Here is a 55,976-nt window from a genome sequence, read left to right on the forward strand (position 1 = left end):
CCGAAGCCTACCGCCTGCGGGCGCATGCCCGTGACGCTCTGGTCGGAGTGAAGAGGAGGTGCCGCTTCGACGCGGTCCGGGGCCGAACACGCCCTTTGGGCGCTCGCCGTCCCGCAGCGACTCGTTCGAGTGTAGGTAACAGCTGATGCGACGTCAAATCGCCTGGTCGGCGAGGCGGGAACCCCTGCCCTCAGGCGATCTCCGCGGGTTGTGGACCCCCCACACCGGGGATCGTGTGCGGCCGCGGCCGTTTCGTCGGACGAAGGTGGTCCTGCCCCTGCGGCCCCGGCCTCAAACCGGTCTCGGGGAACTTTTCCCGTCATCCCAGGTCGAAAGCTTGAGGGGCGGCCCGTCCGGGCCGCCCCTCAACGCGCGCGGGACCGCGTCAGACCATCGCCGCGATCTCCGCCGCCAGCTTGCGGAAGGCGATCCCCCGGTGGCTGATGGCGTTCTTCTCCTGGGGGGACAGCTCGGCCGTGGTGCGGCTCTCGCCCTCCGGGACGAAGACCGGGTCGTAGCCGAACCCGTTCTCCCCCCGGGGCTCGCGGATCACCCGGCCGCGCATCTCGCCCTCCGTCACGACCTCGGTGCCGTCGGGCAGGACCAGGGCCGCGGCGCACACGAACGCGCCGGCGCGGCGTTCCGGCGGGGTGTCCGCCAGCTGGTCCAGGACCAGCTCCAGGTTGGCCCGGTCCTGGTCGTCCGCGCCGAAGCGGCCGGCCCAGCGGGCCGACAGCACGCCCGGCATGCCCCGCAGCTCCTCGACGCTGAGCCCCGAGTCGTCGGCCACCGCGGGCAGCCCCGTGTGGGCGGCGATCGCGCGCGCCTTGAGCAGGGCGTTGCCGACGAACGACGGCTCGGTCTCGGGGACCTCCGGTGCGTCCGGGAACGCGTCGAGGGACAGCACCTCGGCGCTCACACCGGCGTCCGCGAGGATGGCGCGCAGCTCGGGCACCTTCTTGGCGTTGCGGGTGGCCAGCACGATCTTCACGATTCCCCCTTCTCCGGCGACGCCGCCGATCCGGGTGCCGTTGAGTACGGTCACTCCGCCAGGGCCTTCTTCTGGAGGCCGGTCAGTTCCTCGCAGCCGCCGACGGCCAGGTCGAGCAGCTTGTCGAGCAGTTCGCGGTCGAACGCCGCGCCCTCGGCGGTGCCCTGCACCTCGATGAACTTCCCGTCGCCGGTGAGGACGACGTTCATGTCGATGTCGGCGACGGAGTCCTCGAGGTAGTTGAGGTCCAGCCGGGGCTGGCCCTGGACGACGCCGACGCTGACCGCGGCCAGGGAGCCGGTGAGCGGGTTGTTCTTGAGGTTGCGGCGCTTGCGCAGCCACTTCACGGCGTCGGCGAGGGCCACGTACGCGCCGGTGATGGCGGCGGTGCGGGTGCCGCCGTCGGCCTGGAGGACGTCGCAGTCCAGGGTGATGGTGTGCTCCCCCATCGCCTTGAAGTCGACGACCGCGCGCAGGGAGCGGCCGATGAGGCGGGAGATCTCGTGGGTGCGGCCGCCGATCTTGCCGCGTACGGACTCGCGGGCGCCGCGGGTGTCGGTGGCGCGGGGCAGCATCGCGTACTCGGCGGTGACCCACCCCTCACCGGTGCCGCGGCGCCAGCGCGGGACACCGTCCTCGACGGTGGCGGCGCACAGCACTCGGGTGTCCCCGAACTCGATGAGCGCGGAGCCTTCCGCCTGGCGCAGCCAGTTGCGGGTGATCGTCACGGGGCGGAGTTGGGTCGGAACTCGTCCGTCAGGTCGGGCCATGGTCAAGAGCGTATACGTGCGCGCTCGCCCAGGGGGCGGGTGTCGCGAAGGCGTGCGCGGAGTGGGACCCACGCCACGCTCAGCCGCCGATGGTGTGCGTCCGTCCGCTGCGGGCCAGGTCGATGGGCCCGTCGTAGGTGGAGCGGGCCTCCGCCAGGGTGACGTCGTCGTCGTTCCACGGCACCAGGTGGGTGAGCAGCAGGCTGCGGGTCCGGGCGCGGCTGGCGTGCTCGCCGGCCTCGCTGCCGGTGAGGTGCATGTCCTTGGGGTGCTCGACGTGGTCCTGGAAGGCGGCCTCGCACAGGAACAGGTCCGTGTCGGAGGCCAGGTCGACGAGGGAGTCGCAGGCGCCGGTGTCCCCGGAGTAGGCCATGCTGGCGCCGTTGTGCTCCAGGCGGATGCCGAAGGCCTCCACCGGGTGGTTGACGCGGTCCACGCGGACGGTGAAGGGGCCGATGCCGAGGGTCCCGGGGGTGAGCTCGTGGAAGTCGAAGACCTCGGTCATGCCGGGGTCGGGGTCCAGGCCGTAGGCCTCGGCGACGCGCTCGGAGACCCCGCTGGGGCCGTAGACGGGGATCCGGGGTTTGGCGCCGTCGGGGTGGAACATCCGGGCGACCCAGTACGAGCACAGGTCGAAGCAGTGGTCGGCGTGCAGGTGGCTGAGGTAGACGGCGTCGACGGAGTAGATGTCGACGTGCCGCTGGAGCGCGCCGAGTGCGCCGTTGCCCATGTCGAGGAGCAGGCGGAAGCCGTCGGCCTCGACCAGGTAACAGGAGGCGGGGCTGTCCGGCCCCGGGAAGCTCCCGGAGGACCCGATAATCGTGAGTCGCACGTCGTCGTCGCCTTCTCGAAGGGCCGCGCGGCTCCGTGGCACCCCCGACCGTGTGCGCGGAGTACGGATGGCGGCTGGTTCAGCGGTTGTCCCGTTGTTACGGGTCTACCCCAATGGCCGCCCGGGTGGTACAAAATGTGTCCTGCATCTCACGCGACCTCGATCACGTGTGAATTTTTCACACCATATGACACGTTCCGGGTGATTCGTTCCCGCCGTATTACGGTCCGCTTCCGGCCCGCCGACGTGCGCGGGAGTGCCGCGTCCGCATCCGGACACCGGCCGTGGGAACACGGCGGGGGCGGCACCCCGGGTCCGGGATGCCGCCCCCTGGGGGTGCGTGCGGGTCAGGCCCAGAGCTGGCCGTCGAGGCGCTCCTCCGCCTCTTCCAGCGTCCCCTCGTAGGCCCCCGTCGACAGGTACTTCCACCCGGCGTCGGCGATGACGAACGCGATGTCGGCGCGCTCCCCCGCCCGCTCCGCCTTGCGGGCCATGCCCAGCGCGGCGTGCAGCGCCCCGCCGGTGGAGATCCCGGCGAAGATGCCCTCCTTGTCCAGGAGTTCCCGGGTCCGCCTGAGGGCGGCGTCGGCGGGCACGGAGAACCGCGTGGTGAGCACCGACTCGTCGTACAGCTCCGGGACGAACCCCTCGTCGAGGTTGCGCAGGCCGTACACGAGCTCGCCGTAGCGCGGCTCGGCGGCGACGATCCGCACGTCCGGCCGGTGCTCGCGCAGGTAGCGGCCCACGCCCATGAGCGTTCCGGTGGTGCCCAGGCCCGCCACGAAGTGGGTGATCTCCGGCAGGTCCGCGAGGAGCTCGGGGCCGGTCGTCTCGTAGTGGGCGCGGGCGTTGGCCGAGTTGCCGTACTGGTAGAGCATCACCCAGTCGGGGTGTGCGGCGGCCATCTCCTTGGCGACGCGGACCGCCTCGTTGGAACCGCCGGCCGCGTCGGAGAAGTGGACCTCGGCGCCCCACATGGCGAGGAGCTGCCTGCGCTCCTGGGAGGTGTTCTCCGGCATGACGCAGACCATGCGGTAGCCGCGGAGTTTGGCGACCATCGCCAGGGAGATGCCGGTGTTCCCCGACGTCGGCTCCAAGATGGTGCAGCCGGGGGAGAGCAGCCCGTCCTTCTCCGCCTGTTCGATCATGAAGAACGCGGCGCGGTCCTTGATGGACCCGGTCGGGTTGCGGTCCTCCAGTTTCGCCCACAGCCGGACGTCCGGGGAGGGCGAGAGCCGGGGCAGGCCGACGAGCGGCGTGCCGCCGAGGGAGTCGAGCAGGGATTCGTAGCGCATGGGCGCGCCTAGCGGCTTCCGCCGGCCACGGCGGGCAGGATCGTGACGTTGTCGCCGTCGGAGAGCTTCGCCTCCAGGCCGCCGACGAAGCGCACGTCCTCGTCGTTGAGGTACACGTTGATGAAGCGGCGCAGCTTGCCGTCGTCCACCAGGCGCGCGCCGATGCCCGGGTAGCGGCTGTCCAGGTCGTCGAACAGCTCGCCCAGGGTGTCGCCGCTGCCCTCGACGGCCTTGGCGTCGCCGGTCAGGTTGCGCAGGATGGTGGGGATGCGGACCTCGATGGCCATAGGTGTGTCTTCCCGTGAACGTGGTTGGTGTGCGTACAGTCCCAACGAGGCGCCTCCCGCGGCCATTCCGCGGGCCCCGTCGGGCGGGGCGGGGTGCTACCCGGTGATCTCCACCGGCTCCTCGGTGACCTCGCCGTCCAGGATCCGGTAGGAGCGCAGTTCCGCGGTCTCGGGGTCCCTGGTGGACACGAGCACGTAGTGCGCGTTGGGCTCGGACGCGTAGGAGATGTCGGTGCGCGAGGGGTAGGCCTCGGTGGCCGTGTGGGAGTGGTAGATCACGACGGGTTCCTCGTCGCGGTCGTCCATCTCCCGCCAGACCTTCAGCTGCTCGAGGGAGTCGAACCGGTAGAAGGTCGGGGACCGCTCGGCGTTGACCATCTCGATGAACCGTTCGGGACGGTCGGTCCCCGCGGGGCCGGCCACGATGCCGCAGGCCTCGTCCGGGTGGTCGCGACGGGCGTGGGCGACGATCTGGTCGTAGATCGAGCGATCAATCCTCAGCATGCCTCCCAGGGTATCGGAACAAATTTCCCTACCAACCGAATGGGTATTGTTAGCGTCGGCCGAGGTCACCCCGTGCGCGATCCGGGCGGATCAGGGCAGGTCGGCGTGAGGTCGCACAACTCCACGGATTAGGCTCATGCCCATGAACGACCATGGCAGCAGCGCGCTGCTGACCGACCACTACGAGCTGACGATGATCCAGGCGGCCCTGCACAGCGGGGCGGCGGCCCGGCCGTCGGTGTTCGAGATGTTCGCCCGGCGCCTGCCCGAGGGGCGCCGCTACGGCGTCGTGGCGGGGACCGGGCGGTTCCTGGAGCAGCTGGAGGGCTTCCGGTTCCGCACCGAGGAACTGGACTTCCTGTCCGACAACGGTGTGGTGGACGACACGACCCTGCGCTGGCTCTCGGAGTACCGGTTCTCCGGGAACGTGTGGGGCTACGGCGAGGGCGAGGCCTACTTCCCGGGGTCGCCGATCCTGGTCGTGGAGGGCACCTTCGCCGAGGGTGTGATCCTGGAGACCCTCGCCCTGTCGGTGTTCAACCACGACAGCGCCATCGCGTCGGCGGCCAGCCGGATGGTCGTGGCGGCCGGCGAACGGCCGCTGATCGAGATGGGGTCGCGCCGCACCCACGAGGCGGCGGCCGTCGCCTCCGCGCGCGCCGCGTACGTGGCCGGGTTCGCGACCTCCTCCAACCTGGAGGCGGGGCGCTCGTACGGGGTGCCCACCGGCGGCACCGCCGCGCACGCGTTCACGCTGCTGCACGACAGCGAGCGGCACGCCTTCTCCGCGCAGCTGGACTCCCTGGGTGCGCAGACGACCCTGCTGGTGGACACCTACGACGTGGAGCGGGCCGTGCGCACGGCCGTCGAGCTGGCCGGGCCGGAACTGGGCGCGGTGCGCATCGACTCCGGCGACCTCGGCAAGACCGCGGGGCGGGTGCGCGAGCAGCTGGACTCGCTCGGCGCCACCGGGACCCGGATCGTGGTGACCGGCGACCTGGACGAGCACTCCATCCAGGCGCTGGCCGTGGCGCCCGTGGACGGCTACGGGGTGGGTACCTCCCTGGTGACCGGATCGGGCGCGCCGACGGTGTCGCTGGTGTACAAGCTGGTGGCACGGGCGCACGGGACGTCCGCGGACCTGCCGCTGGAGCCGGTGGCCAAGCGCTCGGTGGGCAAGCCGAGCCGGGGCGGCCGCAAGTGGTCGGTGCGCCGGCTCGACGACACGGGCACCGCGATCGCCGAGGAGGTGTTCCCCTACGAGCCGCCGGAGGCGGTGGGGACCCGCCCGCTGCTGCGGCCGCTGGTGTCGGACGGCGAGGTGGTCGGCGGCGAGAGCGTGCACGACGCGCGCGAGCGCCACCGCGCCGCGGTGGCCGAGCTGCCCGAGCAGGCGCTGCGGATGTCGCGGGGCGAGGCCGCCCTGCCGACGGTGTTCCACTGACCGGCCGTGTTCCGGTGGACCGGGTTGCGAGAGGAAGGGGTGCCGGCATGACCAGAGCGCTCATTGTGGTGGACGTGCAGAACGACTTCTGCGAGGGCGGCAGTCTGGCGGTGGCCGGGGGCGCCGCCACCGCAGAGGCCGTGACCGGGCACGCGCGCTCGGGCGGGTACGACCACGTGGTCGCCACCCGCGACTACCACATCGATCCGGGGGCGCACTTCTCGGACGAGCCCGACTTCGTGGACAGCTGGCCGCGGCACTGCGAGGCGGGCACGCCGGGGGTGGAGTTCCACCCGGGCTTCGACGCCTCGCTGGCCGAGGAGGTCTTCAGCAAGGGCCGGTACACGGCGGCCTACAGCGGGTTCGAGGGGACCGCCGAGGACGGCTCGACGACGCTGGCGGAGTGGCTGCGCGAGCGCGGGGTGGACGAGGTGGACGTGGTGGGCATCGCCACCGACCACTGTGTCCGGGCCACCGCGCTGGACGCCGTGCGGGAGGGGCTGCGCACGCGGGTGCTGCTCGGCCTGACCGCGGGTGTGGCGCGGCCGACCGTGGACGCCGCGCTGGCGCAGCTGGACGAGGCGGGCGTGGCCCTGGAGGGCGAGCCGCGCGTCGGCTGACCCTGACGGGCGAGGGGGCGGGGCCGTGCGGTCCCGCCCTCCGCCGTGTCAGGGGTGGGAGAGCAGGGTGCGCAGGACGTCGCCCGCGCGCGTCCACAGCAGGGAGCCGCCCTCCCCCGGCAGCAGGTGGCGGCGGGCGCCGGGAATGCGGCGGGTGAGCAGCGCCGCCCGGTCCGGGGAGTGGAAGGCGTCCAGTTCGCCGTACCAGACGTCGGTGGGGACGGCGGCCTGCTCCGGCGCCGGGTCCCAGCGGCCGGAGGCCAGGACGGTGTCGCGGGCGTACCCGGCGCCGTCGCCGGCGAAGCCCTCGGCCAGGGCGCGGCGGTAGGCGGCCGCGAAGGCGGGGGCGCGGTACACGGCCGCGTCGCGTTCGGGGGCGTGGGCGGTGACCAGGTCCCACATGCCGTCGGGGCCCAGTTGCGCGAGGTCGCGCCCGGCGCGGTCCGGGTCGGCGGCCACCGCGTCGCGCAGGGACCGTGCGCCGGGGTCGAGGAGGTCGGCCAGGCCGGGGTGGGCGATCTCGTCGGCGGGCGAGACCAGGGCCAGGGCGCGCGCCGTGCCGGCCGCGGCGCAGGCGAGGGCGAAGGGAGCCCCCTGGGAGTTGCCCACGACGGCGGGGCGGCCCAGGCCCAGGTGGTCCGCGAGGGCGCGGGCGTCGGCGGCGAAGTCCGCGGCGGTGCGGCCCGGGGCCGGGTCCGAACCGCCCAGGCCGGGGCGGTCCGCCGAGACCAGGTGCACGCCGAGTCCGGCGAGCAGGTGGGTGCCGAAGCCCAGGGAGCGGCCGGTGGCGGCGCCGGGGCAGAGCAGGACGGGGGTGCCGCCGGGGTCGCCCCACGAGCTCCAGGCCAGGGCGCGGCCGTCGGGCAGGGTGAGCGCGCCGGTGCGCTCGGGGGCGTCGACTCCGAGTTCCATGCCGGGGAGCCTAGGGGGTGCCCGCGCGCTCCGACCAGTGGTTTTCCCGGACACGCGAGGGGGCGGCGGGAGGGTTCCCGCCGCCCCCTGCCGTGTCGCGGCTCAGGCGACGCCGATGGCGGCGCGGACGCGGTCCAGGACGTCGCGGGCGCGCTCGCGGGCGCGGGCCGACCCGGCTTCGAGGATGTCCTCGATCTCCTTCGGGTTCGCCATGAGCTCCTCGTAGCGCTCGCGCTTGGGGCCCAGCTCGGCGTTGACCGCCTCGAAGAGCTCGTTCTTGAGCTCGCCCCAGCCCATGCCGCCCTGCTCCAGGCGCTTGCGCACGTCGGCCGTCCTGTCGGCGTCGGCGAAGTGGGTGAGGAGCTGGAAGGGCACCGAGGTGTCGGGGTCCTTGGGGTCCTCGACGGGGGTGGAGTCGGTGGGGATGCGGCGGATCGCCTTCTTGAGCTTGTTCTCCGGCAGGAAGAGCGGGATGTGGTTGTCGTAGGACTTGCTCATCTTGCGGCCGTCGACGCCGGGGAGGATGCTCGCCTCGCTGTCGTCGATGACGCCCTTGGGCAGGGGGAAGGAGTACCCGTGCTCGCCCTCGCCGTAGCGGTTGTTGAAGTACCCGGCGATGTCGGCGGTGTACTCGATGTGCTGGGACTGGTCGCGGCCCACGGGGACGTGGGTGGCCTGCATGATGAGGATGTCCGCGGCCATGAGGATGGGGTAGTTGAACAGCCCCATGTTGACCCCGGCGTCCAGGTCGGTGATCCCGGCCTCGTTGTTGCGGTCGCGGGCGGCCTTGTAGGCGTGGGCGCGGTTCATCAGGCCCTTGGGGGTGAGGGCGCTGAGGATGGTGGTCAGCTCGAAGGTCTCGGGGACCTTGGACTGCTGGTAGATGACCGTCTTGGCCGGGTCCAGCCCGCACGCCAGCCAGGTGGCAGCCCCGGACCGGATGCTGTGGCGGAGCTCGTCCGCGTCCTTGACGGTGTTGAGCGCGTGGTAGTCCGCGACGAAGTAGTAGGTCTCGTAGACGTCCGCGGCCGCCAGGGCCGGCTGGATCGCGCCGACGTAGTTGCCCAGGTGGAAGTCACCGGTGGGCTTGATCCCGGTCAGGTAGGTGTTCGCTGCCATGCCCCAAGCCTATCGGCGCGCCCGCGCCCCCTACCCGCCCGGGCGCGCCGGAGGTCAGGGGCGGTGGGGGGAGCGGAAGGCGGCCCAGTGTTCGGCCATGCGGCGGGCCTGGCCCTCGGTGAAGTGGGTCATGCAGTCGTCGTCGCTGTAGTCCATGAAGTTGGTGACCGGGTCGCGGCCGCCGCGGTGCGGGCAGGAGTCGCGGCCCTGCGGGCAGCCGGCCGCGGCCTCGCGCTCGTAGGGGGTGTCGCCGACGTAGTCGCCCGGGGTGGTGCAGCCGTTCTGGAAGGTGTGGAACAGGCCCAGCCAGTGGCCGACCTCGTGGGTGCCGGTGTGGCCCAGGCCGAAGCGCTCGCGGCCGCCGCCGGGCAGGGTGTCGTGGGCCAGGACGACGCCGTCCTGGTCGGGCGCGGCGGCGTGGTCCTGCGGGAAGCTGGAGTAGCCGAGCAGCCCGGTGCCCAGGTCGGCGGTGTAGATGTTGAGCGTGTCGGCGCCGCCGCGGTGCAGCTCGGAGCGGATGCGGTCGCGGTGGCCGTTGAAGTCGGAGAACCAGGCGTCGTTCTCGCTGCGGGTGACCTCGGAGAGGGTGAACCGGAAGCCGGTGTCGGCCCCGGCGGCGTCGTAGCCGCCGGAGTAGGCGGTGTTGAGGACATCGATCTGGTCGCGGATGCGGGCGTCGCTCACGTGGCCCCTGCCGTCGGTGGCGGAGATGACGTGGACCACGACGGGGACGGTGCCCGGCGGGGCGATCTCGTGGGACCGCAGGGAGCGCAGCGCCTCGCGCAGCCGGTCGTTGTAGCGGGCGGCCTGCTCGGGGGTGAGCTCCCCGCTGTCGGTGACGGTGTCCGATCCGGGTTCGGCGAGGCGGGCGGTGGTGCCCGGCGGGCAGTCGGGCCCGCGGACCGCCGCCGCCCGTTCGGTTCCGGCCCCGGCGGGGTCGGGCAGCGCGGTGCCCGCGACCATTCCGCTCAGGGCGAGTCCGCACATCGCCAGTCCGGTCCAGAGTGCGGCGGTCGCGCCGCGTGCGTTTCGTCCAATCACTTCACGGACTGTAGTGAAATGAACACGTATAGCACGCGAGCCCGGGCGCGAGCTTGCGAAGTGTTTGCCCGGATGGCCCGGAATACCCCCTGTTACTTGCCGCCGACCGCCCAGACGCGGAGCTTCGCGATGCGCTCGCGGATCTGGTCCGGGGTGGCCTGGGCGACCGGCGGCCCGCCGCAGGCGCGGCGCAGCTCGTTGTGGATCACCCCGTGCGGCTTGCCGGTGCGGTGGTGCCAGGCGCCGACCAGCCCGCTCAGCTCGCGGCGCAGGTTCGCCAGGACCTCGTGGGTGGGGCCCTCGTCCCGGACCGGCTCGTCCTTCTTGCGGGCCTTGATCTCCCCGGCCTTGATGTCGTCCTTGCGCTTGCGCAGCAGCTGTGCCACCTGCTGGGGCTCCAGCAGGCCGGGCAGGCCCAGGAAGTCCTCCTCCTCGGTGGAGCCGGGCACGCCGCCGTACTCGTTGCCGTCGTAGAGGGCGCGGTCGAACTCGGCCGACGCCTCCATCGTCTCGAACGGCAGCTCCTCCCCCGCGTCGGGGGTGTCGCGCTTCCTGTTGGCCTCCTTGAGGAGGTCCTCCTCCGGGTACTCGTCGTCCTCGGCGGGGGTGCGGTCCAGGACGTGGTCGCGCTCGCGCTCCATGTCCCCGGCGAACTCCAGCAGGGTGGGCACCGAGGGCAGGAACACCGAGGCGACCTCGCCGCGCTTGCGCACGCGCACGAACCGGCCGATGGCCTGGGCGAAGAACAGGGCGGTGCTGGTGGAGGTGGCGTACACCCCGACCATCAGGCGGGGCACGTCCACGCCCTCGGACACCATGCGCACCGCGACCATCCACCGGTCGTCGCCCTTGGCGAACCGGGTGATCTTCTTGGAGGCGGTGGGGTCGTCGGAGAGCACCACGGTAGCGCTCTTGCCGGTGATCTGGCGGATGATGCGCGAGTAGGCGCGGGCGTTCTCGTGGTCGCTGGCGATGACCAGGCCGCCGGCGTCGGCGTGGGTCTTGCGGACCTCGGTGAGCCGCCGGTCCGCGGCCTGGAGCACGCGCTTGATCCAGTCGCCCTTGGGGTCCAGCGCGGCCCGCCACGCCTGGGAGAGCGCGTCCTGGGTGAGCGGCTCGCCCAGGCGGGCGGCCAGCTCGTCCCCGGCGCGGGTGCGCCAGCGCATCTCGCCGGAGTACGCCATGAAGATGACGGGGCGCACGACGCCGTCGGCCAGCGCCGGGCCGTACCCGTAGCTGTAGTCCCAGGAGCAGCGGCGCACCCCGGCGGAGTCCTGGACGTAGTCCACGAACGGGATGGGGTTGATGTCGGACCGGAAGGGCGTCCCGGTCAGGGAGAGCCGCCGGGCCGCCGGGTCGAACGCCTCGCGGGCGGCGTCGCCCCAGGACAGGGCGTCGCCCGCGTGGTGGACCTCGTCGAAGATCACCAGGGTCTTGCGGGCCTCGGTGCGGTTGCGGTGCAGCGCCGGGTGGGCGGCCACCTGGGCGTAGGTGACGGCGGCGCCGAGGTACTGCCGCCCCAGGGCCCCCTGTCCGTTGCGGAAGTCGGGGTCGATGGGGATGTTGAACCGCGCGGCGGCCTCGGCCCACTGCTTCTTGAGGTGCTCGGTGGGGCAGACGATGGTGATGGCGCGGACGATGTTCCGCTGGAGGAGCTCGCTCGCCAGGGTGAGGGCGAACGTGGTCTTGCCCGCGCCGGGCGTGGCGACCGCCAGGAAGTCCCGCGGCTGTCGGCGGAAGTACTCCTCGAACGCCTCCCGCTGCCAGGCCCGGAGCCCGCTGAGGCGGTCCTCGGTCGTGGTCTGCGTCACCGTCATGCGTTTCGTCCCCCGATACTCACCTGCTCGAGATTAGCGGCCCGGTCCGACCGCACAGGGTCGGCTTCCCGTGGTGCCGCGCACATCCGCGGGCCCGGATCGGCCGCCGCGAAGGCCCGCGAACGCCCGCGCACGGGCACATACGGACGCGAACACGCACGAGCCCCGCGGGTCCGGAGGTTCTCCGGACGGACCCGCGGGGCGCGCGTGTCGCGGCGGGGCGCGCCCGGGGCTCCGCACAGGAGCCGTCCGGGCCGCCCGGCACGGGCGCCGGGCCGGGCGGGGCGTCCGCCGGGCCCGGCCCCGTGTCACTCGGCGGGCGACTCCTCCGCGGGGGCGCCGGAGTCCGTCGGCACCACACCCGACTCGTCGGCCTCCTCGGCCCCCGCTCCCCCACCGGCCCCGCCCGCGCCCTCGATGTCGACGGCGCCGTCGTTGAACGGCATGTAGGGGGAGATCGCCGGGAACGCGAAGAACCACAGCAGGGCGGCGGCCCCGGCCAGCAGGCCGAGCGCCATGATGAACTTGGAGATCCAGGGTCCGGGCAGGATGCGCCAGATCAGGCCGTACATGCGGGTCTCCTCACTCGCTCTCGGCGGCGTCGGGGGCCATGTGCGCGATCGAGTCGGGCATGCCCTCCGACTTGGGCGTGGTCTCGACGAGTTCGCCCCACACGATGAGCCGGTGCGTGTTGTTCAGCTTGGGGGCGCAGGTGGTGAGCGTGATGATCGACCGCCCCGGCTCGGCCTCGCCCGCGCCCTCAACGTCGTCGAACGGGTCGGGTTCGATCACCCACACGTCGGTGGGCACGACCGTCTCCTCGCGGAACACCTCGTAGGTGTAGAAGTTCTCGCCGTCCTCCAGCACCAGGACGTCGCCGTTCTCCAGCAGGTCGATGTCCCAGAACAGGCCGGGGGTGCGGTGCGCGGCGATCGCGTAGTTGCCCGGCTGCCCGGGGCTGCTGGGGTACTCGGTGTAGTGCCCGGGGCTGTAGCGGATGTCGTCCTGCGTGGTGCCGTTGACGACGACCCAGTCCAGGTCCAGGGACGGGATGTACAGCCGGCTGTCGGCGCTGCCGGGCAGGGGCTCGGAGTCGGGACCGCGCTCCTCGGCCTCCGCCCACGCCTCCTCCAGCCCCTGGGCCAGCCCCTCCTGTTCGCGGTCGGTCTCCCACCGGGAGCCGTACACCTCGTACGCCGCGTAGAACAGCATGAGGAGGCCCGCGGTCAGCAGGATCTCGCCGACGAAGCGGACGATGCCGCGCACCACGTCACCGGGGGTGGCCCGGCGGCGGGGCGGGGGTTTGCGGCGGCGGCCGCCGGAGGAACGGCGTCGGCCCTCCCCGGATCCGGGGTCATCCTGTGGCTGTCGTTCCGTTGTGGACACCAATACGACCTACTCCTGTGGACGTCTCGCGTGTGCTCCGTGGACCTACCGGAGGGGCACGACCAGCGGGATCCCGGTCCTCGGGTGCGGCAGGACCTCGACCTCGTGCCGGTAGACGGTGCTGAGCAGGGACGCGGTGAACACCTCGGCGGGGGGACCCTGCGCGGCGATCCGTCCCTGGGAGAGTATCGCCACACGATGGGCGTAGGCCGCCGCAAGCCCCAAATCGTGCAGGACCACGATAACCGCACCGCCGCGTTCGGCGAGTGAACGCGCGATGCCCAGCACGAGTTCCTGGTGGTGGATGTCCAGGGCGGCGGTGGGCTCGTCGAGCATGAGCAGCGGGGTGTCCTGGGCCAGGACCCGAGCGAGCATCACGCGGGCCCGTTCGCCGCCGGACAGGGTCGGGAAGCCGCGGTCGGCCAGGTGGGAGACGCCGGTGCCCTCCATCGCGGCGGCGACGATCCCGTCGTCCTCGGCCGGGTCGGCCAGCCCCGCCCAGGGGGCGCGGCCCATGGCGACCAGTTCGGCGACGGAGAACGGGAAGCCGACCGAGGCCTCCTGGGGCAGGACGGCGCGGCGCAGGGCGAGCTCGGGCGGGGTCCAGGCGCCGAGCCCGCGGCCGAAGAGGTCGATGCGGCCGCCGTCGGCGCCGCCCCGCTCCGCGGCCGCGGCGAGGTCGCCGGACGCGGCGGCCAGCAGTGTGGACTTGCCCGCGCCGTTGGGCCCGACCAGTGCCACCAGCTCCCCGGCGCGGACGGTGAGGTCCACCCCGTCCAGGAGGGCGCGTCCGCCGCGGCGGACGGTGACGCCCTCGGCGCGCAGCACGGGGTCGCCGACGGCGACGGGGCCGGGGCGCGCGGGCGGGCGGGACAGGGGGGCGAGGGCGGCCCGGGTCCGCCGTCGGAGGGTGGGGATCACGACCAGCCTCCCTGCTTGGCGCGGGTGCGGTAGAGGAGGTAGAAGAAGAACGGTCCGCCGAGCGCCGAGGTGACCACGCCCAGGGGGATCTCGGCGGGGGCGGCGGCGGTGCGGGCCAGCAGGTCGGCGGCGAGCAGCAGCAGCCCGCCGCCCAGGGCGCTGGCCGGCAGCAGCACACGGTGCCCGGGCCCGGTGACCATCCGGACGATGTGCGGGACGACCAGGCCGATGAAGGCCACGATCCCGGCGAAGGCCACGGCGGCCGAGGTGAGCAGTGCCAGGGCGATGATGAGGACCAGGCGCATGCGCTCCACGTCCACGCCCAGGTGGCGGGCCGGCCCCTCGCCCAGGGAGAGCAGGTCCAGGCAGCGCGCGTAGAGCGGGATGACGACCATCCCGGCGACCAGGCAGGGCACGATCGCCGCGACCTTGGACCAGGTGGCGGTGGCCACGCTGCCCAGCTGCCAGAAGGTGATGGTCTGGATCTCGGCGTCCTGGGAGAAGTTGGTCATCAGGCCGATGGCGGCACCGGCGATGGCGTTGACGGCGATGCCGGTGAGCAGCAGGGTGACGACCTCGGTGCGCCCGCGCGAGCGCGCGAACACGTACACGAACAGGGTCGTGGCCAGGCCGAACACGAAGGACGACGCGATGATCGTCCAGTGGCCCAGGACGGTGATCCCGGTGAAGATGACGGCGATGGCGCCGACGGCGGCCCCCGAGGAGACTCCGATGACACCGGGTTCGGCCAGGGGGTTGCCGAAGATGCCCTGCATCATGGCCCCGGCCACGCCCAGGGCCGCGCCCACCGTGACGGCGAGCACCACGCGGGGGAACCGCACGTCCCACAGGACGGTGCGGGCGACCTGGTCGGGCAGGGGGCCCGCGACCGGGACGCCGAGGGCGTCCAGGACCGAGGCGGTGACCTGCCCGGCGGGGATCGGGTAGGCGCCGATCCCCGCCGCGACGACCGAGACGACGACCAGGCCGGCGGCCAGGCCGACGAGCAGCAGGCCGGCGCGCAGGCGGCGCCGGGCCCGGCCGGCCGCGACCGGGGCGGCCCGGCCCGTCCGCTCCGCGGACGGCGGGGTTCCGACGGCGGTCACGGGCCCTCCCCCGCCGCGACCGCGGTCAGCTCCTCGGCCAGGGCGGCGATGACCTGCGGGGTGCGGGGCCCGAAGTTGAGCAGCACCCCGTCCTCGAAGTCGATGACGGCACGGTCGCGTCCGGCGGGGGTCTGGGCGACGCCGGGGATCTCGACGAGGCCGTCGACGCCGCCGACCGATTCCAGCCCCTTGGTCATGACCAGGATCACCTCGGGCTGCGCGGCGATGAGCGCTTCGCCGGTGATGGGGGTGAAGGGGGCGGTCAGGCCCATCTCGACCCCGGCGTCGCGGGCCCCGACCTCGGCGAGCATGGCGTCGGCCCCGGAGCCGGGTCCGCCGATGAGGTAGACCCCTGCGGTGCCGCGCAGGTAGAGGAAGGCGACGAGGGGGGAGCCGACGGCCTCCGCGGAGCCCTCGCGGACCTCGGCCATCTGGGCCCGTGTGCGCTCGGCCAGGGCGGTGCCCGCGTCGGGGACGCCCAGGGCCCGGGCGACGCGTTCGAAGCGCGGGTACATCTCGTCGAAGGACCAGGCCTCCTCGATGATCACCACGGGGATGCCCGAGCGCTGGATCTGCTCGATGGCCTCGGGCGGCCCGGTCCGGGTGTCGGCGAGGATCACGGTGGGCTCCAGGGCCAGGACGCTCTCGGCCGAGACCTCGTGCCCGCTGGTGACGACGGGCAGGTCGGCGGCCTCGTCGAAGGTGGCGGCCACGTCGCGGCCCACGACCCGGTCGCCCAGGCCGAGGGTGAAGACGATCTCGGCCAGGCCGCCGGTGAGGGGCAGGATCCGCGAGGTGTCGGTGACCTCGACCTGCTCGTACTCCAGGGGGTCGTCGCTGCTCCGGTAGGGGTCGAGCACGACGGAGTCGACGGTCACCGGCAGCTGCTGGACGAAGTCCTCCTCCAGGGGCTGGAGGCGGTTCTCGGCCAGCTCGGGGATGTCCCCGGTGCCGCCGGAGGCGGTGTCGTCGGGGGCTCCGGCACCGCCCGAGCAGCCGGTGAGGGCGAGTGCGAGGGCGCAGGCGGCGGCGAGCGCCCGGGCCCCGCGTCCGGGGCGTGCGTGTGCGGAGGGCCGGAAGGCGGCTGGGGCCATTGGGGATCGCTTTCGGGTCGGACCGGGGGACGGGGTCGCCGGGGGGGGACGACGCCGACCTTTATATGACACCTTGTCACCATCTTGACAAGCCCGATGGTTCGATGTTCAACTGTTCCGGTCGCGAACTCCGGGTTAGGTAAGGCTCACTTGACCAAGGTAAGCATAACCTAAGCAAGTTCCGCACAGCACGCGGGTCACCCCTACACGAACCGGACCCGCACGAACCCCGAAGGCCCCTGATGCAAGCAGCGGTTTCCCCCCGCCCGGCCACCGGGCGGCGCCGGGGCGGGCCCCTCCCTCCCCTGGCCGCCGCCGCGGCCGCGGTGCTGATCTCCACCGCACTGCCCGCGGCGGCGTACGCAGAGCCGGCTCCCCAGCAGGAGGAGACCGGTCACCCCCGGATCACCACCGTCGACAGGACCGAGGGGCTGGACCCCGAGGGTGACACCGTCACCGTCTCCGGGCTCGGCCACACCCCCGGATCCGTCATCGAGATCGCGACCCTCGCCGTTCCGGCCGGACCCGACGGCGCGGCCGACACCGGAGAGGTCCGTGAGGAGGCCGTCACCGACACCGCGAACGCGGTGACGGTCGAGGTCGGCGGGCGCGGCGCGTTCAGCGCGACCCTCGTCACCGGAGCCGGGTTCGCCGCCGAGGCCGGACTCGACGCGGCCGCGGACGCCTTCGAGATCCGCCTGGTCGAGGTGGAGACCCCCGAGGACCCCGGGCCGGTCACCGGCACCTGGGGCGGCGACGCCCCGGCCGAGGGGGTCGTGGAGGCGCCCGGCCCCGGGATGAGCGCCCCCGTCGTGGCCCCGGCCGCCCCCGCCGCGGCCGTCGTGGGCCGCGTCCCGGTCACGTTCGCGGCGCCCGAGGCCGCCCCGGCCCCGGAGGCGCGCCCGCGGACCTCTCCGCAGACCCAGGCCGGCGCGCCGCAGGCGCCCCTGCCGCGGGAGCCGGGGAACCCGAGGATCTCGGTGTCCAAGACCGAGGGCCTGGACCCCGACGGGGAGACCGTCACGGTCACCGGCACCGGCTACGACACCTCCAAGGGCATCTACGTCGCGCTGTGCGACATCTCCGGCGCGAGCTCCACTCAGGCCCCGACGCCGTGCATCGGCGGTGTGGACATGGACGGCTCCGGCGGTGCCTCCGCCTGGGTCTCCAGCAACCCGCCGCCCTACGGCGAGGGCCTGGCGGTCCCCTACGACGGCTCGGGCACCGACGGCGGCTTCAGCGTGCAGATCACGGTGAAGGCGGACGACGGCACCACCGACTGCGACTCCGCGGCCGTGGAGTGCGCCGTGGTCACCCGCAACGACCACACCCGGTCCAGCGACCGCGGCCAGGACGTGTTCGTCCCGGTGGCGTTCGGATCGGGCGGATCGGGCGACGGCTCCGGGAACACCGGGGCCGGGTCCGGCGGCTCCGGCTCCGGCGACGGGGGTTCCGGCTCCGGGGGCTCCGGCGGCGGCAGCGGTCCGCGCCCGAGCGGCGACCTGCCGCGCACCGGCACCGACCTGACCGTCCTGCTCCTGGCCGCCGCCGTGGCGACCGCGACCGGTGCCGTCGCCCTCTTCGCGACCCGCCGGCGCCGCGGCGCCGGGGACGACGCCCCCGACGGGGCCGCGGCCTGACCGACCCCCGCTCTCCATGGCGGTCCCGTGCCCCGGCACGGGCCCGCGGGCACCACATCCGCCGCCCCGTCCCCGGACCCCCGGGACCGGTCACGTCTCCACTCGACGATGGGAATCGACGAACCATGGCCCTGACCACCACCCGCGGCACGACCACGGGCCGCCGCGCCCCCCGCACCCTCACCTCCGTCTCCGCCGCATCCGCCCTGGCGGCGGCCCTGATCGCGGTCGCGGCCCCCGCCGCCTCCGCGGCCCCCGTCTCCGGCGGCTCCGCCGTCTGGGGCGTCAAGGAGTCCTTCCGCGACTACGTCTCCGGCCCCATCGCCGGAGGCGGCTACACCGCCTCGGGCGGCGCCACCGAACCGGGCGACGGCCTGATCGACTTCCCCACCTCCGGCGGGGACGTCGACGACGCCTTCTTCATCTCCGGCGAGGTGTCGTTCACGGGCACCGTGGTCTTCACCGGCCACGACTACGGCCAGGGCCCCCTCCTGGAGGTCCGGCTCTCCGACCCGCGCGTGGAGTTCGACGGGAGCACCGGCACGGTGTACGCCGACGTCACCAGCCGCGAGTTCCACGGCGCGAACCCGGCCCTGCCCCCTGGCGCCCCGGTCTCGTACGGCGAGGTCCCCGTCACCGAGCTGACCGGGGTGAACGTCGACGTCACCGGGACCGCGATCGAGTTCACCTCCACCGGCGGCACCCTGCACGCCGGCGCCGTCGACGCGTTCGCGGGCTTCTACCCCGCGGGCGCCGCGATGGACCCGATCTCCTTCACCACCGATGTCTCCTAGGCGCCGCGACCGTGGGACGGGCGGTCCCGTGGCTCCCGCTCCGCGCGGGCCCGCCCGTCCCCTGCCCCCTGCCCCCCGCCCCACCGGCCCCGCCGTCACCGGGGCCCCTGCCATCCCCCTCACGATTGGAACCGAAGAACCCCATGACCAGTACGACCGGCAGCGGCACGAGCGGAAGGCTCCGCCGCGCCCTGCGCTCCCTCACCGCGTACGCGGGTGTGGCGGCGGTGGGCGGTGCGCTCGCGGTGGCGGGCGCCCCCGCCGCCACCGCCGACGAGGTGCTCCAGCTCTCCGGCGGCTCCGCCGCCTGGGGGGTCAAGGAGTCCTTCCGCAACTACGTCTCCGGCCCCATCGCCGGAGGCGGCTTCGAGGCCTCCGACGGCGCGACCGCCACGGGCGACGGCCTGATCGACTTCCCGACGGCGGGCGGCGCGGTCTCCAAGGAGGACGCCTCCGGCGATGTGAGCTTCTCCGGGACCGTGGTCTTCACCGGCCACGACTACGGCCGGGGCCCCGTCCTGGAGGTCCGGGTCTCCGACCCGCGCGTGGTGTTCGCGGACGGCACCGCCACGGTGTACGCCGACGTCACCAGCCGCGAGTTCCTGGGGGCGAACCCGAACAACCCGCCGGGCGACCTCACCGGGTACGGCGAGGTCCCCGTGGCCGACCTGACCGGCGTCGAGGTCGACGCCGAGGGCGAGGACCTGGTCTTCACCTCCGCCGCGGGCACCCTGCGCGAGGAGGCCGTCGAGGCGTTCGCGGGCTTCTACCCGGCGGGCACCCCGATGGACCCCCTGTCCTTCACGGCGGGCATCGACGACGCCGGGGGGAACCCCGGCCCGGTGCACGACCCCGCGGTCACCGTCACCCCGGCCTCCGGCCTGGACCCGGAGGGCGACGTCGTCACCGTCGCGGGCACCGGCTTCCGGCCGGGCGCGGGCGTCTACGTGGCGCTCACCGCGATCCCGCAGGCCGCGGACTCCTACCCGGCCCACTGGTACGGCTCGGGCGTGTGGCTGCGCGGCGACACCGCGCCGGACGCGCAGGGCTCCTTCAGCACCCCGCTCGACGTGGTGGGCGCCTTCAGCAAGGGCGGCGGCGAGTACGACTGCCTGGAGACGCAGTGCTACGTCGCCGTCTTCAACGACCGCAACGACCTGGCCAACCGCGACCAGGACGTGTGGACGCCGGTCTCCTTCGCCGGCGGCGGGGAGCCGACCGAGGAGCCGACGGAACCCACCGAGGAGCCGACCGAGGGGCCGACCGACCCCGAGGGCCCGCTGACCGTCCACAACGGCCGCGCCGACTGGGGCGTGCGGGAGTCGTTCCGCACCTACATCGTGGGCAACATCGCCAAGGGCACGATCGAGACCCGCGACGGCGCGAGCCGCAACGAGGACGGCACCTTCGCCTTCACCGACGGCTCGGGCGAGGTCGACCTGGAGGCGTCCACCGCCGAGATCGGGTTCGAGGGCACCGTCCTGTTCCAGGGCCACGTCTACGGCGACGACGACCCGCTGCTGCACATGACCGTCCGGGACCCGCGTGTGGTCATCGACGGCGGCGAGGGCACCCTGTACGCCGACATCGTCAGCAAGTCGCTGGACGACGCCGAGCTGGTCACCTACGACGACGTCGCGTTCGCCGACCTCGACCTGTCCGGTGTGCAGTACGACCTGACCGACGGCGTGCTCGCCTGGGAGCCGATCCCGGCGACCCTGACCGCCGAGGGCGTGCCCGCCTTCGCGGACTTCTACGGCGAGGGTGAGCGGCTCGACCCGATCACGCTGACCGTCAGCGTCGACGAGGACGTCGACGTCCCCGGCGGCGGCGACGGTGGCGGCGGCGGTGGCGGCGGGAACCCGGGCGGGGGTGACGGCGGCGGCAACGGCGGCCTGCCGAACACCGGTGTCGCCCTGGCCGGCCTGATCGCGGCCGCCGCGGTGGCCGTCGGCGCCGGCGGCGTGGCCGTGGCCGCGTCCCGCAGGCGCCCGGCCGGTGCCGACGGGGACGGCGCCGACGAGGACGGCGGCTCCGGGGCCTGACCCTCCCGGTGGCGCACGACGAGGGCCCCGGTGCACCGCACCGGGGCCCTTCGCGTCGCGGGGACGGGCCGGATCAGGCCATCATCTCCTCGTAGATCTTCTTGCACTCGGGGCAGACCGGGAACTTCTTCGGGTCCCGGTTGGGCACCCAGACCTTGCCGCACAGGGCGATCACGGGGTTGCCGGTGACGGCGCTCTCCGTGATCTTGTCCTTCTGGACGTAGTGGGAGAACCGCTCGCGGTCCCCGCCGTCGTGCGAGGTGTCCGGCCTGGTCTCACTGTCCGGCAGGACCTTGTTGAGGACGTCCATCGACATCGTTCTCACCTTTCGAAGTCTGCGTTCCACGGTATAGGGTGCCGCGTCCCGGGCCGCCCTCAGTTCAGGGTGGGATCGTCCGGGTAGGTCGACAGCAGCGCCAGGTCGCCGCCCTGGCGGCGCAGCACCCGCGACCACAACCCCTCCGGGTCGGTGGTGAACACGTCGGCCGCGACCGCGTCCAGGACGTACCACGCGCCCTCCTCGACCTCCCCGGCCAGCTGCCCGGCGCCCCACCCGGCGTACCCGGCGAAGACGCGGAAGCCGCCCAGGGCGGTGCCCGGCACCGGGGCGGGGTTGTCCAGGTCGACCACGCCGATACCCGTCAAACCCGAGGCGGGGTCCAATCCTTCCAGAGGGGACCAGCCGGGCGGCGGCCCGTCCGGCCCCCGGACGCCCAGGGCGATGCCCGAGCCGGTGCCGACGGGACCTCCGGAGAACATGACGGCGGGCTCGCTGGCCAGCTCGCCCCAGTCGACGACCACGTCGGCCACGGGCAGCCCGAGCGGCCGGTTGAGGATCACGCCGAGGGTGCCCTCGGGGGTGTCGTCCACGACGAACACCACCGAGCGGCGGAAGGAGTCCTCTTGGAGCACCGGGGCGGCCACCAGGAGCCGCCCGGTCATCGTCGGCTGGTCCATGCCACACCCCATACCCCGGAACGGGGCCGGAACCCGTGCCGGCACCCGTTCCGGAAGGGTACGTCAGGCCCGGTCGGCCTTGTGGCCGCGCTGGGCGACCTCGCGGACGGCCGTGGCCACGTGCGTCGACAGGTCCGAGTGGAACACGCTCGGGATGATGTAGTTGGGGCCGAGCTCGTCCTCGGTGACCACGTCGGCCAGGGCCTCGGCGGCGGCGACCATCATGTCGGAGGTGACGTGGTTGCTCTGGGCGTCGAGCAGGCCGCGGAAGAACCCGGGGAAGACCAGCACGTTGTTGATCTGGTTGGGGTGGTCGCTGCGGCCGGTGGCGACGACGGCGGCGTGCAGGCGGGCCACGTCCGGGTCGACCTCGGGGTCGGGGTTGGCCAGCGCGAAGATGATCGCGTCGTCGTTCATCTCGGCGATGTCGTCGCCGGTCAGCAGGTTGGGGGCGGAGACGCCGATGAACACGTCGGCCCCGGCCACGGCGCCCTTGAGGTCGCCGGAGTAGCCGGCCCGGTTGGTGTTCTCCGCGATCCAGCGCAGGTTGGAGTCCATGTCCTCGCCGCGCCCGGTGTGCACGGCGCCGTGGATGTCGCTGACGATCACGTCGCGGGCGCCGGCGTGCATGAGCAGCTTGAGGATGGCGGTCCCGGCCGCGCCCGCGCCGGACATGGCGATGCGGACCTCGTCGAGCTTCTTGCCGACGACGCGCAGGGCGTTGCGCAGGGCGGCGAGCACGACGATGGCGGTGCCGTGCTGGTCGTCGTGGAAGACGGGGATGTCCAGCAGCTCGCGCAGGCGGGCCTCGACCTCGAAGCAGCGGGGGGCGGAGATGTCCTCCAGGTTGATGCCGCCGAAGCCCGGGGCGATCAGCTGGACGGTGCGGACGATCTCGTCGACGTCCTGGGTGTCCAGCGCGATGGGCCAGGCGTCGATGTCGGCGAAGCGTTTGAAGAGGGCCGCCTTGCCCTCCATGACGGGCATGGCGGCCTCGGGGCCGATGTTGCCCAGCCCGAGGACGGCGGAGCCGTCGGTGACGACGGCGACGCTGTTGCGCTTGATGGTGAGGCGGCGGGCGTCGTCCTTGTTGGCGGCGATGGCCTGGGAGACGCGGGCGACACCGGGGGTGTAGGCCATCGAGAGCTCGTCGCGGTTGCGCAGCGGCACCTTGGACTTCATCTCGATCTTGCCGCCCAGGTGCATGAGGAAGGTCCGGTCGCTGACCTTGTGCACGGTGACGCCCTCGACGGCGCCCAGGGCGTCGACGATGGCCTGGGCGTGCTCGGTGTCGCGGGCGGCGCAGGTGACGTCGATGCGGATGCGCTCGTGCCCGGCGGCGGCCACGTCCAGCGCCGTGATCATGCCCCCCACGCGCTCGACCGCGTTGGTGAGCCCACCCACGGCCGTGCTCCCCGCGTCCAGTTCGAGGCGGACGGTGATGGAATACGAAACGCTGGGAAGGGTGGCCACGTAATGCTCCTCGGGTGGTGCCGGTGCTTCTGTGTCCGGACGTGCGGACGTCCCCTGGCGCGGCGGCGTTGATGCGCTGCGGGGCATCGGATGTGCGCGGTGCCCCCTGGGGCGGCATCGCGTCGGACCCCTGTTCGCGTTCGGGGGTCTCGCGACGGAGTCGCCTCACCCTACCCGAGTCAAGCGACCTGAGTCAGCACAAGCCGACAATTATCGCTTCCGTGAAAAACCGATGAATTTCGCACGAGCGCCGGGGTGCCGGCGCGGGGCCGCACCACCTCAACACCGCGGATTCAGGGGGTCTTCCCGGCCGCCCGGTCGCGGGCCGCGCGGACGATGACGTCGGTGCACGCCCGCGGGGAGAGGACGGCGCCGTCGAGCACCATGTGGTAGTGCCCGGGCCGGGCGGCGTCGGTCCGGTAGAAGCGGCGGACGTAGGCGGCCCGGGCGCGGTCGTTGTCGTCGCGGACCCGGGCGGTGGGCGGCCCCTCCGCGACCCCGCGCCCGTCGGTGACCCCGGACTCCCACAGCTCGCGCGCCCGGCGCAGCCGCGCCTCGGGGTCGCCGTCGAGCCGGACGTGCAGGGCGGTGGGGTGGTCGGCCAGGACGATGGCCCCGGCCCGGCCCAGGACGACCCCGCCCGTGTGCGCGACCCCGCCGATCACCTGCTCGGTGTGCTCGACGAACTCGTGGTCGTAGAGCAGCCGCCCCTCCTCGTTGACGGTGCCGATGAAGGCGGTGTCGACGCTGCCCAGGGTGACGGTGGGCAGCCGCGCGGCCCCGGCGAGGAGGCGTTCCAGGCCGCTCGGCGAGCGGTCGTCGTGCTGGAGGGCCTCGTCGAGGGAGCAGCCGATCCGCCCGGCGACGGCGCTGGGCACCGCCCGGTCCAGGAAGGCCACCTCCAGGGCGGCGGCGACCGCCGGGCCGACGACGGCGCCGCCCGCGCCGTAGGTCGCCGAGATGGTGACGACGGGACGGGGCGTGGACCGCGCCTCGGGCGTCCGTCGGGGACGGTCGGGGGTAGGCGGGCTCATGGGCACCTGCCGGTGAGAGGCGGACCTGGTGGCAGCGGTTGTACCCGCCGTCGGCGGCCCCTATCCCCGGGGACCGAAAACCGGGAAAGAAAGGATGGTTTTACCGCTTTGTCCGGCTACCAGTGAGTAATAATTCTGATTTCCGCACAGTGGTATCTCCACCACGGCCGATTCCGGTCCTGCGTCCCGCACCGCCGCCCCCTCGCGCGGCGGTGCGGGACGGGCCGGACACGCCCTAGAACAGGGCGGAGGTGAGCCGCCGCCGCGCGGAGGCCACCGCCTTGTCGCCCGGGGGCAGCAGGTCGAACAGCTCCAGCAGGCGGGCCCGGACGGCGTCGCGGTCCTCGTCCGAGGTCCGCTTGACCGTCGCGATGAGCCGGTCGAAGGCGTCCTCGAACTTGCCGCCGTACATGTCCAGGTCGGCGACGGCCAGCTGGGCCTGCACGTCCTGCGGGTCGTCGGCGGCGGCCTTGCGCACGGCGTTCATGTCCACCGCGCGCAGCCGCCGGACCAGCCGGACCTGGGCGAGCTTGCTCTTGGACTCGGTGTCCTTGGGGTCGGCCTCGACCGCCTTGACGTAGACCGCCTCGGCCGCCTCGAAGTCCTCCCGGTCCAGGGCCTGCTGCGCCTCGGCGTCGACGGGGCGCAGGTCCGCCTCCGGGACGCCGGCCTCGGCCTGCTCCGGGCCGCCCTCGCCGAACAGGGTGCCGGGGTGCCCGGGCGGCAATGCGCCCTGCTCCTTGAGCGCGGCGAAGGCCTCGGTCAGCCAGGCGGTGAGCTGGTCCTCGGGGACCGGGCCCGCCGGGCCGGGCAGGAGCTGGCCCTGCACGACGACGATGATCATCGGGGCGGTCGGCACCCGCAGCGCCTGCACGAGCTGAGGGCTGGCCTCGCCGTCGACCTTGGCGAGGAACCAGTTGCCGCCGGAGGCCGCGGAGAGCTTGTCCAGGGTGTCCTCGACCTGCTTGGACTGCTCGGACCAGCCGGCCAGGACCGCCAGGACCACCGGGGCGGCCATGGACCGCTCCAGGACCTGGGCCTGGAAGTTGGCCTCGTCCACGTTCACGGCATAGGGATTGGATCGACCCGCCGACTCCGCGGCGCGCTGCTTGGCCTCGCGTTCCATGGCCGCCTTGCGCGCACCGAGGTCGACGGCACTGTTCGGGGAAAAGTCCGAAGGCTGCATGTGTCCATCCTGCCGTATGCGCGGAAAGGACGCGGACCGAGAACCGGCCCGCGCCCCGTCCCGTGCCGCGTCAGAAGCGGGGGGCCTCGGTGTAGGTCCCGAACTCCTCGCCCATGGTCGCGCAGATCTCGCCGAGCGTGGCCTCGGCGCGGGCGGCGTCCATGATCAGCGGCACCACGTTGGCCTCCGACCTCACGCCCTCGAGCAGGGCGGCCAGCGCCCGGTCCACCGCGGCGCCGTCGCGGGCCGCGCGCCGCTCGGCGAGCACCCGGCGCTGCTCGTGCTCCACCTCGTGGCCGATGCGCAGGATGTCCAGCTCCCCGGAGACCGTGGGGGTGTGGGAGTTGACGCCGACGATGCGCTTCTCCCCCTTCTCCAGCGCCTGCTGGTACTGGAAGGCGGACTCGGCGATCTCGGAGGAGAAGTAGCCGTTCTCGATCCCGGCCAGGATGCCCGAGGTCATCGGGCCGATGGCGTGTTCGGCGCCCTCCCCGCCGCCCATCCGCCGGATGTGCGCGAAGATCTGCTCGGCCTCGGCCTCGATCTCGTCGGTGAGCGCCTCCAGGTACCAGGAGCCGCCCAGCGGGTCGGCGACGTTGACCACCCCGGTCTCCTCCATGAGCACCGCCTGCGTGCGCAGGGCGATCTCGGCGGCCTGCTCGGTGGGCAGGGCCAGGGTCTCGTCCAGGGCGTTGGTGTGCAGCGAGTTGGTGCCGCCCAGGACGGCGGCGAGCGCCTCGACCGCGGTGCGCACCACGTTGTTGTAGGGCTGCTGGGCGGTGAGGGAGACCCCGGCGGTCTGGGTGTGGAACCGCAGCCACTGGGACTTCTCGCTCTTGGCGCCGTACACGTCGCGCATCCAGCGGGCCCAGATCCGGCGGGCGGCGCGGAACTTGGCGATCTCCTCGAAGAAGTCGATGTGGGCGTCGAAGAAGAACGACAGGCCGGGCGCGAACGAGTCGATGTCCAGGCCCCGGGACAGCCCCAGCTCCACGTAGCCGAACCCGTCGGCGAGGGTGTAGGCCAGCTCCTGGGCGGCCGTGGCCCCGGCCTCGCGGATGTGGTAGCCCGACACCGACAGCGGCTTGTAGGCGGGGATGTTCTCGGCGCAGTACTCCATGAGGTCGCCGATCAGGCGCAGCTGCGGCTCGGGCGGGTACAGCCACTCCTTCTGGGCGATGTACTCCTTGAAGATGTCGGTCTGGAGCGTGCCGTTGAGGGTGCCGATGTCCACGCCCTGGCGCTCGGCGGCCACCAGGTACATGCAGAACGCGGGGACCGCCGGACCGCTGATGGTCATGGACGTGGTGGTCTCGCCCAGCGGGATGCCGTCGAAGAGCAGGTCCATGTCGGCCACCGAGTCGACGGCCACACCGCAGTGGCCGACCTCGCCCAGCGCGTGCGGGGAGTCGGAGTCGTGGCCCATGAGGGTGGGCATGTCGAAGGCGACCGAGAGGCCGCCGCCGCCGGAGGCGAGGATCATCTTGTAGCGCTCGTTGGTCTGGCGCGCGTTGCCGAACCCGGCGAACTGGCGGATGGTCCAGGCCCGGCCGCGGTAGCCGGTGGGGTACAGCCCGCGGGTGAAGGGGAACTCGCCGGGCCAGCCGATGCGCTCGAACCCGGGGACCTCCGCGCCGGGGGGCGGCCCGTACACGGGCTGCAGCGTGCGTCCGGACAGGGAGGTGAAGTCGGCGTCGCGCTTGCGCGCGGCGTCGTAGCGGCGCTGCCAGCGCTCGCGTCCGGCCTCGATGTCCGCGGCGCCGCCGCCGTCGGTGGTGCCGTTCGTGGTGTTCGCCATACCTGAATAGTAGGACGTCCAACTAAATATGTACAGGAGGGGGACCCGCGGCCCCGCGCGGATCCCGGCCCGTGCTCAGCGCCCGTCCGCGGCCCCGGCCACCGGCTCGGCGGCCGGCTCGGGGAAGTCCCCGAAGTCGACGCGCAGCCGGGTGAACATGCGGTGCATGTCCCACAGCTCCTCGTCGGAGTAGCAGCCCAGGCCGAAGTCCAGGTCGAGCAGGACCCGGGTGGCCCGCTCGGTGACCTCGCGTCCGGCGTCGGTGATCTCGGCCAGCACGCCGCGGCCGTCGCTGGGGTTGGGCCTGCGCAGCACGAAGCCCTGCCCCTCCAGCCGGTCGATGGTGTTGGTGACGCTGGTCGGGTGGACCATGAGGCGCTCGCCGATCTTGCCCAGCGGCAGCGAGCCGGAGGTGCTGAAGGTGAGCAGGACCAGCGCCTCGTAGCGGGCGAAGGTGAGGCCGAACGGCTTGAGGGCGCCGTCCAGCTCACCGATGAGGATCTGCTGCGCGCGCATGACCGAGGTGACGGCGGCCATGGCGGGCGAGGGCCCCCATCTCCGCGTCCAGTTGTCGTGCGCGCGTTCGATCGGGTCGAACGGAAGGTTCAAAGGGTTTCCCACGCCGCCACTCTATGGGCCCGGCCGGAGCCCCGCGCCCCACCGTTTGTGCGCCTAGCATCACAGCCCGTACGGGTCAATACCTCCGCGTGGCCACAAGGGGACAACCGGCCCCGGCCGCCACTGGTACGGCCCGCCATCTCGGAAAACCCGCACCGGATCGACCCCGGAGAGTCACCGGGCGCCGGAAACTTCCACGCGGACCGTTGACGGCCCCCGTAATTATTAGTTAAGTTTCCTAAAAATTTATCTTCCCTGGTCAGGCCCCCGGGCCCTGCAACCCCCCGACAGCAGGAGATCCACGACGTGAGAGCACGACCCTTCAGGAACCGGATCACGGCGGTCTGCGCCGCGACCGTGCTGGCGGCGCCGCTCATGGCCGCCGCGCTCCCGGCCGCCGCCGAGGAGGCGCCCGCCTCGGGCCTGACCGTCACCTACGTGGAGTCCGCCCGGTGGAACACCGGGTACACCGGCGAGATCGTCGTCCACAACGCCTCCGGAGCCCCGGTGAGCGACTGGGAGATCGAGTTCGCCCTGCCCGAGGGCAGCCGGATCCACGAGCTGTGGAACGCCACCCTGGCGGGCGACCCGTCCGGGTACACGATCACCCCGCCGCGCTGGGGCGCCACCGTCCCCGCCGGGGGCACCTACACCTTCGGGTTCAACGGCCTGCACCGGGACGGCGCCACCGACCCGCTCGCCTGCACCGTCAACGGGGCGCCCTGCGACGGCGGCGCCACCGGCCCCGGGCACGACTTCACCAGCGTCGCGTACTACACCCAGTGGAGCGCCGAGAAGCGCGACTACCACGTGGCCGACCTGGTCGAGACGGGCAGCGCCGACAAGCTCACGCACATCCAGTACGCGTTCGGCAACGTCAACGCCGACGGCGAGTGCTTCATGAGCGACGAGGAGGGCCAGGGCGACGCCCTGGCCGACTACGGGCGCACGGTCCCGGCCGACGAGAGCGTCGACGGCGTGGCCGACGACCCGGACCAGGCGCTGCGCGGCAACTTCAACCAGCTACGCGAGCTCAAGGAGCTCTACCCCGACCTCACCGTCAACATCTCGCTGGGCGGCTGGGAATGGTCCCGGTACTTCTCCGACGCGGCCCTGACCGAGGAGTCGCGCGAGCGCTTCGTCGAGTCCTGCATCGACCTGTACCTGCGCGGCGACCTGCCCGAGCTCAACGGCGCGGGCGGTGAGGGCGCCGCCTACGGCGTCTTCGACGGCATCGACCTCGACTGGGAGTGGCCGGGCACCGATGGCAACCCGCACAACGTGGTCCGCCCCGAGGACCGGGAGAACTTCACCGCCCTGGTCCAGGAGTTCCGCGACCAGCTGGACGAGTACGGCGCCGAGACCGACCGCCACTACGAGCTGACCGCCTTCATGCCCGCCGGGGGCTGGCGCCTGGACGCCGGCTACGAGCTGGACGAGGTCATGCCGAACTTCGACTTCATCACGGTGCAGGGCTACGACTACCACGGCACCTGGGAGACGGTCACCAACCACCAGTCGAACCTGGTGACCGACGCCCGCGACCCCGAGCCCGTCATCTCCGCCGAGCTCATCCGCGACGCCTACCTCTCCCGCGGCGTGGACCCGGCCAAGCTCGTCCTGGGCATCCCGTTCTACGGCCAGGGCTGGACCGGGGTCGAGCCCGGCCCCGAGGGCGACGGCCTCTTCCAGCCCGCCTCCGGCCCGGCCCAGGGCACCTACTCCACGGGCACCGAGGAGTGGCGCTTCCTCCGCGAGAAGGTCGACTCCGGCGAGTTCGAGCTCTTCCGCAACGACGAGGCGGGCACCGCCTGGATCTACGACGGCGAGACCTTCTGGACCTACGACGACGAGACCGCGGTCTCGCAGAAGACCGAATGGGCCCTGGGCAGCGGCTACTCCGGCGTCATGGTCTGGGCCATCGACGGCGACGACGCCGACGGCAGCCTCATGGCCTCCATCGACGCGGCCCTGCGGGCGGGCCGCCCCTAGAACCTCCCGGTCGGCGGAGCCCTCGGCCCCTCCCCCGCCGACCGGGAACCAGGCGGCGTCGGTGCTCTGATCCGGGGAGCACCGCCGCCACGGCCGGTGCGGACCGATGTGCGACGGTTCGCACCGGCCTCTCCACTTCTCGCACACCCCCACCCCCCATCTCCCCCGCCGGAGGCCCGCCATGCCCCGCGCTCCCCCTCCCCCTCACCGACTCCACGACACGCGACTCCTCGGGCGCACACCCGCCGTCGTCCCCCGGCCCGCCCCGCGACGGGGCCGCCGGACGGCGACCTCCCCCACCTCCCGCTCACGCACCAGGAGCACCGAAGTGAGAGCACGACGATCCCGGCTCGCGGCACTGGTCGCAGCCGTACTCCTCATCCCCCTGTCCCTCTCCCCCGCCCCGGCCGCGGCGGCCGCCTCCGACGTCACCGTCACCTACGTCGAGACCGGCAACTGGGGCACCGGCTACGGCGGCCAGATCACCGTCGCCAACGCCGGGAACACGGCGCTGAACGACTGGACGATCGAGTTCGACCTGCCCTCGGGCACGGCCGTCACCAGCCTGTGGAACGCCACCATGAGCCGGTCCGGGAACTCCTACACCCTGACCCCGCCCTCGTGGGGCGGCCCCGTCCCCGCGGGCGGCGCCTACTCGATCGGGTTCAACGGCACCAGCACCGCCGGAGCCGACACCACCCCCCTGAACTGCACCGTCAACGGCGCCCCCTGCTCCGGTGAGCCCGGCGAGCCCGACACCGAGGCCCCCACCGCCCCCACCGGGCTCACCGTCACCGGGACCGGCCCCAACACGGTGGACCTGAGCTGGACCGCCGCCACCGACAACGTGCAGGTCGCCGGCTACGAGGTGCTCTCCGGCGGAGCGGTCGTCCGCGCCGTCACCGGGACCAGCGCCACCGTGACCGGGCTGACGCCCCGGACCGCGTACGACTTCACCGTGCGGGCCTACGACACCTCCAACAACCGCGGCCCCGAGAGCGCCGCGGTGACGGCCACCACCGACGAGGAGGGCACCGTACCGGCCCCGCAGAACCGCCGGGTCGCCTACTTCACCCAGTGGGGCATCTACGACCGCGGCTACCTGGTGCGGAACCTGGACACCTCGGGCACCGCCGAGAAGCTGACGCACATCAACTACTCGTTCGGCAACATCAACGCCAACGGCGAGTGCTTCATGGCCAACCAGCTCGGCCAGGGCGACGCCTGGGCCGACTACGGCCGCTCCTTCACCGCCGACCAGAGCGTCGACGGCGTCGGCGACGTGTGGAGCCAGGACCTGCGCGGCAACTTCAACCAGCTGCTGGAGCTCAAGGCGAAGTACCCGCACCTGAAGGTCAACATCTCCCTCGGCGGCTGGACCTGGTCGGAGCACTTCTCCGACGCGGCCCTGACCCCCGAGTCGCGCGAGCGCATGGTGTCGTCCTGCATCGACCAGTACCTGCGGGGCAACCTGCCGCTCTTCGACGGCGCCGGCGGCGTCGGCTCCGCCTACGGCGTGTTCGACGGCATCGACCTCGACTGGGAGTGGCCCGCCTCCGAGGGCCACGAGCACAACACGATCCGGCCCGAGGACCGGGAGAACTTCACCGCCTTGGTCCAGGAGTTCCGCGACCAGCTCGACGCCCTGGAGACCGAGACCGGCCGGCAGTTCGAGCTGTCCGCGTTCCTGCCCGCCGACCCGGACAAGATCGACCTGGGCTTCGAGATGAACGCCCTCATGCCGAACTTCGACTACATCACGGTGCAGGGCTACGACTACCACGGCGCCTGGGAGAACAGCACCAACCACCAGTCCAACCTGCTGGTCACCCCCGGCGACCCCGGCCCGCGGATCTTCGCGGGCGAGGTGGCCATCGACCGCTACCTGGAGCTGGGCGTGGCCCCGGGCGACATGGTCCTGGGCGTGCCCTTCTACAGCCGCGGCTGGACCGGGGTCTCCCCCGGCCCGAACGGCGACGGCCTCTTCCAGGCGGCCACCGGGCCCGCCCCCGGCACCTACGAGCAGGGGATCGACGACTGGAAGGTCATCAAGAACCTGACCGGGTACGACCTCTACCGGGACGACGCCTCCGGGACCGCGTGGCTGTACAACGGGAGCACGTTCTGGACCTACGACGACGAGATCGCCATCGCCCAGAAGACGCAGTGGGCGGTGGACCGCGGCCTCGGCGGCGTGATGATCTGGTCCATCGACGGTGACGACGCCAACGCCGGCCTCATGAACGCGGTCGACGCGACGCTGGGCTGATCCGACGTCCCCTCCACCGGCCCCCGCGGGGGCCCGACGGCGGCGCCCCGTGCCGGGGGCGCCGCCGTTCCCGTCGTCCGGGCGCGGTGCCCCCGGGAACGTTCCGGCCCGGGCGATGATTTCCGCGGGGCCGCCGGGTCGGTACCGGTGAGACCCGAACGAGAGGAACCGCGATGCCCGAGCAGCACACCGTGAAGACCGCCGACGGCACCCTGTACTACGAGGTCCGCGGCAGCGGTCCCGTGCTCGTCCTGAGCGGGGCGCCCATGTCGGCGCGCGAGTTCGCCCCGGTCGCCGACCTCCTGGCCGCCGAGCGGACCGTGGTGACCCACGACCCGCGCGGCATCGGCCGCAGCCCCCTGGACGACCCCCGGCAGGACTCCACGCCCCGGCTGCGCGCCGACGACCTGGTGGCCCTGCTGGACGCGCTGGGCGCGGAGAAGGCCGACGCCCTGGGCTCCAGCGGCGGGGCGGTGACCGTGCTGGCCGCGGCCGAGCACCACCCGGGCCGGTTCGGCACCGTCGTGGCGCACGAGCCGCCGCTCCTGGAGCTGCTGCCCGACGCCGCCGCGCAGCGCGAGGCCACCGAGGCGATCATCGGGACCTACCACCGGGACGGGATGGGGGCCGCGTTCGCGGCGTTCATGGCCAACGCCGGGTTCCCGGTGCCCGAGGAGGACGGGGAGGGGCAGGGCGGCCCGGAGCGGGAGCCCGGCGAGCAGGACGTCGCGGACGCCCGCCGCTTCTTCGTCCACGAACTGCGGGGCACCACCCGCCACGTGCCCGACACCGACGCCCTGCGCACCGGCCCGGTGCGGGTCGTGGTCGGGCTCGGCGCCGAGTCCGGGACCCTGCTCACCGACCGGACCTCCCGGGAGCTGGCGAAGCGCCTGGGCGAGGACCCGGTCATGTTCCCCGGCGGCCACGGCGGGTTCGCCGACGACCCCGCGGGCTTCGCCGCCGTCCTGCTGCGGACACTCGCCTAGGCGTCCAGCTCCTTGAGGACCAGGTCGGCGGCGGCATAGGGGTCGCGGCGCCCCTCGGCGACGTCGCGGGCCGCGGACTCCAGGGCGCCGCCGTCGCCCACCCCGATCCGGGAGCGCAGCAGGTCCAGCACGATGGCCTGCACCTCCTCGCGGGCCCGGCGGCGGCGGCGCTCGGCGAGCCCCCCGCCGGACTCCAGGTGCGCGAAGTGCGCGTCCAGGCGCTCCCACAGCTCGTCCACGCCCTCGTCGTGCACGGCGACCATCATGACGATCGGCGGCTTCCACTCGTCGTCGGCGCGGTCCTTCATCGCGACCATCTGGCGCAGCTCGCGCAGGGTGGACTTGGCGCCCTCCCGGTCGGCCTTGTTGACCGCGAACACGTCGGCGACCTCCAGCACGCCCGCCTTGGCGGCCTGCACGGAGTCCCCCATGCCGGGGGCGCACAGCACCACGGTGGTGTCGGCCTGCCCGGCGATCTCCACCTCGGCCTGGCCGACGCCGACGGTCTCCACCAGCACCACGTCGAACCCGGCGGCGTCCAGCACCCGCAGGGCGTGCGGGGCGGCCCAGGACAGGCCGCCCAGGTGGCCCCGGTTGGCCATGGACCGGATGTACACGCCCGGGTCGGTGGCGTGCTCCTGCATGCGGACCCGGTCCCCCAGCAGGGCCCCGCCGGTGAACGGGGACGAGGGGTCCACCGCCAGCACGGCCACGCTCAGGCCGCGGGCGCGGGCGGCGCGCACCACCGCGTTGGTGGTCGTGGACTTGCCCACGCCGGGCGACCCGGTGAACCCGATGATCCGGGCGCGGCCGGTGTGCGGGGCCAGCCCCGCCATGATCTCGCGCAGCTCCGGGGAGCCGTTCTCCACCAGGGTGATCGCGCGGGCCAGGGCCCGGCGGTCGCCCCGCAGCAGCTTCTCGACCAGTCGGGGGGTGTCCATGCGGCTCCTTCCATACGCAGCCGTCCGCGCGGCGGCGGGGCGGCGGCTCGTGACCGCCGCCCCGCCGCTCCAGGTGCGTCGTGACTCCGTGCGGGGCCCGGTCGGCCCCGGGGACACGGTGGGGAATGACTAGTTTCTGCGAGGAACCCCCGCAGGCCGGGACCGACGCGCGCGCACGGCACGGGGTTCTCCCGGCGTGCGGCGCCGTCCCGGCGGCGGACCGCGTCCTACTCGGCGGGCACCGAGAACAGCAGCGCGTCGCCCTGGCCGCCGCCGCCGCACAGCGCGGCCGCGCCCAGCCCGCCGCCGCGGCGGCGCAGCTCGTGGACCAGGTGCAGGGCGATCCGGGCGCCGGAGGCGCCGATCGGGTGGCCCAGGGCGATGGCTCCGCCGTTGACGTTGACGATGTCGGCGGACACGCCCAGGTCCTTCATGGACTGGATGCCGACCGCGGCGAAGGCCTCGTTGATCTCGATGAGGTCGAGGTCGGCGACCTCCCGGCCCGCCTTGCGCAGCGCGTGCGCGATCGCGTTGGAGGGCTGGGAGTGCAGGGAGTTGTCGGGACCGGCGACGTTGCCGTGCGCGCCGATCTCAGCGAGGACCGTCAGGCCCAGCTCCTCGGCCTTGGCCCGGCTCATCACCACGACGGCGGCGGCGCCGTCGGAGATCTGCGAGGAGGACCCGGCGGTGATGGTGCCGTCGCGGTCGAAGGCCGGGCGCAGCCGGCCCAGGCTCTCGGCGGTGGTGTCGGGGCGGACGCCCTCGTCGTGGGAGAAGACGACCGGGTCGCCCTTGCGCTGCGGGATCTCCACCGGGACGATCTCCGCGTCGAAGAGGCCCTTCTCGGCGGCCGCGGCGGCGCGCTGGTGCGACCGGGCGGCGAACTCGTCCTGCTCCTCGCGGGTGATGCCGAGCTTGCCGTTGTGCCGCTCGGTGGAGGCGCCCATGGAGTCGCCCTCGAAGGCGTCGGTGAGGCCGTCGTGCGCGGTGGCGTCCAGGACCTCGATGGAGCCGTACTTGTACCCGTGGCGGGACTTGGGCAGCAGGTGCGGGGCGTTGGTCATGGACTCCATGCCGCCCGCGACCACGACGTCGAACTCGCCCGCGGCGATGAGCTGGTCGGCCAGGGCGATGGCGTCCAGGCCCGACAGGCACACCTTGTTGACGGTGAGCGAGGGGACGTTCATGGGGATGCCGGCCTTGACGGCCGCCTGGCGGGAGGGGATCTGGCCGGCGCCGGCCTGGAGCACCTGGCCCATGACCACGTACTCGACCTGGTCGCCGTTGATCCCGGCGCTGTCGAGCGCGCCCTTGATCGCGAAGCCGCCCAGGTCGACGGCGGAGAACCCGGCGAGGGAGCCGAGGAGTCGTCCGGTGGGGGTGCGAGCCCCACCGACGATGACGGAACCGGGCATGGTAACTGGCCTCCAAGTGATCGGTGACGCACCTGGTCTGCAACGATACCCACACAGCCGTTGGCCGCAGCCGAGAGGTTCACACGTTGGCTTCTTCCCGGTCGTGAACGGCCGGGATCACGGAACCACCTACCGGTGGTCCGGGGCGTTCGCCCCGTCGCGGGTCGCCCCGCGGCCTTCCTGCTTCGACGCCGACAGCCCCGTCCGGGAAGGCTCCCGCCGGGGTCTCACACCGGCTCCACAGGCGGATGCCGCCAGCCCGGCGGCCCTGAGGTTGTTCGCCGCGTTCACATCGCGGTCGTGCACCGCCCCGCACCGGGGACAGGTCCACACGCGTACGCCCAGCGGCAGCCGCTCGTGCACATGTCCGCACCCGGGGGCCGAGCACAGCCGGGTGGAGGGGAAGAACCGGTCCACTACGACCAGCTCCCGCCCGTACCAGGCGGCCTTGTACTCCAGCATCGCCCGCAGCTCCGACCACGCGGCATCGGAGATGGCGCGGGCCAGGGTGCGGTTCCTGACCATGGTGCGCACGGTCAGGTCCTCGATCACGACCACTTGGTTTTCGCGGACGAGACGAGTGGTGAGCTTGTGCAGGAAATCCTTCCGGCGGTCGGCGATCCGGGCGTGCACCCGCGCCACCCTGGCGCGGGCCCTGGCCCGGTTGACCGACCCCTTGGCCTTACGGGACAGTGCCCGCTGCGCCCTGGCCAGCCGGGTTCGGTCACGGCGTTCGTGCTTGGGGTTGGTGACCTTCTCACCCGTGGACAGGGTGACCAGCGACGTGATCCCCGCGTCGATACCCACGGCTTCGTTCGGCGCCGGGGAGGATTCAACGGTGTCCTCGCACAGCAGCGACACGAACCAGCGGCCCGCCGCATCACGCGACACCGTCACCGTGGACGGCACCGCGCCCGCCGGGAGCGGACGCGACCAGACGATGCCCAACGGCTCGGACATCTTCGCCAACGTGAGCCCGCCGTCGCGGTAGCGGAACGCGCTGGAGGTGTACTCCGCCGAGGCGCGGGACTTCTTGCGCGACTTGAAGCGCGGGTACTTCGCCCGTCCGGCGAAGAAGTTGGAGAACGCGCCCTGGAGGTGGCGCAGCGTCTGCTGGAGCGGAACGCTGGATACCTCGGACAGGAAGGCGAGTTCGTCGGTCTTCTTCCATCCGGTGAGCATCGCCGAGGTAGCGTTATAGCCGATCCGTTCCCGGTTCTGGTACCAGGCCCGGGTGCGGGCTGCGAGGGCCTTGTTGTAGACCAGGCGGACACACCCGAAGGTGCGCGACAGCTCCGCCGCCTGCGCACCGGTGGGGTAGAAGCGGTACTTGAACGCCCGCTTCACGGTCCTCCTCGCCATGCTTCACTTTTTAACAGCTTGTTCGTGGATACCCGACCGGAAGGAGAAGGGTGTTCCCACCCGGTCCTGGAGGACCGGGTCTCCGCACCCGACAACCTGATGAGCAACGCCCCTGATCGCGCCGTCCCCTTCTCCGGTCTCACCCGTCTGGACCACGTCGGCATCGCCTGCCGCGACCTGGACGCCGCGGTCGAGTTCTACCGGTCGACCTACGGTTTCGAGGTGGAGCACGAGGAGGTCAACGAGGAGCAGGGGGTGCGTGAGGCGATGCTCCGGATCAACGGCACGGACGACGGCGGCGCCACGTATCTGCAACTGCTGGAACCGACCCGTCCCGACTCCCCCGTGGGGAAGTTCCTCGAACGCAACGGGGAGGGCGTGCACCACATCGCGTTCGGGACCGGGGACGTGGCCGCCTCCGCGGCGGAGGCCGGCGGGAGGGGCGTGCGGGTCCTGGACGCCGCGCCCCGGCGGGGCACCGCCGGTTCGCAGATCGTGTTCCTGCACCCGAAGGACTGCGGGGGCGTGCTCACGGAACTGGTCCAGAGCACCCACTGACACGGCCGTTCCCGGGACCTCTCGGGCCTCTGACGTCACAGGGGCGTTCCGGACACATCACATCTTGTGCGTCGGTCGCGGAAGCCACCGCAAACCCCACCGGAAGTTACCCGAAACCCTCTTCCCAGGGGTTCCCCGCTTGATAAAGTCGGTTGGCCACCGGACGTGAATCTCCGGCTCGTCCGGTCCACGTCCTGCGTCCGGTGGACCGGGTCGGCCGCGCGCCACCGCAACCCTCGCGCCGCGGCGGGCCGGTACGCACGGAACGCACCGACGGCGTCGGCGATGGTCGAGAACCGGTCGCGACCCGCCGCGTCGGTCACACCCGCGTCCGCGGATCGGACCGGAGAGCACGCCCGTCCCCGGGGCCCCGACCACCGCCCGCCAACGCGGTCCCCGGCCGCTCACAAATAGCCGTCTCGCACCCGTTCAGGATTCCGCCACATGCCGTCAAACAACATCGACACCCAACTCAACAACATCTTCGACGAGGACAACACCCCGCCCGAGTTCGACGTGGTGTTGCGCGGCTACGACCGTACCCAGGTGACGGACTACCTGGACGGTCTGCGCAACGAGGTCAAGGCGGCCAACAAGCAGGTCGAGAAGTTCAAGGCCGAGCTCAACTCGAAGAACCGCCAGCTCCAGGAGCGCGAGCGCCCCACCTACGCCGGCCTGGGCTCGCGGATCGAGCAGCTGCTGCGCCTGGCCGAGGAGCAGGCCGGGGAGCTGGTCCAGAGCGCCCAGATCGACGCCAACGACATCCGCTCGGCCGCCAAGATCGAGGCCGCCGAGATGCGGGCCGCCGCCGAGTCCGAGGCCACCGAGGTGCGCACCCTCGCCCAGCGCGAGGCCGACGAGATGCGCCAGAGCGCCGAGGCCGAGGCCGAGGAGATCTCCACCAGCGCCCGCCGCCGGGCCGACGAGCTGTCCTCCACCACCGAGCGCGAGGTCCAGAAGAAGCGGGCCGCGGTCGACCACGAGATCGCCGAGAAGCGGGCGACCTTCGAGGGCGAGATCGCCAAGCTGCGCACCACCACCGAGCGCGAGTGCGCCCAGGCCCGCGCCGCCGCCAAGCGCGAGCGGGACGAGACGATCCAGGCCGCCAAGAGCCAGGCCGAGGAGCTGCGCAAGAACGCCGAGCGCGCCTACGCCGAGTCCGAGGCCCGCCGCACCGAGCTGGAGGACCAGTTCGAGCTGCAGCTGGCCGACCGGCGCGCCGAGGCCGAGCGCCAGGACGCCGAGCGCCTGGCCGCCGCGCAGGCCGCCACCCAGAAGATGGTCGCCGAGGCCGAGGAGCGCGCCGCCAGCGCCGACCACCACGCCAAGCAGGCCAGCCAGCAGGCCGAGCAGACCCGCCGCGACGCGGAGAACCACGCCAAGCAGCTGGTCGGCAACGCCAAGAAGAACGCCGCGCAGATCGAGGCGGAGGCCAAGTCCAAGGCCGAGCACATGGTCAGCGACGCCAAGGCCGAGGCCGACCGCGTCACGACGGCCGCCAAGAAGGAGGTCGACGAGCTCAACCGCCAGCGCGACAGCATCCAGTCGCACCTGCAGCAGCTGCGCCAGCTGCTCGGCGGCGGTGCCGCTCCGGTCGCCCCCGCGGCCCCGGCGCCCGCGCCCGTCGCGGCTCCGGCCCCCGCGCCCGCCATCGCCGAGGCCGCCCCGGCCGCGGAGGAGCCCAAGCAGCCGGCCCGTTCCGGCAAGGGCGCCGACGACGAGGACTGGTGGCAGGAGTAGTCGCCACGCGGTCCCGGGACCGCGGATGACAGGCCGAGGGCCCGCCTCCTTTCAGGAGGCGGGCCCTCGTTCGCGCGGGGCTCAGCGCGGTGTCTGGACGTCCTTCTCGTAGGGGCCGTCCCATTCGGTGGGCAGCGGGTACGCGGCGGGGTTGACCCGCAGGACGATCTCGTCCAGGACCCGGCGCACGTACGGTTCGCCCACCCACAGGTGCTTGGCTCCGTCGACGCCGATCACCTCGGCCTGGGTGAGCGGCCCGAACCGCTCCTGCGCCTGCTCCGGGCGCAGGTAGTCGTCGTGCTCGGGGACGAGGACGACCACGGGCTTGCCGGTGGCGGCCCAGTTCTCCAGGTCCGCCTCGGTGGCCCGGTGCAGCGGCGGGGAGAGCAGCAGCGCGCCCGCGACCTGCGGGTCGGCGCCCCACTTCAGGGCCAGCTCGGTGCCGAACGACCAGCCCAGCAGCCACGGGTTCGGCAGCCCCTCGAACTCGGTGAACTCGATGGCGGCCAGCACGTCGTGCCGCTCGGTCTCGCCCTCCCCGAACTCGCCCTGGCTGGTGCCGTGGCGGGAGGTGGTGCCGCGCGTGTTGAAGCGCAGCACCGCGACGTTCGCCAGCGCGGGCAGCCGGAACGACGCCTTGCGCAGGACGTGGCTGTCCATCATGCCCTCGGCGGTGGGCAGCGGGTGCAGGCACACCAGGGTCGCGACCGGGTCGCCGCCCTCGGGCAGGGCCAGCTCGCCGACCAGCTCCAGGCCGTCGGCGGTGTGCAGGGTGATGGGGCGGCGCACGGCGGGCAGCACCGTGGTGGCTCGGATCTCCATGGCTCCTCTGTCCGGGTTCTCGGCGGGGCGGGGCTCAGTAGCGGGGGGCGCGGGGAGCCCGCTGGGAGCGCCGCTCCCAGCAGGAGGAGTGCCAGTGCCGCCGGTCCTCGCCGTCGCCGTAGGGGCGCCAGGCGACGACGTGCGGCATGCCGGCGGGGATCTCCTGGGCGCAGCCGGGGCAGCGGTAGGCCTTCACCGCGGCGGACCCGGGGATGCGGCGCGTCACCCACTCGCCGTCGGGACCGGTCTCCCGGCGCTGGCCGCCGGTGATCCGCAGCATGAGGGCGTCCTCGTCCGGGGGGCCGCCGGGGGTGCGGCCGCCGCGCGAGGACTGACGGCGGGAGGAGTTGCGACGCGGGCTCACGCATCCAGGGTAGGAGAGGAAGGGCAGTGGCCGCCGCCACAGGGGTGCTGCGGCGACGGCCACCGGGGTCCTCGGGGGTGTCAGGCGTGGCAGGCGCAGCCGCCGTGGCCCTCCTCCTCCGGGGTGTCGGGCAGCTGGTCCATGAGCAGCGGCGCGGGCACGGCGATGGTGGTCAGCCCGTACTCGCCCATGGCGACCAGGGTGGTGACCACGGCCTCGGCGCCGCGCTCGGCGAGCAGCTCGGTCGGGCCCTTGGGGTAGCCGCAGCCGAAGCGCATCGCGGTGTCGACGTCCTCGGCGGTGGCGTAGCCGTCGCCGATCATCCGCAGGGCGTCGTCGATCTGCGGGGCGATGAGCAGCTCGCCCAGGTCGAGGGTCTCCTCCTCGCGGATCATCTCGGCGTAGCGGCCGGTGGGCAGCGGCTCGGGGGCCTCGTCGCGGCCCGCGTAGAAGCCCCGGCCGGCCTTGCGGCCGTAGTGGCCGGCGGCGACCATGCGGCGCAGCAGCGGGGCGGCGGCGTAGCGGGGGTCGCGGTACTCGTCCCACAGCACGTCCATGACGGCCAGGCAGACGTCGATGCCGACCAGGTCGGCCAGGGCCAGCGGGCCCATGGGCAGCCCGGCGGCCTTCTTGACCGACTCGTCGATCTCCTCGCGGGTGGCGACCTTGCGCTCGTAGAGGCGGACCGCGTCGTTGATGTAGGGCACCAGCAGCGCGTTGGCGACGAACCCGGCGCGGTCCCCGACCGTGATGGGGGTCTTGCCGATGCGCTTGGCGACCTCGGTGACGACGTCGACGGTCTCGGCGGAGGTGGCGACCGTGGTGATGACCTCGGCCAGCTTCATGACGGGGGCCGGGTTGAAGAAGTGCAGCCCGACGACCTTCTCCGGGCGCCCGGTCAGGGCCGCGATCTCCGTGACCGACAGCGAGGAGGTGTTGGTCGCCAGGATCGTCTCGCTCCTGCAGATCCGGTCCAGGTCGCCGAAGACGTCGCGCTTGAGGTCCATCCGCTCGGGGACGGCCTCCACGACCAGGTCCGCGTCCGCCAGGTCCTCGCGGGACGTGGTGAACGTCAGCCGCTGCTCGATCGCGGAGCGCTCCTCCTCGGTGAGCTTGCCCTTGGCGACGGCGCGCCCGAGGGACCTGTCCAGGTGGCCGCGGCCGCGGTCGAGGGCGGCCTGGTCGATCTCGACCCCGATGACGTTGAAACCGGCCCGGGCGAACACCTCGGCGATGCCCGCGCCCATCGTGCCGAGTCCGACGACACCGACCTTCTTGAATTCCTGCACCATGAGGCCAAGCCTAGACGGCTCGCGGACCCCGGCGGCCCCCGGGACCCCCCCGTCCGTACCCACGGGTAACACGAGTGGCGCGATGTCGGGAAATGCCCGGCGGGGCCGCCGCCCTCTCCTCGGCGGCGACCCTTCCCATCCCTCCCGGCCGGGCCGGGGCCCCGCGCGGTCCGTCCTGGCGGGCCGTCCCCCGGCCCGCACCGCGCGCTCTCTGGAGAGGTTAGGCTCCCGACCCCGCCGCGGTCACGGGGCGTGAGGGCCACAAAGTCCTTGCCCGGACGGTGCCCCCACCTGTCCCGGCGGGTCGTCCCCCGTTCCCGCGTTCGCGCACCGGGCACGCCGCAGAGGCGGTAACGTGACGTTTCGTGCGTCTCGTCATCGCCCGGTGCAGCGTCGACTACGTCGGCCGGCTCACCGCCCACCTGCCCATGGCCCCGCGGCTCGTCCTCATCAAGGCCGACGGGAGCGTGTCCATCCATGCCGACGACCGGGCCTTCAAGCCCCTCAACTGGATGAACCCCCCGTGCAAGCTGCGCGAGGAGACCGTCGAGGACGGCCCCGACGTCTGGACCGTCACCCACGGCAAGTCCGGGGAGAAGCTGGTCCTGACCGTGGAGGAGGTCCTGCACGACTCCTCCCACGAGCTCGGCAAGGACCCCGGCCTCCAGAAGGACGGTGTGGAGGCCCACCTCCAGGAGCTGCTGGCCGAGCACATCACCACCCTCGGCGAGGGCTACACCCTCATCCGCCGCGAGTACCCGACCGCGATCGGCCCGGTCGACATCCTGTGCCGGGACGGGGAGAACCACACGGTGGCCGTGGAGCTGAAGCGGCGCGGCGACATCGACGGCGTCGAGCAGCTCACCCGCTACCTGGAGCTGCTCAACCGCGACCCCGTGCTGGCCCCGGTGAAGGGCGTCTTCGCCGCCCAGGAGATCAAGCCGCAGGCGCGGGTGCTGGCCGAGGACCGCGGCATCGCCTGCGTGGTCCTGGACTACGACGAGCTGCGCGGCATCGAGCCGGACGTCCTGCGCCTGTTCTGACGGGTGTCCTCCGACCGGAGGACACCGGACCGCCCGGTCGCCCGATACCGCCGGGGCCCGCCGCGCGCGAGGCTCGGTGGTATGAGCGCAACGGTGATCGAGGCCTCGGGCCTCCTCAAGAAGTACGGCGACCACACCGCCGTCGCGGGGGTGGACCTGTCGGTCCCCCGCGGCGAGGTCTTCTCCGTCCTGGGCCCCAACGGCGCGGGCAAGTCCACCACCGTCGAGATCCTGGAGGGCTTCCGCCGCCGCGACGGCGGCACCGTCCGGGTGCTCGGCGCCGACCCCCAGAGCGCGGGCAGGGCCTGGCGGGCGCGGATCGGCATCGTGTGGCAGCAGGAGACCCTGCTGCCCAAGATCCCGGTGCGCGAGGTCCTGCGGCACTTCGCCGGCCACTACCCAGCCCCGCACGGCGTCGACGCGACCCTGGAGCTGGTCGGCCTGGCGGAGAAGGCCCGCGCGCTGCCCGAATCGCTGTCCGGCGGCCAGCGGCGCCGCCTGGACGTGGCCCTGGGCATCATCGGCGGGCCCGAGCTCCTCTTCCTCGACGAGCCCACCACCGGTTTCGACCCCCGGGCGCGACGCGACTTCTGGGCCCTGATCAGGAATCTGGCCGAGCAGGGCACCACCATCCTCCTCACCACGCACTACCTGGAGGAGGCCGAGGCCCTCGCCGACCGGGTCTGCGTCATGGCCCGGGGGCGGGTCCGCGCCCTGGGCTCCCCCGACACCCTGGGCGGGCGGGCCACCGCGCAGGCCACCGTGAGCTGGTCGCAGGACGGGGTGCGGCGCGAGGTCCTCACCGACGAGCCCACCCGTGTCGTCGCCGACCTGGCCGCGGGCTTCACCGGGGAGATCCCCGGGCTGCGCGTGCACCGCCCCACCCTGGAGGAGGTCTACCTGGGGCTGATCGAGGACACGGTGGAGACCGAGGACGCCGGCGACGGCGGCGAGCGGACGGAGGCCCTGGCATGAACGGCACCACCATGGACGACGTCCGGCTGCCCGGCACGCTCCGCGTGGGGGTGTCCCGGGGGTGGCTGGAGATCCGGTCCTTCAGCCGGGAGTGGGAGAGCGTGATCTTCACGTTCGCCCTGCCCGCGCTGATCCTGTCGATGTTCGCACTGATCTTCGACGGGCTGTTCGACCTCGGCATGCCCGCCGTCGACTACTACCTGCCCGGCCTGTTCGCCATGGGCCTGATGTCGGTCAGCTTCCAGACCCTGGGCGCGGGGATCGCCACCGAACGCGACCAGGGCGGGCTGCGGAGGCTGCGCGGCACCCCGATGCCGCCCGCCGCCTACTTCCTGGGCAAGACCCTGCTGGTGTTCTTCCTCGCCCTGGGCCAGGCCGTCCTGCTGCTCGGAGTGGCCGCGCTGGTCTTCGGCGCCTCCCTGCCCGACAACGCCTCCGACTGGTTCACCGTGGCCTGGGTGCTCGTCCTGGGCACGGTCGCCTGCTCCCTGCTGGGCATCGCGGTCAGCTCGCTGGCCCGCACCGCCCAGGCGGCGTCCACCATCGTGGTGGTGCCGTTCCTGGCCCTGCAGTTCACCTCGGGGGTGTTCGTGCCGGTGACGGTGCTGCCCGACGGCGTGCTGGCGGTCGCCTCGCTGTTCCCGCTGCTGTGGATGGCGCAGGGCATGCGGGCCGCCCTGTACCCGGACGCGATGGCCGTGTTCGAACCCTCCGGGGCGTGGGACCTGCACCTGGTGGCGCTGGCCCTGGGCGCCTGGTGTGTGGTGGGCTTGGTGCTGGTACTGCTGACGTTCCGGTGGAAGACGCGGAAGGACGGGTGAGCGCCGTGGCGGCTCGTGCTCCGGAGCAGGACGCGGCGGCGGAGCCCGTGGTCGCCGAGCGCCATGCCTGGGAGCTCAGCGGCGCCTGGTACGCGTACGTGACGGTGGCGCTCGCGATCTCCGCGGCGACGGCGGTGGTCTCCGAACCCGGGCCGCCCACCTGGACCGCCGCCGCGCTGCTGGCGGCCACCGCCGTGCTGTACCTGGCCGTGGGCCGGCGCCTGTACGACGCCGACCAGCACGCCACCGCCCCGGCCCTCGCCTTCACGGCGGCGGTGGCGGCCATGGTGACCGTCGCGGTGACCCTGGCCCCGGCGGCGACCTTCTGCCTGTTCGCCGTGGCCCCCGTGTGCTTCATGTCGGGCGGATCGGTGTTCGGGACGGCGGCGGTCGGGGCCATCATGTTCGTCCCCACCGGCGTCCGCCTCCACCTGGACGGGACGGAGCCGGTCCCGGCCCTGGTGGGCGTCGGTGTCAACCTGGTCATCCTGGGCTTCGCCCTGTGGTTCGGCCGCTGGTTCGAGAGGGTGATCGAGGAGAGCTACGAGCGCTCCCTGCTCATCCGCCAGCTGCGGGAGAGCAGGGCCGAGGCCGCCCGGCTGTCGGAGGAGACCGGGGCCCTGGCCGAGCGCGAGCGCCTGGCACGGGAGGTGCACGACACCCTCGCCCAGGGGTTCACCAGCATCGTCACCCTCGCCCAGGCCGTGGAGTCGGAACTGGACACCGACCCCGCCCTGGCCCGCCGCCACCTGGCGCTGATGCGGGAGACCGCGGCGGAGAACCTCGCCGAGGCGCGCGCCATGGTCTCCGCCCGCCGCCCCGTCCCCCTGGGCGAGGACACCCTGGAGGCGGCGCTGGAGCGCATCGGGGCGCGGCTGGGCACCGAGCTGGGCGTACCCGTCTCCGTGGTGGTCGAGGGCACCCGGCGGGAGCTGCCCGGCGACCTCCAGGTGTGCCTGCTGCGCACCGCCCAGGAGGCGCTGGCCAACGTCCGCAAGCACGCGGCGGCCGACCGGGTGACGCTCACCCTGGCCCACACCGACGTGGGCACCCGGCTCACCGTCACCGACGACGGGCGCGGCTTCGACCCCGCCTCCCCGTCCGCTGGCAACGGCCTGCCGGGCATGCTCCACCGGGCGCGCGCGGTCGGCGGCACACTGGACGTCGACAGCGCGCCCGGCCGGGGCACCACCGTCCGCCTGACCCTGCCCGAACCGGAGGAGGAGACCCCGTGATCCGCGTCCTGCTGGTCGACGACCACCCGGTGGTCCGCGAGGGCATCCGGGGCATGCTCTCCGCCGAGGCCGACCTCGACATCGTCGGCGACGCCGCCTCCGGCCCGGAGGCCCTGGCCCGGGTCGCCGAGCTGTCCCCCGACGTGGTCCTGATGGACCTGCGCATGCCGGGCGGGGACGGGGTCGCGGCCACGGAGCGCATCACCGCGGACCACCCCGGGACGCACGTCCTGGTCCTGACCACCTACGACACCGACACCGACATCCTGCGCGCGGTGGAGGCCGGGGCCACCGGCTACCTGCTCAAGGACACCCCGCGCGCGGAGCTGGCGGAGGCGGTGCGCGCGGCCGCGCGCGGCGAGACGGTGCTGACCGGGCGGCTGGCGGGCAAACTCGTCACCGGGATGCGCAACCGCTCCGCCCCCGCCGGCCCGGCGCTGTCCCCGCGCGAGGTCGAGGTGCTGCGCCTGGCCGCCGAGGGCGCGACCAACGCGGCGATCGGCCGCGCCCTGCACATCAGCCCGACCACGGTCAAGACGCACCTGATGCGCGTGTACGAGAAACTGGGAGTAGGGGACCGTACGGCGGCCGTCAGCCGGGCGATCCGCCAGGGGCTGCTGCCCGGGTCCTGAGGCCCCGGGAACCGGGGTCGGCTCGGGGTTCCTCCCTGATGTGCGGGAGGGTGTCGCGCCGGAAGAATCGGAATATGGTGGAGACGATGAGCGAGATCACACCCCCCGACCCAGGTCGGATGCGCGCCTCCGACGCCGACCGCGACGCGGTGGCGCACCGACTCCAGGAGGCCTTCGCCGAGGGCCGCCTGGACCCCGACGAGCACAGCGAGCGCCTGGACGCGGTGTACCGCGCCAAGACCCTCGGCGAGCTCGTCCCCCTCACCGAGGACCTGCCCGCCGTCCCCGGGCCGGCGGCCGCCCCCGCCGCTCCCGGCGGCTTCCGCTCCCCGCGGCCGGTCTACGGCGCGGACCGGATCGTCGACCAGGCGCCGACCAGCCACAGCGCGATCGCCGTCATGGGCGGCGCCGACCGCTCCGGCAACTGGGTCCTCCCGGAGAACTTCTTCTCCTTCGCGCTGATGGGCGGCATCGAGCTGGACCTGCGCGAGGCCCGGTTCACGGCACGGGAGACCACCATCTGGACCACCGCGGTCATGGGCGGGATCGGCATCATCGTGCCCGACGACATCCAGGTCCGCGTGCACGGCCTGCCCATCATGGGCGGTTTCGGCGTGGAGGAGGGGACCCCGAGCGTGCTGGACCCCGGAACGCCGGTCGTGCACATCCGCGGCCTGGCCGTCATGGGCGGGGTGGGCATCGAGTACCGCAAGCGCAAGCACCAGAAGAGGCAGGACGAGATCGAGGAGTGAGGCCGGGCGCGGGGACCGCGCCCGGTTGGACGTTCGAGCCTCACAAAGCAGACAATCCAACCACAGTGATCACGGAAACGTAAGTCCTGTGGCTGATTGTGGCAACCTCCCGGGGGACGCTTGCCCTGGGCGGGCGAACAGTGACAGTGTGCAGCGACGACTCGCCCACCCCGGGTGTCCATCCCCCGACACGGCGGTGGACTCCCCCGTACACCGGAGGAACATCGTTGAGCACACCCCACAGACGACGGGCCGCGGTCGCCGGTTTCACCGCCCTCGTCATGGCCGCGGGCGTCGTCGCGGCCTCCCCCGCGCACGCGGAGCCCGAGTCGCAGGCGCGCGGCGGTGAGGAGGCCGAGCCGCCGGAGTGGCTGCGCCGCCCGGTCCGCCCCGAGAAGCCGTCCCGCCCCAACATGCCGCAGGAGCCCGCGGCGCCGCCCCTGTCGGAGCTGGTGACCGCCGACGCCATCAGGGCGCACATGGAGAACCTGGACACGATCGCCGAGTACAACGGCGGCCACCGGGCCACGAACTCCCCCGGCTACGACGTCTCCGCCCTCTACGTCGAGGACCAGCTCGAGAGGGCGGGCTACGAGACCTACCGCCACGAGTACGACTACGAGCTGTGGCGCGAGCAGTCCGACCCGGTGCTGGCGCAGACCGCCCCGCAGGAGGTCGTCTACGAGGGCGGCACCGACTTCCTGACCATGTCGTACTCGGTCTCCGGTGACGTGACCGCCCCCGCGGTCGCCGTCGACGCGGGCGGCGCGGACAGCGGCTGCACCGCGGACGACTTCGCCGGCTTCCCGGAGGGCGCGATCGCGGTGACGGTGCGCGGATCCTGCCCGTTCTCGGACAAGGTCGCCAACGCCGCCGCGGCGGGCGCGGCGGCCGCGCTGGTGGTCAACAACGCCGACGAGGTCTTCTCCGGGACCGTCGGCGAGACGTCCGCGATCCCGGCCGTGGGCGTCTCCGGCGCCGCGGGCGCCGCGCTGCTGGAGGCCGAGGGCCTGGAGCTGCGGGTCAAGGTCGACTCGACCGTGGTGCAGGAGTCCTCCTTCAGCGTGCTGGCGGAGACCCCGGGCGGACGCGAGGACAACGTCGTGGTCGTCGGCGCGCACCTGGACGGCGTCGAGGACGGGCCGGCCATCAACGACAACGCCTCGGGAACGGCGTTCGTGCTGGAGACGGCGATCCGGCTGGCCTCCCAGGAAGCGCCGAAGAACAAGGTCCGGTTCGCCTTCTGGGGCACCGAGGAGGAGGGCCTGGTCGGTTCCACGGAGTACGTGGGGAGCCTGACCGACGGCGAGGTCGACGACATCGCCCTGTACCTGAACTTCGACATGATCGGCTCGCACAACTACGCCCGGTTCGTCCTGGACGGCCGGATGGAGCTGCCGGACTCGACGGGCGCGCCCTCGGGCTCGGGTGCGATCGCGAAGGTGTTCGAGGACTACTTCGCCTCCCAGGGCCAGGTCAGCGAGCCCGGCGTGCTGAGCGGCCGCAGCGACTACGCCCCGTTCATGGCGGCGGGCATCCCCTCGGGCGGCCTGTTCAGCGGCGCGGACGGGGTCAAGACCGAGGAGCAGGTGGAGTGGTACGGCGGTACCGCGGGCGAGCAGTTCGACCCGTACTACCACACGGCCGACGACACCCTGGAGAACGTCAACTGGGACTCGGTGGCCGACCTGGCCGCGGCGGGCGCGCACGGCGTGGAGTTCCTCGCCGAGAGCACGCTGCCGGTCAACGGCGTGCTGAGCACCCGTGCGGCCGCGCAGTTCCCGCGCCTGGGCCACGACTGGGTCCTGTGAGCCGGGCGGGCTCCCCGCGGGAGCGCCCGTGACCGCGGGACGCCCCTGGAACAGGGAGGGGGCGGTGGGCGTGAACCCCCCGGTTTCACGCCCACCGCCCCCTCGCGGTGTCTCCCCCTCCGTGCCCGCCCGAGCGGCCCCCCTCATGACTCCGTTCGGGTCGGCGCGGTGAACACCGCCACGGGACTACGATGAGTAGCGCCCTCACTCCATAAGGTATCAGTGAGCCAGATCACTTCTCACCCCCTGATGCCGAACAGTTATCCTCCGTCACTCCTGTTTGCGGAACAACAGTTGGGCCTGGGGGAATCCGCGGCGCTCGTCCTCACTCCCGGCGATGACGAGGCGGGCCACCTCCGCGAGCCCGGCCTCCCCCGCCAGCACCGAGACGCCCTCCGGCGAGTAGCGGTGGGCGGGCGCCACCCGGTGGTCGAAGGGCTCGCAGAGCACCCCGGGACCGTCGAGTGCCTGGAAGGCCAGCAGCAGGTACCCGCCCTCCCGGAGCATCCGGTGGAACCCGGCCAGCGTCACGGGCAGCCGCCCGGGCGGGTCGTGGATCACCGAGTAGTGGGCCAGGACCCCGGCCAGGGAGCCGGCCTCCGCCACCGGGTCGGCCAGGTCCCCCACCTCGAACCGCAGCCCCGGGTACGTCTCGCGGGCCAGGTCGACCATCCCCCGCGACAGGTCCACCCCGAACGCCTCCACCCCCAGCTCCCGCAGCCGCGCCGTCAGGCGCCCGGGCCCGCACCCGGCGTCGAGCACCGGGCCCCGGCCGCGGACCAGCTCCGCGAAGACCGGGAACAGCGCCCGGTCCAGCGGCCGGCCCTCCTCCCACCGGTCCGCGAGGACCGCGTACTCCCGGGCGACCGCCCCGTAGGCGTCCCCGACCGTCTTCTCCATCTCGCTCATGTCGCCCGACACTAGCCCCCTCCGCCCCGCGGCGGCGGGCGGTCCCCCCTCTAGGGTGGGGGCATGACTCAACGGGACACGGACAAGCCGGTCGTGCTGTCCAAGATCTACACGCGGACCGGGGACACCGGCACCACCGCGCTCGGCGACATGAGCCGGACCCGCAAGAACGACACCCGGATCGTCGGCTACGCGGACACCGAGGAGGCCAACGCCGCCATCGGGACCCTGCTCGCCCTGGGCGAGGTCCCCGACGACGTGCGGGCGCTGCTCTCCCGGGTCCAGAACGAACTGTTCGACCTGGGGGCCGACCTGTCGACCCCGATCGTCCCGGACCCCGAGTACCCGCCGCTGCGCGTCCTGCCGGAGTACGTCACCCGGCTGGAGGAGGCCTGCGACGCCTACAACGCCGACCTGCCGACCCTGCGCAGCTTCATCCTCCCCGGCGGCTCCCCCACGGTCGCGCTGACGCACACCGCCCGGGTGGTGACCCGGCGGGCCGAGCGCAGCGTGTGGGCGGCGGTCGAGGAGCACGGCGACTCCGTCAACCCGCTCACCGCGCAGTACCTCAACCGCCTCTCGGACCTGCTGTTCATCCTGGGCCGGTACATGGCGCGGGAGGGCGACGAGGTCCTGTGGAAGCCCGGCGGCGAGCGCTGACCCCCGGGTCCCGGCGCCGGAGGGCCCCGGCGGCGGGGGCGCCGCGGACCCGCCGCACACCGCGGGCCGTGCGGACCCTCGGAGGCGGCGGCCGGGGTGTGTTCGGCGGATGCCTTCGAGCGTTCCGGCGCTCGCGCCGAAGGCCGGGAGCGGCCGCACGGCGATCTCTCGCAGGACGGCCGGCGCAGGCCGGCCCGGGGCCGGCCGTCCGAGCGCGGGCAGCACGGCGAGAGGCGGCCCCGCGGCCGCGACCCGGAACGATCCGCCGAACACGCCCTAGCAGGCGGGCGGGAACTCCTCGGGGTCGGCGTACTCCGCCTCCCCCTCGCCGGACACGCTCGCGTACAGGCCCTGCTCGGAGGCCAGGGCCCCGGTGGTGAAGCGCAGCACCGCGATGTCGTGCTCGGTCGCCTCGCCGGGCTCGGCCTCCGCGGTGCCCACCCCCAGCACGTACTCCTCCTCCGGGGAGTCCGGCCCCATCCGGTAGACGGGGCGGCCGTCGCCGCCGATGATGCTCCAGTCCTCACCGGGGGCGGACAGGTCCACCTCCAGGGACCGGCCCTCGAACTCGCGGGTGGCCACCAGGTGTCTTCGCTGGGTCTCGCCGAGCAGGTCGATCTGCCGGGGCGGCTCCTCGCCGCACCAGGTGACCATGACGACGGGGAACTTGTGCCCGGCCGTGAAGTGGCCGGTGGCGACCGCGGCGACGTGGCCGCCGGTCGGCTGGCAGGAGACGAGGAACGGGCTGAGAAGGGCGAGGGCGGTCAGGCCCCGCAACCGCGATACCACCATGGCAACGCATCCTGCCATCCCGGGCGGCGCACCGGGCGGCGGCGCACCGGGCGGCGGGCGCCCGGCGGGGTCACGTGTCCCATTCGGTCCCCGGGGGCAGCGACTCCACCCAGGACAGGAACCCGGTGAGGGTGGCGTCGTTCATGGCGATCTCCACCGCGGGCCGGTCCCCGCCGCCGGGCCAGGTCAGGCGCACGACGGTGGTGTCGGCGGGCAGCTGCTCGCCGGGCTCGGGGGGACGGCGCCCGGATACGACGAGACCGCGGCGCGACAGCTCTGCCGTCGGCCGCGGTCTGATCGAGAACGCGGGGAACCAGCCCAGGTCCAGCGAACCGTACCTGCACAGTCCGATCCGCCAGGAGCCCCGGCGTCCGCCCGCGCCCGGGAAGCGCAGGTGGCACTCCACCGCTCCGCCGTGCCGCAGCAGGACCCGGCGGCGCAGGACGGCGGCGGCCACGAGGGCCGCCGCGCACAGGAGGAGGGCGGGGAACACCCACCGAAGCAGGTCCAGCGGCTGTTCCATGGGCCCCGTTCCGAAGGCTAGGAGGCGTCCTCGCCGGCGGCCCGCAGGCGGCTGCGGGCGCGTCCCAGGGCGGCGGTGTCGTCACCCTCGGTCGCGTTCTTCAGCGCCGTGCGGGCGCGTTCCACATCGATGTCCTCGGCGAGCTCGGCGGTCTCGGCGAGGATCGAGACCCGGCCCTCGCCCGACACCGAGATGAACCCGCCGTGGGCGGCGGCGCGGACCTCTCCGTTCTCCCGCGCGCCCAGCACGCGGACGACCGCGTCCTCGGCGAGCAGCGAGAGGACGGGGATGTGGTTCGGCTGGATACCGATCTCACCCTCGACGGTCTTCGCGATGACCATGTCGCCCTCGCCCGCCCACACCTCGTGCTCGGGCGAGACGATCTCGACGAAAAGCTTCTTCGACACTGCCTGAACTCCTCGGCCAGGGTTGGATTGGGCGGGGGCCGCCCGCCGTGGCGGGCGGCCCCAGCGGCTACAGGGTCTAGCCCTGGAGCTTCTTGGCCTTCTCGACGACCATGTCGATGTTGCCCACGTCGAGGAACGCCTGCTCGGGCAGGTGGTCGTACTCGCCGTCGCACAGGCCCTTGAAGGAGGCGATGGTCTCCTCCAGGGGCACGAACACGCCCGGCGTACCGGTGAACTTCTCCGCCACGAACATGTTCTGCGACAGGAAGCGCTCGATGCGGCGCGCGCGGTTGACGATGATCTTGTCCTCTTCGGACAGCTCGTCCATACCGAGGATGGCGATCTGGTCCTGGAGGTCCTTGTTGCGCTGCAGGATCTCCTTGACGCGCTGGGCGACCTGGTAGTGCTCCTGGCCCACGTACTGCGGGTCGAGGATGCGGGAGGTCGACGCCAGCGGGTCCACCGCCGGGTAGATGCCCTTCTGCGAGATCGGGCGGGAGAGCTCGGTCGTCGCGTCCAGGTGGGCGAACGTGGTCGCCGGGGCCGGGTCGGTGTAGTCGTCCGCGGGGACGTAGATCGCCTGCATGGAGGTGATCGAGTGGCCCCGGGTCGAGGTGATCCGCTCCTGGAGCTGACCCATCTCGTCGGCCAGGTTGGGCTGGTAGCCCACGGCGGAGGGCATGCGGCCCAGCAGCGTGGAGACCTCCGAACCCGCCTGGGTGAAACGGAAGATGTTGTCGATGAACAGGAGCACGTCCTGGTTCTGGACGTCGCGGAAGTACTCCGCCATCGTCAGAGCCGACAGCGCCACGCGCAGACGGGTGCCCGGGGGCTCGTCCATCTGGCCGAAGACGAGGGCGGTGTCCTGGAGGACCTCCATCTCGTCCATCTCCAGGAAGAGGTCCGTACCCTCACGGGTGCGCTCGCCGACACCGGCGAACACGGACACACCGCCGAAGTTGCGGGCGATACGGGTGATCATCTCCTGGATCAGCACGGTCTTGCCGACACCGGCGCCACCGAACAGGCCGATCTTGCCACCGCGCACGTACGGGGTGAGGAGGTCGATGACCTTGATGCCCGTGACCATCATCTCGGTCTTGGACTCGAGCTGGTCGAACGACGGCGGCTTGCGGTGGATCGGCCAGCGCTCGGTGACCTTCAGCTCCGAGGTCGGCACGTCCAGGGACTCGCCCAGGGTGTTGAACACGTGGCCCTTGACGATGTCGCCGACCGGCACGCTGATGGGCTCGCCGGTGTCGCGCACCTCGGCGCCGCGGACGAGGCCGTCCTGCGGGGCCAGCGAGATGGCCCGCACCAGGTTGTCACCCAGGTGCTGGGCGACCTCCAGGGTGATGGTCTTGGTCTCGCCGCCGACGGTCACGTCGGTGTGCAGGGCGTTGTAGATGGCAGGGATCGAGCCGACGGGGAACTCCACGTCGACGACCGGGCCGGTGACCCGGGCGATCCGACCGGTGGCGGTGCCAGCCCCGGTCGTCTCTTCAACAGTCGCAGTCACTTTTCTTACTCACTTCCCGCGCTTGCAGCAGAGAGCGCGTCGGCACCGCCGACAATCTCACTGATCTCGTTGGTGATCTCGGCCTGACGCGCCTGGTTGGCCAGTCGGGTCAGGGTCTTGGCGAGTTCCTCGGCGTTGTCCGTGGCGGCCTTCATGGCGGCACGGCGCGACGCCTGCTGGGAGGCGGCGGATTCGAGGAGGGCGAAGTAGATGCGGTTGGTCACGTACTGCGGGAGCAGCCGGTCCAGCGCTTCCTCGGCGGAGGGCTCGAACTCGTACAGCGGCAGGGCCTGCCCGCCGTGCGAGGCCTCGAGCTCCGCCTCGTCGACCTCTTCCACCTCCAGCGGCAGCGCCCGCGTGGCGGACGCGCGCTGGGTCAGCATCGACACGAACTCGGTCGAGACCACGTGGATCTCGTCGACGCCGCCCTCGGAGGTGTCCTTGGCGAACCTCTCCATGAGCGCGGTGCCGATCTCCTGGGCGTGCGCGTAGGTCGGACGCTCGGTGATGCCCTCCCACTGGTCCTCGACCTTGCGGCCGCGGAACTTGTAGAAGCCCGTCCCCTTGCGTCCCACCATGTAGGTGACGACCTCCTTGCCCTGCTCCTGGAGGAGCCTGGCGAGGGAGTCCGCCTCCTTGAGGACGTTGGACGAGAAGGCGCCGGCCAGACCCTTGTCGCTGGTGATGACCAGGACGGCGGCCCGGGTGGGGTTCTCGGCCTCGGTCAGCAGCGGGTGGTCGGACACCCGGCTCGCCAGGGCCGAGACCGCCCTGGTGATCTCCCGCGCGTAGGGTCCGGCAGCCTCAGCCGCACGCTGCGCCTTGGTGATGCGCGTCGTGGCGATGAGCTCCATCGCACGGGTGATCTTCGCCATCGACTTCGTCGAGCGGATCCTCCGGCGATAGACGCGAAGCTGTGCACCCATGGGTTACTTCCCGCCCTTGGCGACCTTGATGGTCTCCTGGCCGACGTTCTCCTCTTCGAGCGCCTCGGCCTCGGCCTCGGTGCCCAGGAGGGTGCCCGCGGAGGTCTGGAAGCCCTGCTTGAACTTGTCGAGCGCGCCCTCCAGGGCCTGCTCGGTCTCCTCGCCGAACTTCCCGCTCTCGCGGATGCCGTCCAGGATCGCGGTGTGCTCGCGGTCGAGGAAGTCCAGGAAGTCGTCCTCGAAGCGGCGCACGTCCTCGACCGGGACGTCGTCGATGCGGCCGGTGGTGCCCATCCAGATGGAGACGACCTGCTTCTCCATCGCGAACGGGGAGTACTGGCCCTGCTTGAGCAGCTCCATCAGGCGGGCGCCGCGCGCCAGCTGCTGCTTGGAGACCGCGTCCAGGTCGGAGCTGAAGGCCGAGAAGGCCTCGAGCTCGCGGTACTGGGCCAGGCCCAGCCGGAGGGTACCGGAGACGTTCTTCATCGCCTTGGTCTGGGCCGCGCCACCGACACGGGAGACCGAGATACCGACGTCGATGGCCGGACGCTGACCCTGGTTGAACAGGTCGGAGTCCAGGAAGACCTGGCCGTCGGTGATGGAGATGACGTTGGTCGGGATGTAGGCCGAGACGTCGCCCGCCTTGGTCTCGATGATCGGCAGCGCCGTCAGCGAGCCCTTGCCCAGCTCGTCGGAGAGCTTGGCGCAGCGCTCCAGGAGCCGGGAGTGCAGGTAGAAGACGTCACCCGGGTAGGCCTCGCGGCCCGGCGGGCGGCGCAGCAGCAGGGAGACGGCGCGGTAGGCCTCGGCCTGCTTGGTCAGGTCGTCGAAGACGATGAGGACGTGCTTGCCCTGGTACATCCAGTGCTGGCCCAGGGCCGAACCGGTGTAGGGGGCGAGGTACTTGAAGCCCGCGGCGTCGGAGGCGGGGGCGGCGACGATGGTGGTGTACTCCATCGCGCCGGCCTCCTCCAGGGCACCGCGCACGCCGGCGATGGTCGAGCCCTTCTGGCCGACCGCGACGTAGATGCAGCGCACCTGCTTGTCGGGGTCGCCGGACTCCCAGTTCGCCTTCTGGTTGATGATCGCGTCGATGCAGACCGCGGTCTTGCCGGTCTGCCGGTCGCCGATGACCAGCTGGCGCTGGCCGCGGCCGATCGGGGTCATCGAGTCGATGGCCTTGATACCGGTCTGGAGCGGCTCGTGGACGGGCTTGCGCTCCATCACGGTCGCGGCCTGGAGCTCCAGCTCGCGGGTCTCGGTGGACTCGATCTCGCCCTTGCCGTCGATGGGGTTGCCCAGGGGGTCCACCACGCGGCCGAGGAAGTCGTCACCCACCGGCACGGAGAGGAGGCGTCCGGTGCGGCGCACCTTCTGGCCCTCCTCGATGCCGGTGAAGTCGCCCAGCACAACGGCACCGATCTCGCCGATCTCGAGGTTCTGGGCCAGGCCCAGGGTTCCGTCCTCGAATTCCAGCAGCTCGTTCGCCATCGCCGAGGGGAGGCCACTGACGCGGGCGATGCCGTCACCGGAGTAGGTGACGGTA

The 55,976-nt window shown here is 72.7% G+C and carries 53 protein-coding genes (1 of these 53 running past the window's edge); 18 read left to right on the top strand and 35 right to left on the bottom strand.

Translation table 11 applies throughout. The features are described from left to right. Positions 1–385: 385 nt before the first annotated feature. From rdgB to ACFVNO_RS08720, 6 genes are all read right to left on the bottom strand, one after another. The gene (gene rdgB / locus ACFVNO_RS08695; RefSeq protein WP_220565317.1) at positions 386–991 is read right to left on the bottom strand and encodes an RdgB/HAM1 family non-canonical purine NTP pyrophosphatase; all 606 of its coding nucleotides are present in this window, start codon (positions 989–991) and stop codon (positions 386–388) included. Positions 992–1,041: 50 nt separating this feature from the next. Next, on the bottom strand, positions 1,042–1,761 hold the full coding sequence (rph, locus tag ACFVNO_RS08700) for a ribonuclease PH (RefSeq protein WP_220562937.1): 720 nt from the start codon (positions 1,759–1,761) through the stop codon (positions 1,042–1,044). Between the two features lie 79 nt (positions 1,762–1,840). Then, positions 1,841–2,593 (bottom strand): MBL fold metallo-hydrolase, encoded by a 753-nt coding sequence (locus ACFVNO_RS08705; RefSeq protein WP_220562938.1) that lies wholly within the window; start codon positions 2,591–2,593, stop codon positions 1,841–1,843. Between the two features lie 347 nt (positions 2,594–2,940). Beyond that, positions 2,941–3,888: a cysteine synthase gene (locus ACFVNO_RS08710; protein WP_355266634.1), complete on the bottom strand. Its 948-nt coding sequence runs from the start codon at positions 3,886–3,888 to the stop codon at positions 2,941–2,943. Between the two features lie 8 nt (positions 3,889–3,896). Beyond that, entirely contained in the window at positions 3,897–4,175 is a 279-nt protein-coding gene (locus tag ACFVNO_RS08715) for a MoaD/ThiS family protein (protein ID WP_355266631.1), read from the bottom strand. 96 nt (positions 4,176–4,271) lie between these two features. After that, a complete protein-coding gene (locus tag ACFVNO_RS08720) occupies positions 4,272–4,679 on the bottom strand; it encodes a Mov34/MPN/PAD-1 family protein (protein ID WP_220562941.1) in 408 nt (135 codons plus the stop codon). Between the two features lie 142 nt (positions 4,680–4,821). Here ACFVNO_RS08720 and ACFVNO_RS08725 point away from each other — a divergent pair, with 142 nt between their 5' ends. Together ACFVNO_RS08725 and ACFVNO_RS08730 are read left to right on the top strand one after the other, a co-directional pair. Continuing rightward, positions 4,822–6,123, top strand: coding sequence for a nicotinate phosphoribosyltransferase (locus ACFVNO_RS08725; RefSeq protein ID WP_355266628.1), 1,302 nt, complete (start codon positions 4,822–4,824; stop codon positions 6,121–6,123). A 47-nt stretch (positions 6,124–6,170) separates the two neighbouring features. Then, positions 6,171–6,743, top strand: a complete 573-nt coding sequence (locus ACFVNO_RS08730) for a nicotinamidase (RefSeq protein ID WP_378890792.1) — start codon at positions 6,171–6,173, stop codon at positions 6,741–6,743. Positions 6,744–6,791: 48 nt separating this feature from the next. On the opposite strand, the gene ACFVNO_RS08735 is transcribed toward ACFVNO_RS08730, so the two are convergent. The 9 genes from ACFVNO_RS08735 to ACFVNO_RS08775 form a co-directional block, all read right to left on the bottom strand. After that, positions 6,792–7,655 (bottom strand): alpha/beta hydrolase, encoded by an 864-nt coding sequence (locus ACFVNO_RS08735; RefSeq protein WP_355266622.1) that lies wholly within the window; start codon positions 7,653–7,655, stop codon positions 6,792–6,794. A 102-nt stretch (positions 7,656–7,757) separates the two neighbouring features. Continuing rightward, positions 7,758–8,774, bottom strand: coding sequence for a tryptophan--tRNA ligase (locus ACFVNO_RS08740; protein ID WP_355266619.1), 1,017 nt, complete (start codon positions 8,772–8,774; stop codon positions 7,758–7,760). 54 nt (positions 8,775–8,828) lie between these two features. Beyond that, the gene (locus tag ACFVNO_RS08745; RefSeq protein WP_220565318.1) at positions 8,829–9,761 is read right to left on the bottom strand and encodes a zinc metalloprotease; all 933 of its coding nucleotides are present in this window, start codon (positions 9,759–9,761) and stop codon (positions 8,829–8,831) included. A 146-nt stretch (positions 9,762–9,907) separates the two neighbouring features. Beyond that, a complete protein-coding gene (locus ACFVNO_RS08750) occupies positions 9,908–11,632 on the bottom strand; it encodes a DEAD/DEAH box helicase (RefSeq protein ID WP_355266616.1) in 1,725 nt (574 codons plus the stop codon). Positions 11,633–11,940: 308 nt separating this feature from the next. Further along, on the bottom strand, positions 11,941–12,204 hold the full coding sequence (locus tag ACFVNO_RS08755) for a hypothetical protein (protein WP_378890803.1): 264 nt from the start codon (positions 12,202–12,204) through the stop codon (positions 11,941–11,943). Positions 12,205–12,214: 10 nt separating this feature from the next. Continuing rightward, positions 12,215–12,898 (bottom strand): class E sortase, encoded by a 684-nt coding sequence (locus tag ACFVNO_RS08760; RefSeq protein WP_355266610.1) that lies wholly within the window; start codon positions 12,896–12,898, stop codon positions 12,215–12,217. 165 nt (positions 12,899–13,063) lie between these two features. After that, on the bottom strand, positions 13,064–13,939 hold the full coding sequence (locus ACFVNO_RS08765; RefSeq protein WP_378890807.1) for a heme ABC transporter ATP-binding protein: 876 nt from the start codon (positions 13,937–13,939) through the stop codon (positions 13,064–13,066). Further along, positions 13,936–15,045, bottom strand: a complete 1,110-nt coding sequence (locus ACFVNO_RS08770; protein WP_378890810.1) for a FecCD family ABC transporter permease — start codon at positions 15,043–15,045, stop codon at positions 13,936–13,938. Before ACFVNO_RS08770 ends, ACFVNO_RS08765 begins: the two co-directional genes overlap by 4 nt. Then, on the bottom strand, positions 15,042–16,139 hold the full coding sequence (locus tag ACFVNO_RS08775; protein WP_355266607.1) for an ABC transporter substrate-binding protein: 1,098 nt from the start codon (positions 16,137–16,139) through the stop codon (positions 15,042–15,044). The genes ACFVNO_RS08770 and ACFVNO_RS08775 overlap by 4 nt, the downstream gene beginning before the upstream one ends. 242 nt (positions 16,140–16,381) lie before the next feature. Between ACFVNO_RS08775 and ACFVNO_RS08780 the strand changes: the two genes are divergently transcribed. From ACFVNO_RS08780 to ACFVNO_RS08790, 3 genes are all read left to right on the top strand, one after another. Then, entirely contained in the window at positions 16,382–17,779 is a 1,398-nt protein-coding gene (locus ACFVNO_RS08780) for an LPXTG cell wall anchor domain-containing protein (RefSeq protein ID WP_378890814.1), read from the top strand. Positions 17,780–17,904: 125 nt separating this feature from the next. Beyond that, entirely contained in the window at positions 17,905–18,573 is a 669-nt protein-coding gene (locus ACFVNO_RS08785) for an HtaA domain-containing protein (protein ID WP_378890817.1), read from the top strand. Between the two features lie 143 nt (positions 18,574–18,716). Further along, a complete protein-coding gene (locus tag ACFVNO_RS08790) occupies positions 18,717–20,618 on the top strand; it encodes an HtaA domain-containing protein (protein WP_378890820.1) in 1,902 nt (633 codons plus the stop codon). Positions 20,619–20,691: 73 nt separating this feature from the next. On the opposite strand, the gene ACFVNO_RS08795 is transcribed toward ACFVNO_RS08790, so the two are convergent. The 7 genes from ACFVNO_RS08795 to ACFVNO_RS08825 form a co-directional block, all read right to left on the bottom strand. Then, positions 20,692–20,934 carry a DUF3039 domain-containing protein gene (locus tag ACFVNO_RS08795; RefSeq protein WP_220562956.1) on the bottom strand — a complete coding sequence of 81 codons (243 nt, stop codon included), beginning with the start codon at positions 20,932–20,934 and terminating at the stop codon, positions 20,692–20,694. A gap of 59 nt (positions 20,935–20,993) precedes the next feature. Further along, positions 20,994–21,575, bottom strand: coding sequence for a YqgE/AlgH family protein (locus tag ACFVNO_RS08800; protein ID WP_220562957.1), 582 nt, complete (start codon positions 21,573–21,575; stop codon positions 20,994–20,996). Positions 21,576–21,638: 63 nt separating this feature from the next. After that, on the bottom strand, positions 21,639–23,048 hold the full coding sequence (locus ACFVNO_RS08805) for an NAD-dependent malic enzyme (protein ID WP_220562958.1): 1,410 nt from the start codon (positions 23,046–23,048) through the stop codon (positions 21,639–21,641). A 293-nt stretch (positions 23,049–23,341) separates the two neighbouring features. Further along, complete coding sequence (locus ACFVNO_RS08810) at positions 23,342–24,082, bottom strand: AAA family ATPase (RefSeq protein WP_378890824.1); 741 nt, start codon at positions 24,080–24,082, stop codon at positions 23,342–23,344. A gap of 235 nt (positions 24,083–24,317) precedes the next feature. Then, positions 24,318–25,268 (bottom strand): tetratricopeptide repeat protein, encoded by a 951-nt coding sequence (locus ACFVNO_RS08815; protein WP_355266588.1) that lies wholly within the window; start codon positions 25,266–25,268, stop codon positions 24,318–24,320. Between the two features lie 70 nt (positions 25,269–25,338). Beyond that, positions 25,339–27,066, bottom strand: coding sequence for a methylmalonyl-CoA mutase (locus ACFVNO_RS08820; RefSeq protein ID WP_220562961.1), 1,728 nt, complete (start codon positions 27,064–27,066; stop codon positions 25,339–25,341). A 75-nt stretch (positions 27,067–27,141) separates the two neighbouring features. Continuing rightward, complete coding sequence (locus ACFVNO_RS08825) at positions 27,142–27,675, bottom strand: MarR family winged helix-turn-helix transcriptional regulator (RefSeq protein ID WP_220565320.1); 534 nt, start codon at positions 27,673–27,675, stop codon at positions 27,142–27,144. Between the two features lie 315 nt (positions 27,676–27,990). On the opposite strand from ACFVNO_RS08825, the gene ACFVNO_RS08830 reads away from it, so the two are divergent. The 3 genes from ACFVNO_RS08830 (at position 27,991) to ACFVNO_RS08840 (ending at position 32,931) form a co-directional block, all read left to right on the top strand. After that, the gene (locus ACFVNO_RS08830) at positions 27,991–29,676 is read left to right on the top strand and encodes a glycosyl hydrolase family 18 protein (RefSeq protein WP_378890831.1); all 1,686 of its coding nucleotides are present in this window, start codon (positions 27,991–27,993) and stop codon (positions 29,674–29,676) included. A 328-nt stretch (positions 29,677–30,004) separates the two neighbouring features. Continuing rightward, the gene (locus ACFVNO_RS08835) at positions 30,005–31,945 is read left to right on the top strand and encodes a glycoside hydrolase family 18 chitinase (RefSeq protein ID WP_355266579.1); all 1,941 of its coding nucleotides are present in this window, start codon (positions 30,005–30,007) and stop codon (positions 31,943–31,945) included. 173 nt (positions 31,946–32,118) lie between these two features. Continuing rightward, a complete protein-coding gene (locus ACFVNO_RS08840) occupies positions 32,119–32,931 on the top strand; it encodes an alpha/beta fold hydrolase (protein WP_378890836.1) in 813 nt (270 codons plus the stop codon). On the opposite strand, the gene meaB is transcribed toward ACFVNO_RS08840, so the two are convergent. The 3 genes from meaB to ACFVNO_RS08855 all read right to left on the bottom strand — a co-directional run bounded on the left by meaB (position 32,928) and on the right by ACFVNO_RS08855 (position 36,649). Beyond that, entirely contained in the window at positions 32,928–33,872 is a 945-nt protein-coding gene (gene meaB / locus ACFVNO_RS08845) for a methylmalonyl Co-A mutase-associated GTPase MeaB (RefSeq protein WP_220562965.1), read from the bottom strand. The genes ACFVNO_RS08840 and meaB overlap by 4 nt on opposite strands. Positions 33,873–34,099: 227 nt before the next feature. After that, positions 34,100–35,287, bottom strand: coding sequence for an acetyl-CoA C-acetyltransferase (locus ACFVNO_RS08850; RefSeq protein WP_220562966.1), 1,188 nt, complete (start codon positions 35,285–35,287; stop codon positions 34,100–34,102). A gap of 129 nt (positions 35,288–35,416) precedes the next feature. Further along, on the bottom strand, positions 35,417–36,649 hold the full coding sequence (locus ACFVNO_RS08855) for an RNA-guided endonuclease InsQ/TnpB family protein (protein ID WP_378890841.1): 1,233 nt from the start codon (positions 36,647–36,649) through the stop codon (positions 35,417–35,419). Positions 36,650–36,748: 99 nt separating this feature from the next. Between ACFVNO_RS08855 and mce the strand changes: the two genes are divergently transcribed. Together mce and ACFVNO_RS08865 are read left to right on the top strand one after the other, a co-directional pair. Next, on the top strand, positions 36,749–37,207 hold the full coding sequence (gene mce, locus ACFVNO_RS08860; protein WP_378891373.1) for a methylmalonyl-CoA epimerase: 459 nt from the start codon (positions 36,749–36,751) through the stop codon (positions 37,205–37,207). A 444-nt stretch (positions 37,208–37,651) separates the two neighbouring features. Then, positions 37,652–38,947: a DivIVA domain-containing protein gene (locus ACFVNO_RS08865; RefSeq protein ID WP_220562969.1), complete on the top strand. Its 1,296-nt coding sequence runs from the start codon at positions 37,652–37,654 to the stop codon at positions 38,945–38,947. An 81-nt stretch (positions 38,948–39,028) separates the two neighbouring features. Here ACFVNO_RS08865 and ACFVNO_RS08870 read toward each other — a convergent pair whose 3' ends face one another. The 3 genes from ACFVNO_RS08870 to ACFVNO_RS08880 form a co-directional block, all read right to left on the bottom strand. Then, the gene (locus tag ACFVNO_RS08870; RefSeq protein ID WP_355266569.1) at positions 39,029–39,769 is read right to left on the bottom strand and encodes an alpha/beta hydrolase; all 741 of its coding nucleotides are present in this window, start codon (positions 39,767–39,769) and stop codon (positions 39,029–39,031) included. Positions 39,770–39,803: 34 nt separating this feature from the next. After that, positions 39,804–40,133 carry an ATP/GTP-binding protein gene (locus ACFVNO_RS08875; RefSeq protein ID WP_355266566.1) on the bottom strand — a complete coding sequence of 110 codons (330 nt, stop codon included), beginning with the start codon at positions 40,131–40,133 and terminating at the stop codon, positions 39,804–39,806. Between the two features lie 80 nt (positions 40,134–40,213). Next, positions 40,214–41,425 carry a 3-hydroxybutyryl-CoA dehydrogenase gene (locus ACFVNO_RS08880; protein ID WP_355266563.1) on the bottom strand — a complete coding sequence of 404 codons (1,212 nt, stop codon included), beginning with the start codon at positions 41,423–41,425 and terminating at the stop codon, positions 40,214–40,216. A 365-nt stretch (positions 41,426–41,790) separates the two neighbouring features. Here ACFVNO_RS08880 and nucS point away from each other — a divergent pair, with 365 nt between their 5' ends. The 7 genes from nucS to ACFVNO_RS08915 all read left to right on the top strand — a co-directional run bounded on the left by nucS (position 41,791) and on the right by ACFVNO_RS08915 (position 48,694). After that, positions 41,791–42,468, top strand: a complete 678-nt coding sequence (gene nucS, locus ACFVNO_RS08885) for an endonuclease NucS (RefSeq protein ID WP_220562973.1) — start codon at positions 41,791–41,793, stop codon at positions 42,466–42,468. Positions 42,469–42,549: 81 nt separating this feature from the next. Beyond that, on the top strand, positions 42,550–43,443 hold the full coding sequence (locus ACFVNO_RS08890) for an ABC transporter ATP-binding protein (protein WP_355266559.1): 894 nt from the start codon (positions 42,550–42,552) through the stop codon (positions 43,441–43,443). Next, the gene (locus ACFVNO_RS08895; protein ID WP_355266556.1) at positions 43,440–44,264 is read left to right on the top strand and encodes an ABC transporter permease; all 825 of its coding nucleotides are present in this window, start codon (positions 43,440–43,442) and stop codon (positions 44,262–44,264) included. The genes ACFVNO_RS08890 and ACFVNO_RS08895 overlap by 4 nt, the downstream gene beginning before the upstream one ends. Before the next feature lie 5 nt (positions 44,265–44,269). Continuing rightward, positions 44,270–45,499, top strand: coding sequence for a sensor histidine kinase (locus tag ACFVNO_RS08900; RefSeq protein ID WP_378890849.1), 1,230 nt, complete (start codon positions 44,270–44,272; stop codon positions 45,497–45,499). Further along, the gene (locus ACFVNO_RS08905) at positions 45,496–46,131 is read left to right on the top strand and encodes a response regulator (protein WP_378890852.1); all 636 of its coding nucleotides are present in this window, start codon (positions 45,496–45,498) and stop codon (positions 46,129–46,131) included. The genes ACFVNO_RS08900 and ACFVNO_RS08905 overlap by 4 nt, the downstream gene beginning before the upstream one ends. A 74-nt stretch (positions 46,132–46,205) precedes the next feature. Beyond that, positions 46,206–46,883: a DUF1707 domain-containing protein gene (locus ACFVNO_RS08910; RefSeq protein WP_355266547.1), complete on the top strand. Its 678-nt coding sequence runs from the start codon at positions 46,206–46,208 to the stop codon at positions 46,881–46,883. A 413-nt stretch (positions 46,884–47,296) separates the two neighbouring features. After that, positions 47,297–48,694 (top strand): M28 family peptidase, encoded by a 1,398-nt coding sequence (locus ACFVNO_RS08915; protein WP_378891376.1) that lies wholly within the window; start codon positions 47,297–47,299, stop codon positions 48,692–48,694. A 270-nt stretch (positions 48,695–48,964) separates the two neighbouring features. Here the strand turns inward: ACFVNO_RS08915 and ACFVNO_RS08920 are convergent, their stop codons facing one another. Beyond that, on the bottom strand, positions 48,965–49,603 hold the full coding sequence (locus tag ACFVNO_RS08920) for a class I SAM-dependent DNA methyltransferase (protein WP_378890857.1): 639 nt from the start codon (positions 49,601–49,603) through the stop codon (positions 48,965–48,967). Positions 49,604–49,666: 63 nt separating this feature from the next. Here ACFVNO_RS08920 and ACFVNO_RS08925 point away from each other — a divergent pair, with 63 nt between their 5' ends. Then, positions 49,667–50,263, top strand: a complete 597-nt coding sequence (locus tag ACFVNO_RS08925; RefSeq protein ID WP_220562980.1) for a cob(I)yrinic acid a,c-diamide adenosyltransferase — start codon at positions 49,667–49,669, stop codon at positions 50,261–50,263. A 276-nt stretch (positions 50,264–50,539) separates the two neighbouring features. On the opposite strand, the gene ACFVNO_RS08930 is transcribed toward ACFVNO_RS08925, so the two are convergent. The 6 genes from ACFVNO_RS08930 to atpA form a co-directional block, all read right to left on the bottom strand. Beyond that, a complete protein-coding gene (locus ACFVNO_RS08930) occupies positions 50,540–51,055 on the bottom strand; it encodes a hypothetical protein (RefSeq protein WP_355266541.1) in 516 nt (171 codons plus the stop codon). 70 nt (positions 51,056–51,125) lie between these two features. Beyond that, the gene (locus tag ACFVNO_RS08935; RefSeq protein WP_355266538.1) at positions 51,126–51,578 is read right to left on the bottom strand and encodes a DUF2550 domain-containing protein; all 453 of its coding nucleotides are present in this window, start codon (positions 51,576–51,578) and stop codon (positions 51,126–51,128) included. A gap of 17 nt (positions 51,579–51,595) precedes the next feature. Then, positions 51,596–51,985, bottom strand: a complete 390-nt coding sequence (locus ACFVNO_RS08940) for a F0F1 ATP synthase subunit epsilon (RefSeq protein WP_220562983.1) — start codon at positions 51,983–51,985, stop codon at positions 51,596–51,598. Positions 51,986–52,061: 76 nt separating this feature from the next. Beyond that, positions 52,062–53,504, bottom strand: a complete 1,443-nt coding sequence (gene atpD / locus ACFVNO_RS08945) for a F0F1 ATP synthase subunit beta (RefSeq protein WP_220562984.1) — start codon at positions 53,502–53,504, stop codon at positions 52,062–52,064. A gap of 5 nt (positions 53,505–53,509) precedes the next feature. Then, positions 53,510–54,430 (bottom strand): F0F1 ATP synthase subunit gamma, encoded by a 921-nt coding sequence (locus ACFVNO_RS08950; RefSeq protein WP_220562985.1) that lies wholly within the window; start codon positions 54,428–54,430, stop codon positions 53,510–53,512. Positions 54,431–54,433: 3 nt separating this feature from the next. Then, positions 54,434–55,976 carry the 3' portion of a F0F1 ATP synthase subunit alpha gene (gene atpA, locus ACFVNO_RS08955; RefSeq protein WP_220562986.1) on the bottom strand. It continues 98 nt past the right edge of the window, so only the last 1,543 of its 1,641 coding nucleotides appear in the window; its start codon lies off the right edge, out of view — the gene reads right to left on this strand; its stop codon occupies positions 54,434–54,436.

The organism is Nocardiopsis sp. NPDC057823, assembly GCF_042797335.1.
Lineage (GTDB): Bacteria > Actinomycetota > Actinomycetes > Streptosporangiales > Streptosporangiaceae > Nocardiopsis > Nocardiopsis changdeensis.

Coding starts and splice junctions, on each gene's coding strand:
- rph (WP_220562937.1), bottom strand. CDS start 1,761: ATGGCCCGACCTGACGGACGAGTTCCGACCCAACTCCGCCCCGTGACG.
- ACFVNO_RS08710 (WP_355266634.1), bottom strand. CDS start 3,888: ATGCGCTACGAATCCCTGCTCGACTCCCTCGGCGGCACGCCGCTCGTC.
- ACFVNO_RS08715 (WP_355266631.1), bottom strand. CDS start 4,175: ATGGCCATCGAGGTCCGCATCCCCACCATCCTGCGCAACCTGACCGGC.
- ACFVNO_RS08720 (WP_220562941.1), bottom strand. CDS start 4,679: ATGCTGAGGATTGATCGCTCGATCTACGACCAGATCGTCGCCCACGCC.
- ACFVNO_RS08725 (WP_355266628.1), top strand. CDS start 4,822: ATGAACGACCATGGCAGCAGCGCGCTGCTGACCGACCACTACGAGCTG.
- ACFVNO_RS08730 (WP_378890792.1), top strand. CDS start 6,171: ATGACCAGAGCGCTCATTGTGGTGGACGTGCAGAACGACTTCTGCGAG.
- ACFVNO_RS08735 (WP_355266622.1), bottom strand. CDS start 7,655: ATGGAACTCGGAGTCGACGCCCCCGAGCGCACCGGCGCGCTCACCCTG.
- ACFVNO_RS08740 (WP_355266619.1), bottom strand. CDS start 8,774: ATGGCAGCGAACACCTACCTGACCGGGATCAAGCCCACCGGTGACTTC.
- ACFVNO_RS08745 (WP_220565318.1), bottom strand. CDS start 9,761: ATGTGCGGACTCGCCCTGAGCGGAATGGTCGCGGGCACCGCGCTGCCC.
- ACFVNO_RS08750 (WP_355266616.1), bottom strand. CDS start 11,632: ATGACGGTGACGCAGACCACGACCGAGGACCGCCTCAGCGGGCTCCGG.
- ACFVNO_RS08755 (WP_378890803.1), bottom strand. CDS start 12,204: ATGTACGGCCTGATCTGGCGCATCCTGCCCGGACCCTGGATCTCCAAG.
- ACFVNO_RS08775 (WP_355266607.1), bottom strand. CDS start 16,139: ATGGCCCCAGCCGCCTTCCGGCCCTCCGCACACGCACGCCCCGGACGC.
- ACFVNO_RS08780 (WP_378890814.1), top strand. CDS start 16,382: ATGCAAGCAGCGGTTTCCCCCCGCCCGGCCACCGGGCGGCGCCGGGGC.
- ACFVNO_RS08785 (WP_378890817.1), top strand. CDS start 17,905: ATGGCCCTGACCACCACCCGCGGCACGACCACGGGCCGCCGCGCCCCC.
- ACFVNO_RS08790 (WP_378890820.1), top strand. CDS start 18,717: ATGACCAGTACGACCGGCAGCGGCACGAGCGGAAGGCTCCGCCGCGCC.
- ACFVNO_RS08795 (WP_220562956.1), bottom strand. CDS start 20,934: ATGTCGATGGACGTCCTCAACAAGGTCCTGCCGGACAGTGAGACCAGG.
- ACFVNO_RS08800 (WP_220562957.1), bottom strand. CDS start 21,575: ATGGACCAGCCGACGATGACCGGGCGGCTCCTGGTGGCCGCCCCGGTG.
- ACFVNO_RS08810 (WP_378890824.1), bottom strand. CDS start 24,082: ATGAGCCCGCCTACCCCCGACCGTCCCCGACGGACGCCCGAGGCGCGG.
- ACFVNO_RS08815 (WP_355266588.1), bottom strand. CDS start 25,268: ATGCAGCCTTCGGACTTTTCCCCGAACAGTGCCGTCGACCTCGGTGCG.
- ACFVNO_RS08820 (WP_220562961.1), bottom strand. CDS start 27,066: ATGGCGAACACCACGAACGGCACCACCGACGGCGGCGGCGCCGCGGAC.
- ACFVNO_RS08840 (WP_378890836.1), top strand. CDS start 32,119: ATGCCCGAGCAGCACACCGTGAAGACCGCCGACGGCACCCTGTACTAC.
- meaB (WP_220562965.1), bottom strand. CDS start 33,872: ATGGACACCCCCCGACTGGTCGAGAAGCTGCTGCGGGGCGACCGCCGG.
- ACFVNO_RS08850 (WP_220562966.1), bottom strand. CDS start 35,287: ATGCCCGGTTCCGTCATCGTCGGTGGGGCTCGCACCCCCACCGGACGA.
- ACFVNO_RS08855 (WP_378890841.1), bottom strand. CDS start 36,649: ATGGCGAGGAGGACCGTGAAGCGGGCGTTCAAGTACCGCTTCTACCCC.
- mce (WP_378891373.1), top strand. CDS start 36,749: ATGAGCAACGCCCCTGATCGCGCCGTCCCCTTCTCCGGTCTCACCCGT.
- ACFVNO_RS08865 (WP_220562969.1), top strand. CDS start 37,652: ATGCCGTCAAACAACATCGACACCCAACTCAACAACATCTTCGACGAG.
- ACFVNO_RS08870 (WP_355266569.1), bottom strand. CDS start 39,769: ATGGAGATCCGAGCCACCACGGTGCTGCCCGCCGTGCGCCGCCCCATC.
- ACFVNO_RS08880 (WP_355266563.1), bottom strand. CDS start 41,425: ATGGTGCAGGAATTCAAGAAGGTCGGTGTCGTCGGACTCGGCACGATG.
- ACFVNO_RS08890 (WP_355266559.1), top strand. CDS start 42,550: ATGAGCGCAACGGTGATCGAGGCCTCGGGCCTCCTCAAGAAGTACGGC.
- ACFVNO_RS08895 (WP_355266556.1), top strand. CDS start 43,440: ATGAACGGCACCACCATGGACGACGTCCGGCTGCCCGGCACGCTCCGC.
- ACFVNO_RS08910 (WP_355266547.1), top strand. CDS start 46,206: ATGGTGGAGACGATGAGCGAGATCACACCCCCCGACCCAGGTCGGATG.
- ACFVNO_RS08915 (WP_378891376.1), top strand. CDS start 47,297: ATGCCGCAGGAGCCCGCGGCGCCGCCCCTGTCGGAGCTGGTGACCGCC.
- ACFVNO_RS08920 (WP_378890857.1), bottom strand. CDS start 49,603: ATGAGCGAGATGGAGAAGACGGTCGGGGACGCCTACGGGGCGGTCGCC.
- ACFVNO_RS08925 (WP_220562980.1), top strand. CDS start 49,667: ATGACTCAACGGGACACGGACAAGCCGGTCGTGCTGTCCAAGATCTAC.
- ACFVNO_RS08930 (WP_355266541.1), bottom strand. CDS start 51,055: ATGGTGGTATCGCGGTTGCGGGGCCTGACCGCCCTCGCCCTTCTCAGC.
- ACFVNO_RS08935 (WP_355266538.1), bottom strand. CDS start 51,578: ATGGAACAGCCGCTGGACCTGCTTCGGTGGGTGTTCCCCGCCCTCCTC.
- ACFVNO_RS08950 (WP_220562985.1), bottom strand. CDS start 54,430: ATGGGTGCACAGCTTCGCGTCTATCGCCGGAGGATCCGCTCGACGAAG.